Annotated in this window: 56 protein-coding genes, 4 tRNA genes and 1 rRNA gene; 53 read left to right on the top strand and 8 right to left on the bottom strand. The window is 45.7% G+C overall.

Annotated features, from left to right (window positions below; genetic code table 11):
* From rrf to birA, 3 genes are all read left to right on the top strand, one after another.
* Positions 1 to 89, top strand: a 5S ribosomal RNA gene (gene rrf / locus KO533_RS21355); the annotation flags it as partial.
* Between the two features lie 188 nt (positions 90 to 277).
* Complete coding sequence (gene murB, locus KO533_RS21350) at positions 278 to 1303, top strand: UDP-N-acetylmuramate dehydrogenase (protein WP_219255995.1); 1026 nt, start codon at positions 278 to 280, stop codon at positions 1301 to 1303.
* Positions 1296 to 2255: a bifunctional biotin--[acetyl-CoA-carboxylase] ligase/biotin operon repressor BirA gene (gene birA / locus KO533_RS21345; protein WP_105251026.1), complete on the top strand. Its 960-nt coding sequence runs from the start codon at positions 1296 to 1298 to the stop codon at positions 2253 to 2255. Before murB ends, birA begins: the two co-directional genes overlap by 8 nt.
* A 27-nt stretch (positions 2256 to 2282) precedes the next feature.
* Here birA and coaA read toward each other — a convergent pair whose 3' ends face one another.
* On the bottom strand, positions 2283 to 3233 hold the full coding sequence (gene coaA / locus KO533_RS21340) for a type I pantothenate kinase (RefSeq protein ID WP_105251027.1): 951 nt from the start codon (positions 3231 to 3233) through the stop codon (positions 2283 to 2285).
* Between the two features lie 235 nt (positions 3234 to 3468).
* Between coaA and KO533_RS21335 the strand changes: the two genes are divergently transcribed.
* The 45 genes from KO533_RS21335 (at position 3469) to rplQ (ending at position 35854) form a co-directional block, all read left to right on the top strand.
* Positions 3469 to 3544 (top strand) — tRNA-Thr (locus tag KO533_RS21335).
* An 8-nt stretch (positions 3545 to 3552) separates the two neighbouring features.
* Positions 3553 to 3637 (top strand) — tRNA-Tyr (locus KO533_RS21330).
* 38 nt (positions 3638 to 3675) lie between these two features.
* A tRNA-Gly gene (locus KO533_RS21325) sits at positions 3676 to 3749 on the top strand.
* An 8-nt stretch (positions 3750 to 3757) separates the two neighbouring features.
* Positions 3758 to 3833 (top strand) — tRNA-Thr (locus KO533_RS21320).
* A 117-nt stretch (positions 3834 to 3950) separates the two neighbouring features.
* The gene (tuf, locus tag KO533_RS21315) at positions 3951 to 5135 is read left to right on the top strand and encodes an elongation factor Tu (protein WP_105251028.1); all 1185 of its coding nucleotides are present in this window, start codon (positions 3951 to 3953) and stop codon (positions 5133 to 5135) included.
* A gap of 261 nt (positions 5136 to 5396) precedes the next feature.
* Positions 5397 to 5768, top strand: a complete 372-nt coding sequence (gene secE / locus KO533_RS21310) for a preprotein translocase subunit SecE (RefSeq protein ID WP_006083613.1) — start codon at positions 5397 to 5399, stop codon at positions 5766 to 5768.
* A 9-nt stretch (positions 5769 to 5777) separates the two neighbouring features.
* Positions 5778 to 6329 (top strand): transcription termination/antitermination protein NusG, encoded by a 552-nt coding sequence (gene nusG, locus KO533_RS21305; protein WP_105251029.1) that lies wholly within the window; start codon positions 5778 to 5780, stop codon positions 6327 to 6329.
* A 127-nt stretch (positions 6330 to 6456) separates the two neighbouring features.
* Positions 6457 to 6885 carry a 50S ribosomal protein L11 gene (rplK, locus tag KO533_RS21300; protein ID WP_006083611.1) on the top strand — a complete coding sequence of 143 codons (429 nt, stop codon included), beginning with the start codon at positions 6457 to 6459 and terminating at the stop codon, positions 6883 to 6885.
* Between the two features lie 4 nt (positions 6886 to 6889).
* Positions 6890 to 7591: a 50S ribosomal protein L1 gene (gene rplA, locus KO533_RS21295; RefSeq protein ID WP_105251030.1), complete on the top strand. Its 702-nt coding sequence runs from the start codon at positions 6890 to 6892 to the stop codon at positions 7589 to 7591.
* A gap of 268 nt (positions 7592 to 7859) precedes the next feature.
* The gene (gene rplJ, locus KO533_RS21290) at positions 7860 to 8360 is read left to right on the top strand and encodes a 50S ribosomal protein L10 (protein ID WP_006083609.1); all 501 of its coding nucleotides are present in this window, start codon (positions 7860 to 7862) and stop codon (positions 8358 to 8360) included.
* A gap of 54 nt (positions 8361 to 8414) precedes the next feature.
* Entirely contained in the window at positions 8415 to 8780 is a 366-nt protein-coding gene (gene rplL / locus KO533_RS21285) for a 50S ribosomal protein L7/L12 (RefSeq protein WP_105251031.1), read from the top strand.
* A gap of 242 nt (positions 8781 to 9022) precedes the next feature.
* Positions 9023 to 13054, top strand: a complete 4032-nt coding sequence (gene rpoB / locus KO533_RS21280; RefSeq protein WP_105251032.1) for a DNA-directed RNA polymerase subunit beta — start codon at positions 9023 to 9025, stop codon at positions 13052 to 13054.
* Between the two features lie 84 nt (positions 13055 to 13138).
* Positions 13139 to 17356, top strand: a complete 4218-nt coding sequence (gene rpoC / locus KO533_RS21275; RefSeq protein WP_105251033.1) for a DNA-directed RNA polymerase subunit beta' — start codon at positions 13139 to 13141, stop codon at positions 17354 to 17356.
* A 179-nt stretch (positions 17357 to 17535) separates the two neighbouring features.
* The gene (gene rpsL / locus KO533_RS21270; RefSeq protein WP_006083605.1) at positions 17536 to 17910 is read left to right on the top strand and encodes a 30S ribosomal protein S12; all 375 of its coding nucleotides are present in this window, start codon (positions 17536 to 17538) and stop codon (positions 17908 to 17910) included.
* Positions 17911 to 17991: 81 nt separating this feature from the next.
* Positions 17992 to 18462: a 30S ribosomal protein S7 gene (rpsG, locus tag KO533_RS21265; RefSeq protein ID WP_011787570.1), complete on the top strand. Its 471-nt coding sequence runs from the start codon at positions 17992 to 17994 to the stop codon at positions 18460 to 18462.
* Between the two features lie 78 nt (positions 18463 to 18540).
* Positions 18541 to 20637 carry an elongation factor G gene (gene fusA / locus KO533_RS21260; protein ID WP_006083603.1) on the top strand — a complete coding sequence of 699 codons (2097 nt, stop codon included), beginning with the start codon at positions 18541 to 18543 and terminating at the stop codon, positions 20635 to 20637.
* A 72-nt stretch (positions 20638 to 20709) separates the two neighbouring features.
* Positions 20710 to 21894: an elongation factor Tu gene (gene tuf / locus KO533_RS21255; RefSeq protein ID WP_105251028.1), complete on the top strand. Its 1185-nt coding sequence runs from the start codon at positions 20710 to 20712 to the stop codon at positions 21892 to 21894.
* A gap of 334 nt (positions 21895 to 22228) precedes the next feature.
* Entirely contained in the window at positions 22229 to 22540 is a 312-nt protein-coding gene (rpsJ, locus tag KO533_RS21250) for a 30S ribosomal protein S10 (RefSeq protein WP_006083601.1), read from the top strand.
* A gap of 30 nt (positions 22541 to 22570) precedes the next feature.
* On the top strand, positions 22571 to 23209 hold the full coding sequence (gene rplC, locus KO533_RS21245; RefSeq protein ID WP_006083600.1) for a 50S ribosomal protein L3: 639 nt from the start codon (positions 22571 to 22573) through the stop codon (positions 23207 to 23209).
* Between the two features lie 17 nt (positions 23210 to 23226).
* Entirely contained in the window at positions 23227 to 23832 is a 606-nt protein-coding gene (gene rplD, locus KO533_RS21240; protein ID WP_113941598.1) for a 50S ribosomal protein L4, read from the top strand.
* Positions 23832 to 24134, top strand: a complete 303-nt coding sequence (gene rplW / locus KO533_RS21235) for a 50S ribosomal protein L23 (protein WP_025008843.1) — start codon at positions 23832 to 23834, stop codon at positions 24132 to 24134. The genes rplD and rplW overlap by 1 nt, the downstream gene beginning before the upstream one ends.
* A 16-nt stretch (positions 24135 to 24150) precedes the next feature.
* Positions 24151 to 24975 carry a 50S ribosomal protein L2 gene (gene rplB, locus KO533_RS21230; RefSeq protein WP_006083597.1) on the top strand — a complete coding sequence of 275 codons (825 nt, stop codon included), beginning with the start codon at positions 24151 to 24153 and terminating at the stop codon, positions 24973 to 24975.
* 14 nt (positions 24976 to 24989) lie between these two features.
* A complete protein-coding gene (gene rpsS / locus KO533_RS21225; RefSeq protein ID WP_006083596.1) occupies positions 24990 to 25268 on the top strand; it encodes a 30S ribosomal protein S19 in 279 nt (92 codons plus the stop codon).
* A gap of 15 nt (positions 25269 to 25283) precedes the next feature.
* Positions 25284 to 25616: a 50S ribosomal protein L22 gene (gene rplV / locus KO533_RS21220; protein WP_006083595.1), complete on the top strand. Its 333-nt coding sequence runs from the start codon at positions 25284 to 25286 to the stop codon at positions 25614 to 25616.
* A gap of 9 nt (positions 25617 to 25625) precedes the next feature.
* The gene (gene rpsC / locus KO533_RS21215; protein WP_006083594.1) at positions 25626 to 26318 is read left to right on the top strand and encodes a 30S ribosomal protein S3; all 693 of its coding nucleotides are present in this window, start codon (positions 25626 to 25628) and stop codon (positions 26316 to 26318) included.
* Between the two features lie 11 nt (positions 26319 to 26329).
* Entirely contained in the window at positions 26330 to 26740 is a 411-nt protein-coding gene (rplP, locus tag KO533_RS21210; protein WP_006083593.1) for a 50S ribosomal protein L16, read from the top strand.
* On the top strand, positions 26740 to 26931 hold the full coding sequence (rpmC, locus tag KO533_RS21205) for a 50S ribosomal protein L29 (protein WP_006083592.1): 192 nt from the start codon (positions 26740 to 26742) through the stop codon (positions 26929 to 26931). Before rplP ends, rpmC begins: the two co-directional genes overlap by 1 nt.
* The gene (rpsQ, locus tag KO533_RS21200; protein WP_006083591.1) at positions 26931 to 27179 is read left to right on the top strand and encodes a 30S ribosomal protein S17; all 249 of its coding nucleotides are present in this window, start codon (positions 26931 to 26933) and stop codon (positions 27177 to 27179) included. Before rpmC ends, rpsQ begins: the two co-directional genes overlap by 1 nt.
* Before the next feature lie 180 nt (positions 27180 to 27359).
* Positions 27360 to 27728 carry a 50S ribosomal protein L14 gene (rplN, locus tag KO533_RS21195; RefSeq protein ID WP_006083590.1) on the top strand — a complete coding sequence of 123 codons (369 nt, stop codon included), beginning with the start codon at positions 27360 to 27362 and terminating at the stop codon, positions 27726 to 27728.
* 11 nt (positions 27729 to 27739) lie between these two features.
* Positions 27740 to 28054, top strand: a complete 315-nt coding sequence (gene rplX / locus KO533_RS21190; RefSeq protein WP_006083589.1) for a 50S ribosomal protein L24 — start codon at positions 27740 to 27742, stop codon at positions 28052 to 28054.
* Positions 28055 to 28066: 12 nt separating this feature from the next.
* The gene (gene rplE / locus KO533_RS21185) at positions 28067 to 28606 is read left to right on the top strand and encodes a 50S ribosomal protein L5 (protein WP_006083588.1); all 540 of its coding nucleotides are present in this window, start codon (positions 28067 to 28069) and stop codon (positions 28604 to 28606) included.
* 10 nt (positions 28607 to 28616) lie between these two features.
* Positions 28617 to 28922: a 30S ribosomal protein S14 gene (rpsN, locus tag KO533_RS21180; protein WP_006083587.1), complete on the top strand. Its 306-nt coding sequence runs from the start codon at positions 28617 to 28619 to the stop codon at positions 28920 to 28922.
* A gap of 24 nt (positions 28923 to 28946) precedes the next feature.
* A complete protein-coding gene (gene rpsH / locus KO533_RS21175; RefSeq protein WP_006083586.1) occupies positions 28947 to 29339 on the top strand; it encodes a 30S ribosomal protein S8 in 393 nt (130 codons plus the stop codon).
* Positions 29340 to 29349: 10 nt separating this feature from the next.
* Entirely contained in the window at positions 29350 to 29883 is a 534-nt protein-coding gene (rplF, locus tag KO533_RS21170) for a 50S ribosomal protein L6 (RefSeq protein ID WP_105251036.1), read from the top strand.
* Positions 29884 to 29893: 10 nt separating this feature from the next.
* Positions 29894 to 30244, top strand: coding sequence for a 50S ribosomal protein L18 (rplR, locus tag KO533_RS21165; protein ID WP_006083584.1), 351 nt, complete (start codon positions 29894 to 29896; stop codon positions 30242 to 30244).
* Positions 30245 to 30255: 11 nt separating this feature from the next.
* Positions 30256 to 30759, top strand: coding sequence for a 30S ribosomal protein S5 (gene rpsE, locus KO533_RS21160; protein WP_006083583.1), 504 nt, complete (start codon positions 30256 to 30258; stop codon positions 30757 to 30759).
* Between the two features lie 6 nt (positions 30760 to 30765).
* Positions 30766 to 30948, top strand: a complete 183-nt coding sequence (gene rpmD / locus KO533_RS21155; RefSeq protein WP_006083582.1) for a 50S ribosomal protein L30 — start codon at positions 30766 to 30768, stop codon at positions 30946 to 30948.
* A 3-nt stretch (positions 30949 to 30951) separates the two neighbouring features.
* Positions 30952 to 31386: a 50S ribosomal protein L15 gene (gene rplO / locus KO533_RS21150; protein WP_006083581.1), complete on the top strand. Its 435-nt coding sequence runs from the start codon at positions 30952 to 30954 to the stop codon at positions 31384 to 31386.
* A 7-nt stretch (positions 31387 to 31393) separates the two neighbouring features.
* Positions 31394 to 32734 (top strand): preprotein translocase subunit SecY, encoded by a 1341-nt coding sequence (gene secY / locus KO533_RS21145; protein WP_007644459.1) that lies wholly within the window; start codon positions 31394 to 31396, stop codon positions 32732 to 32734.
* Between the two features lie 21 nt (positions 32735 to 32755).
* Positions 32756 to 32869: a 50S ribosomal protein L36 gene (gene rpmJ / locus KO533_RS21140; RefSeq protein WP_006083579.1), complete on the top strand. Its 114-nt coding sequence runs from the start codon at positions 32756 to 32758 to the stop codon at positions 32867 to 32869.
* Between the two features lie 117 nt (positions 32870 to 32986).
* The gene (gene rpsM, locus KO533_RS21135; RefSeq protein WP_011787581.1) at positions 32987 to 33343 is read left to right on the top strand and encodes a 30S ribosomal protein S13; all 357 of its coding nucleotides are present in this window, start codon (positions 32987 to 32989) and stop codon (positions 33341 to 33343) included.
* A 15-nt stretch (positions 33344 to 33358) separates the two neighbouring features.
* On the top strand, positions 33359 to 33751 hold the full coding sequence (rpsK, locus tag KO533_RS21130) for a 30S ribosomal protein S11 (RefSeq protein WP_006083577.1): 393 nt from the start codon (positions 33359 to 33361) through the stop codon (positions 33749 to 33751).
* A 32-nt stretch (positions 33752 to 33783) separates the two neighbouring features.
* Positions 33784 to 34404, top strand: a complete 621-nt coding sequence (rpsD, locus tag KO533_RS21125; RefSeq protein ID WP_006083575.1) for a 30S ribosomal protein S4 — start codon at positions 33784 to 33786, stop codon at positions 34402 to 34404.
* Positions 34405 to 34428: 24 nt separating this feature from the next.
* Positions 34429 to 35418, top strand: a complete 990-nt coding sequence (rpoA, locus tag KO533_RS21120; RefSeq protein ID WP_006083574.1) for a DNA-directed RNA polymerase subunit alpha — start codon at positions 34429 to 34431, stop codon at positions 35416 to 35418.
* A gap of 40 nt (positions 35419 to 35458) precedes the next feature.
* Positions 35459 to 35854: a 50S ribosomal protein L17 gene (gene rplQ / locus KO533_RS21115; RefSeq protein ID WP_006083573.1), complete on the top strand. Its 396-nt coding sequence runs from the start codon at positions 35459 to 35461 to the stop codon at positions 35852 to 35854.
* A 57-nt stretch (positions 35855 to 35911) separates the two neighbouring features.
* Here the strand turns inward: rplQ and KO533_RS21110 are convergent, their stop codons facing one another.
* From KO533_RS21110 to ccmA, 6 genes are all read right to left on the bottom strand, one after another.
* Positions 35912 to 36916, bottom strand: a complete 1005-nt coding sequence (locus KO533_RS21110) for an ABC transporter substrate binding protein (protein ID WP_251073512.1) — start codon at positions 36914 to 36916, stop codon at positions 35912 to 35914.
* A gap of 142 nt (positions 36917 to 37058) precedes the next feature.
* Positions 37059 to 37547 carry a cytochrome c maturation protein CcmE gene (ccmE, locus tag KO533_RS21105; protein ID WP_105251038.1) on the bottom strand — a complete coding sequence of 163 codons (489 nt, stop codon included), beginning with the start codon at positions 37545 to 37547 and terminating at the stop codon, positions 37059 to 37061.
* Positions 37544 to 37744 (bottom strand): heme exporter protein CcmD, encoded by a 201-nt coding sequence (ccmD, locus tag KO533_RS21100; RefSeq protein ID WP_105253042.1) that lies wholly within the window; start codon positions 37742 to 37744, stop codon positions 37544 to 37546. The genes ccmE and ccmD overlap by 4 nt, the downstream gene beginning before the upstream one ends.
* Positions 37744 to 38490, bottom strand: a complete 747-nt coding sequence (locus KO533_RS21095) for a heme ABC transporter permease (protein WP_105251039.1) — start codon at positions 38488 to 38490, stop codon at positions 37744 to 37746. The genes ccmD and KO533_RS21095 overlap by 1 nt, the downstream gene beginning before the upstream one ends.
* Before the next feature lies 1 nt (position 38491).
* Positions 38492 to 39178: a heme exporter protein CcmB gene (gene ccmB, locus KO533_RS21090; protein WP_006079706.1), complete on the bottom strand. Its 687-nt coding sequence runs from the start codon at positions 39176 to 39178 to the stop codon at positions 38492 to 38494.
* A gap of 11 nt (positions 39179 to 39189) precedes the next feature.
* Positions 39190 to 39840, bottom strand: coding sequence for a cytochrome c biogenesis heme-transporting ATPase CcmA (gene ccmA / locus KO533_RS21085; protein ID WP_105251040.1), 651 nt, complete (start codon positions 39838 to 39840; stop codon positions 39190 to 39192).
* Between the two features lie 318 nt (positions 39841 to 40158).
* On the opposite strand from ccmA, the gene KO533_RS21080 reads away from it, so the two are divergent.
* Positions 40159 to 40458: a c-type cytochrome gene (locus KO533_RS21080; RefSeq protein ID WP_105251041.1), complete on the top strand. Its 300-nt coding sequence runs from the start codon at positions 40159 to 40161 to the stop codon at positions 40456 to 40458.
* 60 nt (positions 40459 to 40518) lie between these two features.
* On the opposite strand, the gene ccmI is transcribed toward KO533_RS21080, so the two are convergent.
* Entirely contained in the window at positions 40519 to 41769 is a 1251-nt protein-coding gene (ccmI, locus tag KO533_RS21075) for a c-type cytochrome biogenesis protein CcmI (RefSeq protein WP_173248542.1), read from the bottom strand.
* Positions 41770 to 42169: 400 nt separating this feature from the next.
* Here ccmI and KO533_RS21070 point away from each other — a divergent pair, with 400 nt between their 5' ends.
* Genes KO533_RS21070 through KO533_RS21055 form a run of 4 tightly spaced genes read left to right on the top strand, consistent with a single transcriptional unit; the run spans position 42170 to position 45775 of the window.
* Entirely contained in the window at positions 42170 to 44149 is a 1980-nt protein-coding gene (locus KO533_RS21070; protein ID WP_105251043.1) for a heme lyase CcmF/NrfE family subunit, read from the top strand.
* An 11-nt stretch (positions 44150 to 44160) separates the two neighbouring features.
* Positions 44161 to 44715 (top strand): DsbE family thiol:disulfide interchange protein, encoded by a 555-nt coding sequence (locus KO533_RS21065; protein WP_105251044.1) that lies wholly within the window; start codon positions 44161 to 44163, stop codon positions 44713 to 44715.
* Positions 44712 to 45191, top strand: coding sequence for a heme lyase NrfEFG subunit NrfF (gene nrfF, locus KO533_RS21060; RefSeq protein WP_105251045.1), 480 nt, complete (start codon positions 44712 to 44714; stop codon positions 45189 to 45191). Before KO533_RS21065 ends, nrfF begins: the two co-directional genes overlap by 4 nt.
* The gene (locus KO533_RS21055) at positions 45188 to 45775 is read left to right on the top strand and encodes a TlpA disulfide reductase family protein (protein ID WP_113941593.1); all 588 of its coding nucleotides are present in this window, start codon (positions 45188 to 45190) and stop codon (positions 45773 to 45775) included. Before nrfF ends, KO533_RS21055 begins: the two co-directional genes overlap by 4 nt.
* The last annotated feature ends 311 nt before the right edge of the window (positions 45776 to 46086 follow it).

The following is a 46086-nucleotide window of genomic DNA, read 5'->3' as shown; positions in this document are numbered from 1 at the left end:
CCTGATCCCATCCCGAACTCAGAAGTGAAACGCAAACGCGCCGATGGTAGTGTGGGGTCTCCCCATGTGAGAGTAGGTCATCGCCAAGCGCCTAATTATCTCATTGAGATGTAACCAAGCCAGCTGAATAAGCTGGCTTTTTTGCATTCGCAATTTGTTAATTGGAGTGATTTCCCTGCTTTTTTCTCTGTTCTTCATTCAGTCATCTTCTCTAGCATGAGCTGCAATCCTCGCTTTTAGCAGTTACAATACGTTTTTGTCGTCATTGAACAAACACATGTCTCTATCTCATAGCCTTCAATCATTTAATTCCTTTGGTTTGGCCCAGTCTTGCGCGGATCTTGTTGAGGCGCACTCAAAAGAAGCTGTTAAGGTGATCTGTCTGCCGCTATGGCAACAACAATTGCCTATGTTGGTGCTTGGTGGTGGTAGCAATCTGGTCTTTACGGAGGACTTTAACGGCACAGTTGTCAGGATTTTATCGAAAGGGATAAAAGTATCTGAAGACACAGAAGCGTTTTATCTCGATGTTGAGGCGGGTGAGAATTGGCACGAGTTAATTCAGTTTACGCTCGAGCATGGCATGTTTGGGCTGGAGAATATGGCATTAATTCCTGGGACGGTTGGTGCAGCACCTATTCAGAATATTGGCGCTTATGGTGTTGAACTATGTGATGTGTGTGATTGGGTTGAGTATCTTGATTTACCCTCAGGTGAGTTTGTGCGCATCAGCACAGCTGAGTGTCAATTTGCTTACCGTGAGTCTATTTTCAAAGACAAATTGCGCAATCTCGCTGTAGTCACAGCTGTTGGGCTGCGCTTAGCTAAACGTTGGCAACCGCGTTTAGTCTATGGTCCATTGCAATCGTTTGATCCTGCAACCGTTACAGCGCATGAGATTTTTGAGCGCGTATGCCAAGTACGAAGTGAAAAGCTTCCTGATCCCGCAGTGCTCGGCAATGCAGGCAGTTTCTTTAAAAACCCCATTGTAAGCGCAGCCTGTTATCTCGATTTAGCACAGCGTTTTCCGACGATAGTGGGCTACGCACAAGCGGATGCAACAGTGAAATTGGCGGCAGGCTGGTTGATTGAACAAGCGGGACTGAAAGGTTTTGTGCTCGGCAATGTGGCAGTGCATGACAAGCAAGCCTTAGTGTTAGTGAATCGAGGCGGAGCAACGGGGCATGATATTTGCCGCCTAGCGCTGTATGTTATTGCGCAAGTACAGGATAAATTTGGTGTTGTGCTAGAAGCCGAGCCTAGAATCATCGGGGCTAACGGTGAAGGAGATTTGCATGTCTGATCATTGGGGAAGAAAACGCCAGATATTAGCTTTATTATCTAGCGGGCAATTTGTTTCAGGCGAGCAGTTAGCCACTGAACTTGGGATTTCGCGTGCCGCAGTGAATAAGCACATCGATGCGCTAGAAACCTATGGTGTGGCAATTTATAGCGTCAAAGGTCGCGGCTATAAGTTAGCGAATCCTATTTCTTTGATTGATGCTTCACGTTTAGTGCAATCAATTGATAATCGTTGCTTTTACTTTGATGAGATAGCAAGCACCAACGGTTTTTTGCTGGACCATATCACTGAATTGAAGAATGGTGATGTGTGTGTGGCAGAGTATCAATCTGCAGGTCGTGGTCGTCGAGGCCGAACTTGGGTGTCGCCCTATGGGCATCACTTATATTTCTCGCTGTTTTGGACTTTCCCGCAGGGAATAGCGCAGGCAATGGGATTAAGTTTAGTGGTGGCCTGTACATTGGTTGAAGTGCTTAAATCTTTTGGCGTCGAGAATATTGGTGTTAAGTGGCCCAATGACATCTATTTGGATAACAAGAAGCTTGCCGGGATCTTGATTGAGATGTCGGGTCAGGCTGATAGCCAGTGCCAGCTTATCATAGGTGTTGGTGTGAATATGGCTATGTCCGAGGAGCAAGGTAAAGGTATCGATCAGCCTTGGAGTGATTTGTCAGAGTTGGTCGACATGCCTGACAAGACGGCGCTTGTTATTGCATTACAGAAGCAGCTTAAGCGTGATATTCAGCTATTTGAGCGTGAAGGATTAGCTGCATTCAAGACTCGTTGGCAAGCTGCGGACTTATTTTATGGCCGTGAAATACGTTTGCTTATGGGGGAAAAGTCTGTCGAAGGAATTTGTCGTGGCGTTGATGAGCAAGGTGCAGTATTGCTCGAAACCGCCGACGGTGTTCAAGCATTTATCGGCGGTGAAATTAGCTTAAGGGCACGCTAAGTACCCAAGAGTCAATTTTACATAAGGCTATTTGCGCATTAGCACGTGGGACATTAAATGATCCTGACCTTTCTGCAGGATCAAATGGGCTCTTTCACGGGTCGGTTGAATGTTAAGTTGTAGGTTTGGACCATTGATTGTGTCCCAAATATTGGCGGCAATCGTATTGGCCTCATCATCGGTTAGCGTCGAATAGTGATGAAAATAAGATTTTTTGTCACTGAATGCACCAGAGCGGAACTGCAAAAATCGTTCTTTATACCATTGTTTTAGCAAAGGTTCTTCTGCATCGACATAAATAGAAAAGTCGACAAAATCGGAGACAAAAGGACGACGGGTATCAACGGGGGAGTCGAGTCCTGTTTGTAGTACATTTAAGCCTTCTAAAATTAAGATGTCTGGTTGAGAAACCGTTTGGTGCTGATTCTTAACGCGGTCATAGGTGACGTGTGAATAGATAGGGGCTTTGACATGTGGCTGACCGGATTTCACGGCGGAGATAAACTCAACCAGCATTTTCATATCGTAACTTTCTGGAAATCCCTTACGCTGTAATAGTCCTTTACGTTTTAAGTCCGCCAGAGGATACAAAAAACCATCTGTTGTCACCAAATCAACTTTTGGGTGTTCAGGCCAGTGCCGTAGTAAAGCTTGCAAAATACGTGCTGTGGTGCTCTTTCCGACGGCGACACTACCAGCAATACTAATGATGTAAGGACTTTTTGATGGTTTTTGACCGAGGAATTCATCAACCACTAAGCCTCGTTGTTGCTTAGCTTTAACGATCAAATTCAGTAGCCGGCTAAGGGGAAGATAAATATCGGTCACTTCCGATAAGGAAATCTTTTCATTTATGCCTCTAAGGTTCTCCAAGTCTTGCTCACTCAGTGTCAACGGCACTGAATCTCGTAACTCAGACCATTGCAGGCGCTCGAAGGCGAGATAGAGTGCTTTTTGAATTGAATTTTTAGAAGTCATTGGCTTTCCTCAGCTTAGGAAAGGCACAGTACACTATGAGATTATTTGGAACAATACTAAATGGGTGATTGCAGTCGTGTTTCCGTTACCGTTTGATGTATTCGCTGTTTAATTGGCCGTCAAAGTTGCATAACGTGTAAAAAAACACCGTTCAAGCGCTTTTTTTACGTAAATAGGCGTTTTTTACTTGCACTTGGGAGCGCATTTACCTAATATCCCGTTCCGAAATGATAATGCCGGCATAGCTCAGTTGGTAGAGCAACTGACTTGTAATCAGTAGGTCCCGAGTTCGACTCTTGGTGCCGGCACCATTTTCTGTGGAGGGGTTCCCGAGTGGCCAAAGGGATCAGACTGTAAATCTGACGGCTCAGCCTTCGAAGGTTCGAATCCTTCTCCCTCCACCACTTTTTTCTAGGTAGTTAGGTAGCCTTAGTTAGGTTGCGCGGACATCGTATAATGGTATTACTCCAGCCTTCCAAGCTGATAACGCGGGTTCGATTCCCGCTGTCCGCTCCAAATTAGTTGCTGATATGGCTCAGTTGGTAGAGCACACCCTTGGTAAGGGTGAGGTCGGCAGTTCGAATCTGCCTATCAGCACCAGCCTCTCTAAATTTAGCTCCTACGCCTAAACATAATCGGTTCGATGTCATTTTAATGCATCGGATTTTTTCTATATGTTAGTTTTCATCACCAAGAATCTTGGACTGAGGCATTACCATGGCTAAAGCTAAATTTGAACGTATTAAGCCCCATGTAAACGTGGGCACCATTGGTCACGTTGACCATGGTAAAACCACACTGACTGCAGCTATCTCTCACGTACTGGCTAAGACCTACGGTGGCGAAGCTAAAGACTTCTCTCAAATCGATAACGCTCCAGAAGAGCGTGAGCGCGGTATTACGATCAATACCTCTCACATCGAATATGACACGCCTTCACGTCACTACGCACACGTAGACTGCCCAGGCCACGCTGACTATGTTAAAAACATGATCACTGGTGCTGCACAGATGGACGGCGCGATTCTAGTAGTTGCCTCTACAGACGGTCCAATGCCACAGACTCGTGAGCACATCCTGCTTTCTCGTCAGGTTGGCGTACCTTTCATCATCGTGTTCATGAACAAATGTGACATGGTAGATGACGAAGAGTTACTGGAATTGGTTGAAATGGAAGTGCGTGAACTTCTGTCAGAATACGATTTCCCAGGTGATGATTTACCAGTAATCCAAGGTTCAGCTCTGAAGGCCCTAGAAGGTCAACCAGAGTGGGAAGCTAAGATCCTTGAATTAGCCGCAGCACTGGATTCTTACATTCCAGAACCACAACGTGACATCGATAAGCCGTTCCTACTGCCAATCGAAGACGTATTCTCAATTTCAGGCCGTGGTACAGTAGTTACTGGTCGTGTTGAGCGTGGTATTGTTAAAGTGGGTGACGAAGTTGAAATCGTTGGTGTTCGCACAACGACTAAAACAACGTGTACTGGTGTAGAAATGTTCCGTAAACTGCTTGACGAAGGTCGTGCAGGCGAGAACTGTGGTGTGTTATTACGTGGTACTAAGCGTGATGACGTAGAACGTGGTCAAGTATTGGCTAAACCAGGTTCAATCAACCCACACACGACTTTTGAATCAGAAGTTTACGTTCTGTCAAAAGAAGAAGGCGGACGTCACACTCCATTCTTCAAAGGCTACCGTCCACAGTTCTACTTCCGTACAACTGACGTAACCGGTACTATCGAACTGCCAGAAGGCGTAGAGATGGTAATGCCTGGCGATAACATCAAAATGGTAGTGACTCTGATTTGCCCAATCGCGATGGACGAAGGTTTACGCTTCGCAATCCGTGAAGGTGGTCGTACAGTTGGTGCTGGTGTAGTAGCTAAAATCATCGCTTAATTGCGATAGAGATTAGTTTGAAAAGGAAGCTTCGGCTTCCTTTTTTGTTTAAGTGGATTATTTCATAGGTTTTGTGGTTTGCATGGGATTCGCATCCTTGCTTACAAAGTCGAATAAGAATACAATCTATGGCCGATTTTTGACCCTGAGCTTATGCTATTTTGCGTTTCTAAGGGTGTTCGGAAATGCAGAGTGATGTGGGATTATGCCCGTCAATTAATGTGCTCTAAGCTCAGGCCGTATTGAGTAACGGAAAAACCGATGACAACAAATACTGAAAACCAGAACAATTCTCTGGATATCGTGAAGTGGGGTTTAGTGATTGTATTGCTAGCCGCTGCTGTTATTGGCAATCAAATGTATAGCGAAGCCAGTGCCGTCATACGTGCGCTTAGTGTTATCGTTGCATTCGCTATTGCTGGTTTTATTGCGCTTCAGACTGTAAAAGGTAAAAAAGCGTTAGCTTTTGCCCGTGAAGCGCATATCGAAGTGCGCAAGGTTGTATGGCCGACGCGTCAAGAAGCGCTAAACACCACTTTTATTGTCCTTGCAGCAACAGGTATCTTAGCTCTTATCCTTTGGGGTATGGATGCTGTGTTAATGCGAATTGTCAATTTTATCACTGGCGTATAGGCACCTCGAATGACTGAAGCTAAAGAAGCTAAAAAAAGATGGTATGTAGTGCAGGCATTCTCAGGCTATGAAGGCCGAGTTTGTAAGTCACTGATTGAATATATTAAAATGCATGGCATGGAAGCATACTTCGGTGAAGTATTGGTTCCGACTGAAGAAGTCATCGAAATGCGTGCAGGTCAGCGTCGCAAGAGCGAACGTAAGTTTTTCCCGGGCTATGTGTTAGTCCAGATGGAAATGAACGATGACAGCTGGCATTTAGTCAAAAGCATCCCGCGTGTTTTAGGCTTTATTGGCGGAACGTCTGATCGTCCTGCCCCAATTTCAGATAAAGAAGCTGATGCAATTCTGCGTCGCTTACAAGAAACGACAGCGTCACCGACTCATAGAACCATATTTGAGCCTGGTGAAGTGGTACGTGTGTGTGATGGTCCATTTGCTGACTTTAACGGTACCGTTGAAGAAGTGGATTATGACAAGAGCCGCGTGAAAGTATCAGTGATGATCTTTGGTCGTTCTACGCCTGTTGAACTTGATTTTAGTCAAGTTGAAAAAGGCTGATTAAATAAACTACAAAATCCGTTTGGCAACGGGTGCGAATTTCTATATAATTCGCACCCGTTGTTTTCGGGGGAGCATGTCAGCATGTCGCTGATGCGCGTTTGAACCCAAACTGAGGAAATGTCAGATGGCAAAGAAGATTGATGCTTATATTAAGCTACAAGTAAAATCCGGTTCTGCGAACCCATCACCACCAGTTGGTCCAGCTTTGGGTCAAAAAGGTGTGAACATCATGGAATTCTGTAAAGCGTTTAACGCCCGTACAGAAAAAATGGAAAAAGGCATGCCTATTCCTGTCGTGATCACTGTTTACAGTGACCGTTCATTCACTTTTGAAACTAAGACTTCTCCAGCGTCTTACTTACTGAAGACTGCTGCAGGCCTGAAATCAGGTTCTCCACGTCCAAACACTCAGAAAGTGGGTACTATCGCTCGCGCTAAAGTTCAAGAAATTGCTGAACTGAAAGCTGCCGATATGACTGGTGCTGACATTGAAGCGATGACTCGCTCAATCGAAGGTACTGCGCGTTCAATGGGTTTGGTTGTAGAGGATTAATATAATGGCAAAGCTAACTAAACGCATGCGCGTAATTCGCGAAAAAGTTGACGGTACTAAAAGCTACGATATCAACGAAGCTGTTGCTTTGTTAAAAGAATTAGCAACTGCAAAATTCGTTGAAAGTGTAGACGTAGCAGTTAACCTGGGTATTGACCCACGTAAATCTGACCAAAACGTTCGTGGTGCAACAGTGTTGCCACACGGTACTGGTCGTGACGTTCGCGTTGCAGTATTTACACAAGGTGCAAATGCTGAAGCTGCTAAAGCTGCTGGCGCTGAGCTAGTTGGTATGGATGATCTGGCTGAGAAAATCAAAGCCGGTGAAATGAATTTTGACGTAGTTATCGCATCTCCAGATGCAATGCGCGTTGTTGGTATGTTAGGTCAAATCTTAGGCCCACGTGGTTTAATGCCTAACCCTAAAACAGGTACAGTAACGCCAAACGTTGCTGAAGCTGTTAAGAACGCCAAAGCGGGTCAAGTTCGTTACCGTAACGACAAGAACGGTATTATCCACACTACTATCGGTAAAGTGGATTTCACACCAGTTCAATTGAAAGAAAACTTGGAAGCGTTAGTGTCAGCACTGAAAAAGGCTAAGCCTGCAGTTGCTAAAGGCATTTTCGTGAAAAAGATCAGCATCTCTACCACTATGGGTGCAGGTGTTGCAGTTGATCAAGCTACGCTTGAAACAACTCTATAATTTTACAAAGCGGGTGCATTAGTCTATAATGCGCGCACTTTGTGGGTTGAAGCCTGTTTTATCTTCCGTTTAGGCGGAGTTTAACTCAGGTTTCCGTCCAAGACCGCAGGTGTTTTTTGTAAAAATAACTTAATTTCCTGCGTAGACGGTGTCAGGCCCCAGCTAAAATTTTTTACTGGATAATCTGCACCGTAAGTCACTAAATACATAAGTATTTAGTATGGTAAATACTAGGGAATACCCTAGGTAGAATCCAGGAGTAAAGCCAATGGCATTAAGACTCGAAGACAAAAAAGCGATTGTTGCTGAAGTCAACGAAGCTGCCAAAGGTGCGCTATCTGCAGTTGCCGCTGATTCTCGCGGTGTGACTGTAGGTGCTATGACCGGTCTGCGTAAAAAAGCTCGCGAAGCTGGTGTATATGTACGTGTAGTACGTAACACATTGGCTCGTCGTGCTGTTGAAGGTACTGCTTTTGAGTGCCTAGCAGAAACGTTCACTGGCCCAACTTTGATTGCTTTTTCTTTAGAGCACCCAGGTGCTGCAGCACGTCTGTTAAAAGACTTTGCTAAAGAACAAGCTAACTTCGAAGTTAAAGGCGCAGCCTTTGAAGGGAATTTCATCCCTGCAGCTGAAATTGATCGTTTGGCGAAACTGCCAACATACGAAGAAGCACTAGCTCAGTTAATGATGACTATGAAAGAAGCATCTGCTGGCAAGTTCGTTCGTACACTGGCCGCCCTGCGCGATCAAAAACAAGAAGCCGCTTAATTTCAAGCTGGCTGCTTAATAAAATTGAATTCAGAACAATAGGAAACATTTGTTATGTCTATCACTAAAGACCAAATCTTAGAAGCCTTTGCAGCTATGTCTGTAATGGAAGTTGTTGAACTGATCGAAGCTATGGAAGAGAAGTTCGGCGTTTCTGCCGCTGCTGCTGTTGTTTCTGGCGGTGCAGAAGCAGTTGTTGTTGAAGAACAAACAGAATTCAACGTAGTTCTGACTGCTCACGGCGACAACAAAGTTGCAGTTATTAAAGCCATCCGTGGCGCAACTGGTTTAGGCCTGAAAGAAGCTAAAGCTATGTCTGAAGCTGCTCCAGTAGCAGTTAAAGAAGGCGTTTCTAAAGAAGAAGCTGAAGCTCTGAAGAAAGAACTTACTGAAGCTGGTGCTTCTGTAGAAATTAAGTAAGCTATTATTTAGCTTGCTCACCCAAGCCACTTGGGTGGAGGCTGGCGGTTTTTTAACCGTCGGCCTTTTTTGCGCTATATGCGCTGGCGATTTTTTTCACCGTTTGTCGCCAAATTTTGCAGTCCCTAGCAGAGATTACTGGTTAGGTTCTTGCCATCAACGGTGATGGGCAAACGTGCTGAATTTTAATAACTTAAGTTATTTATTCAGTCTTGGTCACATCTCGTAAGCAGAGGAAACCCATGGTTTACTCCTATTCTGAAAAGAAGCGTATTCGCAAAGACTTTGGTAAGCGTCCAAAAGTTTTGGATATCCCTTATTTATTGTCTATCCAGCTAGACTCTTTTAAGAAGTTCACCGATCAAGATCCTACCGGTGAGCGCGGTTTAGAAGCCGCCTTCCGTAGCGTTTTTCCCATCAAGAGCTTTTCTGGTAACTCAGAACTGCAATACGTCAGCTATAAGCTTGGCGAGCCTGTTTTTGATGTGAAAGAGTGTCAGATCCGTGGTGTTACGTATTCAGCTCCACTACGCGTTAAATTACGCATGGTGTTGTATGACCGTGAAGCAGCGGCGGGCACAGTAAAAGATATTAAAGAACAAGAAGTCTACATGGGTGATATCCCATTGATGACGGATAACGGTACTTTTGTTATCAACGGTACTGAGCGTGTAATCGTATCTCAATTACACCGTTCTCCAGGCGTGTTCTTTGATCATGACCGTGGTAAAACCCACTCATCAGGTAAGGTGCTGTATAACGCACGTATTATTCCTTACCGTGGTTCATGGCTTGACTTTGAATTCGATCCTAAAGATGCACTATTTGTGCGTATTGACCGTCGCCGCAAACTGCCTGCGACCATCATGTTACGTGCATTAGAATATTCTACTCAAGAGATCCTCGATCTGTTCTTCGAACGCGTTGAGTTCAAGATCAAGAAAGATACTCTGGTCATGTCTTTGGTGCCTGAACGTCTGCGTGGCGAAACTGCCAGCTATGACATCAAGGATGCTGAAGGTTCTGTACTGGTTGAAGCGGGACGTCGTATTACTGCGCGTCACATTCGTCAGTTAGAAAAGACCAATACCACTGAGCTTGAAGTGCCAGTTGAATATATCGTGGGCAAATATGCTGCTCAAGATTATATCGATCCGGACACGGGTGAAGTTTTAGTCTCTGCCAACAGTGAAATTAGCTTAGAAGATCTGGCTAAACTATCATTGGCCGGTATTAAAGATATCAGCACGTTGTATATCAACGAGCTAGATCATGGTGCTTATATTTCAGATACGCTGCGTATCGATTCAACCACTAACCGCTTAGAAGCGCTGGTTGAGATCTATCGTATGATGCGTCCTGGCGAGCCACCAACCAAAGATGCTGCCGAAGCACTATTCCAGAACTTGTTCTTCAGTGAAGAGCGTTATGACCTGTCTAAAGTAGGTCGTATGAAGTTCAACCGTCGTCTCAGCATTCCTGATGACGAAGGTAGCGGTGTATTGTCTAAAGAAGACATCGTCGCGGTAATGAAGAACATCATTCATATCCGTAACGGTTTCGACGAAGTCGATGACATCGATCACTTAGGTAACCGTCGTATTCGTAGCGTCGGTGAAATGGCTGAAAACCAATTCCGTGTTGGTTTAGTCCGTGTTGAGCGCGCCGTGCGTGAACGTCTGTCTTTAGGCGATCTGAACGAGCTGATGCCACAAGACTTGATCAACGCTAAGCCAATTTCTGCTGCAGTGAAAGAGTTCTTCGGTTCTTCTCAGCTGTCACAATTCATGGACCAAAACAACCCGCTGTCAGAAGTAACGCATAAGCGTCGTATTTCTGCACTTGGCCCTGGTGGTTTGACTCGTGAACGTGCAGGCTTCGAAGTCCGCGACGTACATCCAACGCATTATGGTCGTTTATGTCCAATTGAGACCCCTGAAGGTCCAAACATTGGTCTAATCAACTCATTAGCAAGTTTTGCCCGTACTAACTCTTACGGCTTCCTAGAAACGCCATACCGCAAGGTTATCGACGGCGTGATTACTGACGAAGTGGAATACTTGTCAGCAATCGAAGAAGGTCGTTATGTGATTGCACAGGCGAACATTGAAGTTGACGCTAGCGGTCGTATGGCAGAAGAGCAAATTGCTTGTCGTCATAAAGGTGAATCGACCTTTATGCGCGCTGCTGACATCCAGTATATGGACGTTTCGCCACAACAGATTATTTCTGTTGCTGCGTCACTGATCCCGTTCTTAGAACACGACGATGCTAACCGTGCCTTGATGGGTGCGAACATGCAACGTCAAGCCGTACCCACACTGCGCTCTGAAAAGCCGCTAGTAGGTACTGGTATTGAACGTACTTTGGCTGTTGACTCTGGTGTTGTGGTTGTTGCTAAACGTGGTGGTTTTGTAGACTACGTTGATGCGAGCCGCATCGTTGTTAAAGTAAATGAAGATGAGCTGCGCCCAGGCGAAGCCGGTATCGACATTTATAACCTGACTAAATACACCCGTTCTAACCAAAACACTTGTATCAACCAACGCCCTTGTTGTGCTGTTGGTGAGCCAGTCGTTCGTGGTGACGTGTTAGCAGACGGTCCGTCTACTGACTTAGGTGACTTAGCCCTTGGCCAGAATATGCGTATCGCATTCATGCCTTGGAACGGTTACAACTTCGAAGACTCGATCTTAATTTCTGAGCGCGTAGCGCAAGAAGACCGTTTCACTACTATCCACATTCAGGAGCTGTCTTGTATTGCTCGTGATACCAAACTGGGTAGCGAAGAAATCACGGCTGATATTCCAAACGTAGGTGAATCTGCTCTGTCGAAACTCGACGAGTCAGGTATCGTTTACATTGGTGCAGAAGTGAAGGGCGGCGATATTCTGGTTGGTAAAGTGACGCCAAAAGGCGAAACACAGCTAACGCCAGAAGAGAAGTTACTCCGTGCTATCTTCGGTGAGAAAGCGTCTGACGTTAAAGACAGTTCACTGCGTGTTCCTAACTCTGTTAAGGGCACTATCATCGACGTACAGGTATTTACCCGTGACGGCGTTGAAAAAGACAAGCGTGCAGTTGAAATCGAAGAGATGCACATTGCCCAAGCTCGTAAAGACTTAGGCGAAGAGTTCAAGATCCTTGAAGAAGGTGTATTGAGCCGTGCGCGTAACCTGTTAATCGGTGCTGGTTTCACTGAAGCGCAAATTGCTGCGTTGCCACGTAAAGATGTATTGGTTCAAGTCATTGACGATGAAGCAAAACAAACTGAACTTGAGCAATTAGCTGAACAGCATGAAGAGCTGAAAGCTGACTTCGATAAGAAGTTTGAAATCAAACGTCGCAAGATCACCCAAGGTGATGACTTGGCGCCAGGAGTACTCAAGATCGTTAAGGTTTACTTAGCGGTTAAGCGTACTATCCAACCTGGTGACAAGATGGCGGGTCGTCACGGTAACAAGGGTGTTATCTCTAAGATTTGCCCAATCGAAGACATGCCATATGACGAACAAGGTAACCCAGTAGACATCGTATTGAACCCGCTAGGTGTTCCATCACGTATGAACATTGGTCAGGTACTTGAAGTCCATATGGGCGCCGCTGCCAAAGGTATTGGTAACAAGATCACTGCGATGCTTGAAGAACAGCGTGAGCTGGCTGAAGTTCGTGGTTACATCAAGCAAGTTTATGAATTAGGTGACGAAGTGCAGCAGCGCGTCGATATCGATTCATTCACTGATGATGAAGTATTACGTCTTGCGACTAACCTGAAAGGCGGTATCCCGATTGCAACTCCTGCATTCGACGGTGCTAAAGAGAAAGAGATCAAGCAGATGCTTGAACTTGCAGGTTTGCCAACCTCTGGTCAGTTGAAGTTGTTTGATGGTCGTACCGGTAACGAATTTGAGCGTCAAGTAACGGTAGGTTACATGTACATGCTCAAACTGAACCACTTAGTTGATGACAAGATGCACGCCCGTTCTACCGGTTCGTACAGCTTAGTGACTCAACAACCACTGGGCGGTAAAGCTCAGTTCGGTGGTCAGCGTTTCGGTGAGATGGAAGTGTGGGCACTAGAAGCATACGGTGCCGCTTATACGCTTCAAGAAATGCTCACTGTTAAATCGGATGACGTTAACGGTCGTACTCAGATGTATAAGAACATCGTCGACGGTAACCATCAGATGCAACCTGGCATGCCAGAGTCCTTCAACGTGTTACTGAAGGAGATCCGTTCACTCGGTATTAATATCGAGTTGGATCAGGCATAAGCGCAGGCCTTTAGCCGCGTTTGGCAAACAGAATGGTGCTCCGTGCAAGCGGAGCACCCGGTTTAACTCCTTCAGGAGAGAAACGTGAAAGACTTATTAAAGTTTCTGAAACAGCAAAGCAAGACTGAAGAATTTAACGGCATCAAAATTGGTCTGGCATCGCCTGATCTGATCCGTTCTTGGTCTTTTGGTGAAGTTAAGAAGCCAGAAACCATCAACTACCGTACCTTCAAGCCTGAGCGTGAAGGTCTGTTCTGTGCGCGTATCTTTGGCCCAGTCAAAGATTACGAATGTTTGTGCGGTAAGTACAAACGTTTGAAGCACCGTGGTGTTATTTGTGAAAAGTGTGGCGTTGAAGTAACCCAAACTAAAGTACGTCGTGAGCGTATGGGTCACATCGAACTGGCTAGCCCAGTTGCGCACATTTGGTTCTTAAAATCACTGCCGTCACGTATTGGCTTAATGCTGGATATGACGCTGCGTGATATCGAACGCGTACTGTATTTTGAATCATTTGTCGTGATCGAGCCTGGCATGACCAGCCTTGAACGTGGCCAAATGCTGACAGAAGAAACTTATCTGGATGCATTAGAAGAATACGGTGATGAGTTCGAAGCTAAAATGGGTGCCGAAGCAGTACTTGAACTGTTACGTGCTATCGATTTAGCGAAAGAAATCGAACAAATGCGTGAAGAATTGCCTTCAATCAATTCTGAGACTCGTCGCAAGAAAGTGACTAAACGTCTTAAGTTGATGGAAGCATTCTACACTTCAGGCAACAAGCCTGAGTGGATGATCTTAAAAGTACTGCCTGTGTTACCACCTGACTTACGTCCGTTGGTTCCGCTCGATGGCGGCCGCTTCGCGACTTCAGATCTTAACGACCTGTATCGCCGCGTGATCAACCGTAACAACCGTTTGAAGCGTCTGTTAGATTTAGCTGCGCCAGACATTATCGTACGCAACGAAAAGCGTATGTTACAAGAGTCTGTTGATGCGCTATTAGATAACGGTCGTCGTGGTCGTGCTATTACCGGTTCTAACAAGCGTCCTCTGAAATCTTTGGCTGATATGATCAAAGGTAAGCAAGGTCGTTTCCGTCAGAACTTGTTGGGTAAGCGCGTTGACTATTCTGGTCGTTCGGTAATTACCGTAGGTCCTACTCTACGTCTGCACCAATGTGGTCTTCCTAAGAAGATGGCACTGGAACTGTTCAAGCCATTCATCTATGGCAAGCTAGAAGGTCGTGGCTTAGCTACTACTATCAAAGCGGCTAAGAAGATGGTTGAGCGTGAAGTAGCGGAAGTTTGGGACGTTCTGGATGAAGTGATCCGCGAACATCCAGTGATGCTCAACCGTGCACCAACACTGCACAGACTGGGTATCCAAGCGTTCGAACCTGTACTGATTGAAGGTAAAGCGATCCAGTTACACCCACTCGTTTGTGCGGCATACAACGCCGACTTCGACGGTGACCAAATGGCGGTACACGTACCGTTAACACTGGAAGCGCAGCTTGAAGCCCGTGCCCTGATGATGTCTACCAACAACATCCTGTCACCAGCCAACGGCGAGCCTGTTATCACCCCGTCTCAAGACGTGGTATTGGGCCTGTACTATACCAGCCGTGAGCGTATTAACGGCCGTGGTGAAGGTATGGCATTTATGTCTGTTGCTGAAGTTGAAAAAGCTTACGCAACTGGCGCTGCTGAACTGCATGCCCGCGTTAAAGTTCGTATCACTGAAACCATTATTGGTGACGATGGTGAGCGCACTGAACAACGCCGTATCGTTGATACGACTGTGGGTCGTGCTTTGCTGTCACTTATTCTGCCAGCAGGTTTGTCATTTGATCTGGTTAACCAGAACATGGGCAAAAAGCAGATCTCTAAACTGTTGAACACCTGTTATCGTCAACTGGGTCTGAAAGATACTGTTATCTTCGCTGACCAATTGATGTATACCGGTTTCCGTTTTGCAACCATCTCTGGTGCCTCTGTCGGTATCGATGACATGGTTATTCCAGACGAGAAATACACCTTAGTTGCTGATGCAGAAGCGGAAGTTCTTGAAATTCAAGAGCAGTTCCAATCTGGTCTAGTCACAGCCGGTGAGCGTTACAACAAAGTTATCGATATCTGGGCAAGTGCCAACGAAAAAGTTTCTAAAGCTATGATGGAAAACCTGTCAACTGAGACAGTGATTAACCGTGATGGCGTTGAAGAGAAACAAGCCTCGTTTAACAGCATCTATATGATGGCTGACTCAGGCGCTCGTGGTAGTGCCGCACAGATCCGTCAGTTGGCGGGTATGCGTGGTCTGATGGCTAAGCCAGACGGCTCAATCATCGAAACGCCAATTACCGCTAACTTCCGTGAAGGTCTAAACGTACTCCAGTACTTTATTTCTACTCACGGTGCGCGTAAAGGTCTAGCCGATACGGCATTGAAGACAGCGAACTCGGGTTACCTGACTCGTCGTCTTGTAGACGTTGCACAAGATTTAGTGGTTATCGAAGACGATTGTGGTACTCACGAAGGTCTAACCATGAAACCGCTGATTGAAGGTGGTGATGTGGTTGAGCCGTTACGTGAACGCGTACTGGGTCGTGTGGTTGCGATTGATGTGTTCTATCCAGGCACTGAAGACGTATTAGCACCACGTAACACGCTACTCGACGAAGCATGGTGTGACAAGTTAGAAGAGCATTCAATCGACGAAGTGATTGTACGTTCTGTTATTTCTTGTGATACCGATTTCGGTGTGTGTGCAGCCTGTTACGGTCGTGACTTGGCTCGTGGTCATATTATTAACCACGGTGAAGCCATCGGTGTTGTGGCAGCACAATCTATCGGTGAACCAGGTACACAGTTAACGATGCGTACGTTCCACATCGGTGGTGCGGCATCTCGAGCGTCTGCAGAAAACAATGTCCAAGTGAAAAACTCGGGTTCATTGAAACTGCATAATGCTAAGCATGTTACTAATAGTGACGGCAAACTGGTTATCGTTTCTCGTTCTTCTGAACTGGCTGTTATTGACGAGCTGGGTCGTGAGAAAGAGCGTTATAAAGTGCCATACGGTACTGTGCTCGAGAAACTAGAAGAAGCGGCTGTTGAAGCGGGCGATGTTATCGCTAACTGGGATCCACATACTCACCCAATCATTTCTGAAGTGGCGGGTAGTATCAAGTTCGTAGACATGATTGACGGTGTCACTATGACACGTCAAACAGACGAACTAACGGGTCTGTCATCAATCGTGATCCTTGACGTTGGTCAGCGTGGTACTGCGGGTAAAGAAATGCGCCCAATGATCCGTCTGCTTGGCGCTAATGGTGCTGACTTGATGATCCCAGGTACTGAAGTGCCAGCACAATACTTCTTACCAGGTAGTGCGATCGTTAACTTAGAAGATAACGCGCAAATCAACGTGGGTGACGCATTAGCTCGTATTCCTCAGGAATCGTCTAAAACACGCGACATCACCGGTGGTCTGCCACGCGTTGCTGACTTGTTCGAAGCGCGTAAGCCAAAAGAGCCTGCTATTCTGGCGGAAATCTCTGGTACCATCTCGTTTGGTAAAGAGACCAAAGGTAAGCGTCGTTTGGTGATTACACCTGCTGATGGCGGCGATCATTATGAAGAGATGATCCCTAAGTGGCGTAACTTAAACGTGTTCGAAGGTGAAAAAGTCGAACGTGGTGAAGTTATCGCTGACGGTCCAGAAGCTGCGCACGACATTCTGCGTCTTCGTGGTATCCACAACGTAGCAAACTACATTGTGAACGAAGTACAGGACGTTTACCGTTTGCAAGGCGTGAAGATCAACGATAAGCATATCGAAGTGATCATCCGTCAGATGCTGCGTAAGTGTCTTATCACTTCTGCCGGCGACACTGACTTCCTCGAAGGGGAACAAGCTGAAGTGTCACGCGTGAAGATCGCTAACCGCGAACTGATCGCCCAAGGTAAAGTGCCTGCGACCTTTGAACGTGAGCTACTGGGTATTACTAAAGCATCTCTGGCAACAGAATCCTTTATCTCAGCAGCATCGTTCCAAGAAACCACGCGCGTACTGACCGAAGCCGCCGTAGGTGGTAAGAGCGATCAATTACGTGGTCTGAAAGAAAACGTTATCGTTGGCCGACTGATCCCAGCTGGTACTGGTTACGCTTATCACAAGACTCGTAATGAAGCGCGTGCGAAGAAAAACGAACCTGTGGTAGTGAACAAGATCACTGCAAGTGAAGCCGAACAGAACTTGGCCGATCTCTTAAACTTGGCTGGTAGCCAAGATTAAGTAATAAGTTTGTTATAAAAAGGCGCCTATGGCGCCTTTTTTCTTGTAATATGCCGCAAAAGTTGGCTATTTCTTGACAGTCAGGCATTACCTTTCTAAAATTCCGCGTCCCACCATTGTGGGATATAGATTTTTCACACCTTATCGTTGAGTTTGATTCAACTGACTCGGAGCTATACATGGCAACTGTAAACCAGTTGGTACGTAAGCCACGCGCGCCAAAAGTCGACAAGACTAACGTGCCTGCGTTGAATGCGTGCCCGCAAAAACGTGGTGTTTGTACACGTGTGTACACTACTACCCCTAAAAAACCTAACTCTGCACTACGTAAAGTAGCTCGTGTGCGTCTAACTAACGGTTTCGAAGTTACTTCGTACATCGGCGGTGAAGGCCACAACCTGCAGGAACATAGCGTGATCTTAATCCGTGGTGGTCGTGTTAAAGACTTACCAGGTGTGCGTTATCACACTATTCGTGGCGCATTAGACTGTGCAGGCGTGACTTCACGTCGCCAAAGCCGTTCTAAATACGGTGCTAAGCGTCCTAAGTCTTAACTTATCCGTTAAGTAAGGCCAAGCTAGTTTTATTTTGAGAATTCCAGTTTTGGAAATCCCTGAAGCATACGGAGAATTGTTATGCCAAGACGTCGCGTTGTAGGACAACGTAAAATCCTACCAGATCCAAAGTTTCACAGTGAGTTGCTGGCTAAGTTCATCAACGTCATTATGCAAGACGGCAAAAAGTCGACTGCAGAAAAAATTATTTACAAGGCACTAGATGTTGTCGCTGAAAAGAAAAGCGAAAACCATTTAGTTATCCTTGAAGCAGCCCTGGACAACGTTCGCCCATCAGTCGAAGTTAAATCTCGTCGCGTTGGTGGTTCTACGTACCAGGTACCATGTGAAGTTCGTCCTGTGCGTCGTAACGCACTGGCGATGCGCTGGTTAGTTGAAGCTGCTCGTAAGCGTGGTGAAAAATCTATGGCTTTACGTCTGGCAGGTGAAATGCTGGATGCGTCTGAAAACAAAGGTACTGCTGTTAAGAAGCGTGAAGACGTGCATCGCATGGCTGAAGCTAACAAAGCCTTTGCTCATTACCGTTGGTAATATGATGGTGTGGGCTTAGGCCCACACCATAGTTGTTGATATTGCCAAGACTTAGGTCTTGGTGGAGAGGGTATAATCGTGGCTCGTACAACCCCAATTGAGCGTTATCGTAATATCGGTATTTGTGCTCATGTTGACGCAGGTAAAACCACCACAACAGAACGTGTTCTGTTCTATACCGGTTTGTCTCATAAAATCGGTGAGGTGCATGACGGCGCCGCTACCACAGACTGGATGGTTCAAGAGCAAGAGCGTGGTATCACTATCACCTCGGCTGCGGTAACCACATTCTGGCGTGGTATGGATGCTCAATTCACTGAACACCGCATCAATATCATCGATACCCCTGGTCACGTTGACTTTACTATTGAAGTTGAACGGTCTCTGCGCGTCCTCGACGGTGCTGTTGTCGTTTTCTGTGGTTCATCTGGTGTTGAACCTCAGTCTGAAACAGTGTGGCGTCAAGCTGATAAATATCGCGTTCCACGTTTGGTATTTATCAACAAGATGGACCGTGCAGGTGCAGACTTTGAACGTGTAGTGAAGCAAATTAGAACTCGTCTTGGAGCCACTTGTGTGCCTATTCAATTGAATATTGGTGCAGAAGAAAACTTCAAAGGCGTGATCGACTTAATCAAGATGAAAGCAATTAACTGGAATGAATCAGACCAGGGTATGACTTTCACTTATGAGGAGATCCCTGCAGAGTTAGCGGCTAAAGCGGCTGAAATGCATGAGTATCTGGTTGAAGTGGCAGCCGAATCTTCGGATGAACTGATGGATAAGTACCTTGAAGAAGGCACGCTATCAGAAGACGAAATTAAAAAGGCGCTACGTCAGCGTACTATAAATAATGAAATCGTTTTAGCGACTTGTGGTTCTGCATTTAAGAACAAAGGCGTTCAAGCGGTACTTGATGCGGTTATTGAATTCTTGCCAGCGCCAATTGATGTGCCTCCAATTAAGGGCATCGATGAGAACGACCAAGAAGTAGAACGCCCATCAGATGACAATGCGCCTTTTGCTGCATTGGCATTTAAGATTGCTACAGATCCATTCGTAGGAACTTTGACCTTTATTCGCGTGTACTCAGGCGTACTCGAATCAGGTTCGGGCGTTTACAACTCTGTCAAACAGAAGCGTGAACGCGTAGGTCGCATGGTGCAAATGCACGCAAACGATCGCACTGAACTGAAAGAAGTCCGTGCTGGTGATATCGCAGCGGCGATTGGTCTAAAAGAAGTGACTACGGGTGATACGCTTTGTGATAACGATCATAGAGTGATCTTGGAACGTATGGAGTTCCCAGAGCCAGTAATTACCATTGCCGTTGAGCCTAAGTCAAAAGCCGATCAGGACAAAATGGGTATCGCGTTGCAAAAACTTGCAGCGGAAGATCCATCATTCCGAGTTGAAACTGACGAAGAATCATCACAAACTCTGATTTCGGGTATGGGTGAGTTACACTTAGACATCATCGTAGACCGTATGCGTCGCGAATTCGGTGTTGAATGTAACGTAGGTAAGCCACAAGTGGCCTACCGCGAAACTATCCGAGCATCAGTAGAAGCTGAAGGTAAATTTGTACGCCAATCAGGTGGTCGTGGACAATTCGGTCACGTTTGGTTAAAACTAGAGCCTAATGAAGAAGGCGCTGGTTACGAATTTGTCAATGCAGTTGTGGGAGGTGTGATTCCTCGTGAATTCATTCCTGCGGTTGATAAAGGTATCCAAGAACAGATGAAGAATGGCGTTCTCGCTGGCTTCCCTGTGTTGGACGTGAAGGTCACTCTGTTCGACGGTTCATATCATGATGTGGACTCGAATGAGATGGCGTTCAAAATTGCAGGTTCTATGGGCTTCAAAAAGGGTGCGCTTGAAGCGAATCCGGCGTTGCTCGAACCTTGCATGAAAGTAGAAGTAACTACCCCTGAAAATTATATGGGTGACGTCGTTGGTGATTTAAACCGTCGTCGTGGCTTGATTGAAGGGATGGATGATGGCTTTGGTGGCATCAAAATAGTCCATGCTGTAGTGCCTCTTTCTGAAATGTTTGGTTATGCAACTGATTTGCGCTCTGCTACACAGGGTCGCGCTTCATACTCTATGGAGTTCTTGAAGTACTCTGATGCACCGCAAAACATTGCAAAAGCGATTATTGAATCTCGTAGCTAATATCCAGTTACGACATAAATGTTATTATGGTCCAGCACTGACTGGACTATTCTGAAAAGAAAGGAATATATCGTGGCAAAAGCTAAATTTGAACGTATTAAGCCTCACGTAAACGTGGGCACCATTGGTCACGTTGACCATGGTAAAACCACACTGACTGCAGCTATCTCTCACGTACTGGCTAAGACCTACGGTGGCGAAGCTAAAGACTTCTCTCAAATCGATAACGCTCCAGAAGAGCGTGAGCGCGGTATTACGATCAATACCTCTCACATCGAATATGACACGCCTTCACGTCACTACGCACACGTAGACTGCCCAGGCCACGCTGACTATGTTAAAAACATGATCACTGGTGCTGCACAGATGGACGGCGCGATTCTAGTAGTTGCCTCTACAGACGGTCCAATGCCACAGACTCGTGAGCACATCCTGCTTTCTCGTCAGGTTGGCGTACCTTTCATTATCGTGTTCATGAACAAATGTGACATGGTAGATGACGAAGAGTTACTGGAATTGGTTGAAATGGAAGTGCGTGAACTTCTGTCAGAATACGATTTCCCAGGTGATGATTTACCAGTAATCCAAGGTTCAGCTCTGAAGGCCCTAGAAGGTCAACCAGAGTGGGAAGCTAAGATCCTTGAATTAGCCGCAGCACTGGATTCTTACATTCCAGAACCACAACGTGATATCGATAAGCCGTTCCTACTGCCAATCGAAGACGTATTCTCAATTTCAGGCCGTGGTACAGTAGTTACTGGTCGTGTTGAGCGTGGTATTGTTAAAGTGGGTGACGAAGTTGAAATCGTTGGTGTTCGCACAACGACTAAAACAACGTGTACTGGTGTAGAAATGTTCCGTAAACTGCTTGACGAAGGTCGTGCAGGCGAGAACTGTGGTGTGTTATTACGTGGTACTAAGCGTGATGACGTAGAACGTGGTCAAGTATTGGCTAAACCAGGTTCAATCAACCCACACACGACTTTTGAATCAGAAGTTTATGTTCTGTCAAAAGAAGAAGGCGGACGTCACACTCCATTCTTCAAAGGCTACCGTCCACAGTTCTACTTCCGTACAACTGACGTAACCGGTACTATCGAACTGCCAGAAGGCGTAGAGATGGTAATGCCTGGCGACAACATCAAAATGGTAGTGACTCTGATTTGCCCAATCGCGATGGACGAAGGTTTACGCTTCGCAATCCGTGAAGGTGGTCGTACAGTTGGTGCTGGTGTAGTAGCTAAAATCATCGCTTAATTGCGATAGAAATTAGTTTGAAAAGGAAGCTTCGGCTTCCTTTTTTGTTTGAGGGCTGGTTTTATTCACAAATTTGTGTAAAATGCTCGCCACTCTGAAGTTAAATAGTTATTTGATGACTATTTACACAGCGGGCTTGATATCCGGATTTAGATAGGTATAATGGCCCCCTCGTCGACTTAGGTTGACGAATTAAATGATTAGTCGCTGAAGTTAATCATTATCATAGCGGCTCCGATTGGGAGTCGAACGGTTAAATCATCTCGCTCTGCTTTTCTATATTGAAGAAGCTAGAGGGTGATTTTTTATATGTCCATTTTAGGAGCTCTGGTCAATGCAGAACCAAAGAATCCGTATCCGCTTAAAGGGATTTGATCATCGCTTAATTGATCAGTCTACAGCGGAAATCGTTGAAACTGCTAAGCGTACAGGCGCGCAGGTTCGTGGTCCAATTCCACTACCTACTCGCAAAGAGCGTTATACCATTTTGATCTCTCCGCACGTTAATAAAGATGCTCGTGACCAGTACGAATTACGTACACACAAGCGCCTGGTTGACATCGTAGAGCCAACTGAAAAGACTGTTGACGCGTTAATGCGTTTAGATCTTGCGGCTGGTGTCGACGTACAGATTAGCTTGGGTTAATTGAGATCCTAGTAAGAAGAGGTTTGAGAGATGGCTATCGGTCTTATTGGTCGTAAAGTTGGTATGACTCGCATCTTCACTGAAGATGGTGTTTCAATACCAGTTACTGTAATTGAAGTTGCAGGCAACCGTGTTACTCAAGTGAAAACTTTAGAAACTGACGGCTACCGTGCACTTCAAGTTACAACTGGCACCAAAAAAGCCAATCGCATCACTAAACCAGAAGCAGGTCACTTTGCCAAGAGCGGCGTTGAAGCCGGTCGTGGTTTGTGGGAAATGCGTTTGGTAGACGGTGAAGGCGAGGGCATTGAAGTTGGTGCTGAGCTAAATGTTGATATTTTCGCAGACGTAGCGAAAGTTGATGTTACTGGTCAATCAAAAGGTAAAGGCTTCCAAGGCGGCGTTAAGCGTTGGAACTTCCGTACTCAAGATATGACTCACGGTAACTCTTTGTCGCACCGCTCGAATGGTTCTATCGGTCAGAACCAAACGCCTGGTCGCGTATTCAAAGGCAAAAAAATGTCAGGCCATATGGGTGCCGAGCGTGTTACTACTCAAAATCTAGTTGTTGTTCGTGTAGATGTTGAGCGTAACCTGCTACTAGTCCGTGGCGCTGTTCCTGGCGCTACCAATGGCGACTTGATTATCAAGCCTGCCGTTAAAGCTTAAGGTCTGAGGAGATAGTAATGGAATTGGTATTGAAAGACGCGCAAAGCGCTCTTGAAGTTTCCGAAACTACCTTCGGCCGTGACTTTAACGAGGCACTGGTTCATCAGGTAGTTGTAGCATACGCTGCAAACGCGCGTCAGGGCACTCGTGCTCAAAAGACTCGTGCGGAAGTAACTGGCTCAGGCAAAAAGCCTTGGCGCCAAAAAGGAACTGGCCGTGCTCGTGCTGGTTCTGTTAAAGGCCCAATCTGGCGTGGCGGTGGCGTAACATTCGCTGCTAAAACCCAAGATCACAGCCAAAAAGTTAACAAAAAGATGTACCGCGGCGCGCTGAGAAGCATTCTGTCTGAATTGGTACGTCAAGAGCGTTTGGTTATTGTTGAATCTTTCGGTGTTGAAGCTCCTAAAACTAAAGAGCTGAAAGCTAAATTGAAAGCAATGAACCTTGAAGACGTTCTGATTGTGACTGCAGAAGTTGATGAGAACTTATTCTTAGCAGCTCGTAACCTGTACAAGGTTGACGTTCGTGATGTAGCGGGTCTAGACCCAGTGAGTCTGATCGCCTTCAACACTGTGCTTGTGACTGCTGACGCAGTGAAGCAAATCGAGGAGATGCTAGCATGATGATCCGCGAAGAACGTTTGCTAAAAGTTATTCTCGCTCCACATATCTCTGAAAAGAGCACTGTGAACGCTGAGAAGCACAACACTGTTGTTTTCCGCGTAGCTATCGATGCAACTAAAGCTGAAATTAAAGCTGCTGTTGCTAAGCTATTTGAAGTTGAAGTTGATTCAGTTCGCACTTTAGTGAGCAAAGGCAAAACTAAACGCACTGGTGGCCGTACTGGTCGTCGTAGCGATTGGAAAAAAGCCTATGTGACTCTAGCTGCTGGTGCTGACATCGATTTCGTCGGCGGCGCTGAGTAAGCAAAGGAGAATTATCATGGCAGTTATTAAGTGTAAGCCAACCTCTCCAGGTCGTCGCCACGTAGTTAAAGTGGTGAACACTGACCTGCACAAGGGTAAACCTTTTGCTGGCTTGTTGGCGAAAAAATCTAAAAGTGGTGGCCGTAACAATACTGGCCGTATCACTGTCCGTCACGTAGGTGGTGGTCATAAGCAGCATTATCGTCTAATCGACTTCAAACGCGATAAAGATGGTATCCCTGCAAAGATTGAGCGTCTGGAATACGATCCAAACCGTACTGCTAACATCGCGTTAGTATTGTATGCGGATGGTGAGCGTCGTTATATTCTTGCTGCCAAAGGCATGCAAGCTGGCGATAAGATCCAGTCTGGTGTTGCTGCCGAGATCAAAACCGGTAACGCTATGCCACTGCGCAACATCCCAGTAGGTTCTGTAGTTCACGCAGTTGAAATGAAGCCTGGTAAAGGTGCTCAGATCGCTCGTTCTGCAGGTGCTTATGTACAAGTTGTTGCTCGTGATGGCGCATATGCCACTCTACGTCTTCGCTCTGGCGAAATGCGTAAAGTGCCAGTTGATTGCCGCGCGACATTTGGTGAAGTTGGTAATGCCGAACACATGCTACGCCAGTTAGGTAAAGCAGGTGCTAAGCGCTGGAGAGGCATACGTCCTACAGTGCGTGGTGTTGCAATGAACCCAGTAGACCATCCACACGGTGGTGGTGAAGGCCGTACTTCTGGTGGTCGTCACCCAGTGACTCCATGGGGTGTGCCAACTAAGGGTTATAAAACTCGTAGTAACAAGCGCACTGACAAGTACATCGTACGTCGTCGTAATAAATAGTAAGAGGATTCGCCATGCCACGTTCTCTCAAGAAAGGTCCCTTCATTGACCTGCACTTGCTGAAGAAGGTAGAGAAAGCGATGGAAGCCGGTGACAAAAAGCCTATTAAGACTTGGTCACGTCGCTCTATGATCATTCCAAATATGATTGGTTTGACCATCGCTGTCCATAATGGTCGTCAGCACGTTCCTGTGTTCGTAACTGACGAAATGATCGGCCACAAACTTGGTGAATTTTCACCAACTCGCACTTATCGCGGCCATGCTGCAGATAAGAAAGCGAAGAAGCGTTAATACGGGAGGAATAAGATGGAAGTTTTAGCTAAACATCGTTTTGCCCGTACGTCTGCGCAGAAGGCCCGTCTGGTTGCTGATCAAATTCGTGGATTGCCTGTTGCTAAGGCCCTCGAAATTTTGACTTTCAGCCCCAAGAAAGCCGCCGTACTGGTTAAAAAAGTACTTGACTCAGCTATCGCAAACGCCGAACACAACGAAGGCGCGGATATTGATGAGCTTAAAGTCGGAGCCGTCTTCGTAGATGAAGGCCCAACTATGAAGCGTATCATGCCACGTGCTAAAGGCCGCGCTGATCGTATCATGAAGCGTACCAGCCACATTACTGTGGTTGTATCAGATCGCTAGGAGAGAGCAATGGGACAGAAAGTACATCCTAATGGTATCCGTCTGGGTATCACCAAGCCTTGGATCTCTACCTGGTACGCAGATAAATCAGATTACGCAAGTAACCTGAACAGCGACTGGGAAGTGCGTAAGTTTCTTGTAGAGAAATTACAAGCTGCTTCAGTATCTAAGATTGTTATCGAGCGTCCAGCGAAAAGCATCCGCGTTACCATTCACACTGCCCGTCCAGGTGTTGTGATCGGTAAGAAAGGTGAAGACGTTGAAGTATTGCGTGCTGCAGTGTCAAAACTTGCTGGCACTCCTGCTCAAATTAACATCGCTGAGATCCGTAAACCTGAGCTAGATGCCAAGTTAGTTGCTGACTCAATTGCACAGCAATTAGAGCGTCGCGTAATGTTCCGTCGTGCTATGAAGCGCGCAGTTCAAAACGCAATGCGTATTGGTGCTCAAGGTATCAAAGTACAAGTTAGTGGCCGTTTAGGCGGAGCTGAGATTGCGCGCGATGAGTGGTATCGTGAAGGTCGTGTACCTTTACATACTTTGCGTGCTGATATCGACTATTCTACATCTGAAAGTCACACCCAATACGGTGTGATTGGCGTTAAAGTTTGGATCTTCAAAGGTGAAGTTCTAGACGGAATGCTGCCACAGATTGAAGAGCCGAAGCAGCAGCAACCTAAGCGCAAGCCTCGTGGTAAATAGGAGAGCCGGCAATGCTGCAACCTAAACGTATGAAGTTTCGCAAGATGTTCAAAGGCCGCAACCGCGGTCTAGCGAACGGTACCGAAGTTAGCTTTGGTACTTTTGGTCTGAAAGCAGTCGGCCGTGGCCGTTTAACTGCACGTCAGATCGAATCTGCACGTCGTGCCATGACACGTCACATTAAGCGTCAGGGACAAATTTGGATTCGAGTTTTCCCGGACAAGCCGATTACCTCTAAGCCTCTTGAAGTGCGTATGGGTAAAGGTAAAGGTAACGTTGAATACTGGGTATGTCAGATTCAACCTGGTAAGGTTCTTTATGAGATGAATGGTGTTTCTGAAGTGATCGCTCGTGAAGCGTTTGCTTTGGCTGCTGCCAAGCTTCCAATTAAGACTACCTTCGTAACTAAGACGGTGATGTAATGAAAGCGAGCGAACTGAGAGAAAAGAGCGTTGAAGAACTGAACGCTGAACTACTTGGTCTGCTGCGTGAGCAGTTCAACCTGCGTATGCAACACGCCACTGGTCAGTTGACTCAGACTAATCAACTGAAATTGGTGCGCCGTAACATTGCGCGCGTTAAGACCATTATTACTTCTAAGGCGGGTGCATAATGTCTGATAAAATCCGTACTTTGCAGGGTCGTGTAACTAGCAACAAAATGGACAAGTCCATTACTGTTGCTATCGAACGCCAAGTGAAACACCCAATTTATGGGAAATACATTAAGCGTACGACAAAGATCCATGCACATGACGAAACGAATCAGTGCAATGAAGGCGATTTAGTAGCGATTCGCGAATGTCGTCCTTTGTCTAAGACTAAGTCTTGGACCCTGGTTGAAGTAGTATCAAAGGCCTAAGTTAATTAGGTATTTAGGTAAACGGCTCCAGAATGTGGGGCCGTTTGTTTTTTAATACTATACATTCCACTTTTATGGTGTTATATTTGCGCGCCATTTTTGACTAAATTAATAGCAAAAATGAGTGTTTTTATTGTCCCATAGTGGGAATTGTGTAGTAACGATAGCGGAGCACTTAAAATGATCCAAATGCAATCGACTCTTGACGTTGCTTGTAACAGCGGCGCACGCAGAGTTCAGTGTATTAAGGTCTTGGGTGGCTCTCATCGTCGTTATGCCGGTATCGGCGACATCATCAAAGTTTCTGTTAAAGAAGCGATTCCTCGCGCTAAAGCGAAGAAAGGCGATGTGTATAACGCGGTGGTAGTCCGTACTAAGAAAGGCGTACGTCGTCCAGACGGTTCTGTCATTCGCTTCGATCGGAATGCAGCTGTTCTTTTGAACAACAACCTGCAGCCGATTGGTACTCGTATCTTTGGACCAGTGACACGTGAATTGCGTAATGAGCAATTTATGAAAATTGTCTCGCTGGCACCAGAAGTACTGTAAGGAGCTTCAAAATGGCAGCTAAAATACGTCGTGAAGACGAAGTGATTGTATTAGCAGGTAAAGACAAGGGTAAACGTGCAAAAGTTTCTCAAGTCCTTCCTACTGGTAAATTGATTGTTGAAGGCATCAATCTTGTCAAAAAACACCAAAAGCCAAACCCACAATTGGGCGTAGCTGGCGGTATTGTTGAGAAAGAAGCACCGATACAAGCATCAAATGTAGCGATTTTCAACTCTGCCACTGGCAAAGCTGATCGCGTTGGTTTCCGCTTTGAAGACGGCAAAAAAGTTCGTTTCTTCAAATCGAACAGTGAACTCGTTAAGTAATTGGAGTAAACGATGGCGAAACTGCATGATAAATACCAAGAGACTGTTGTCGCTGAACTTGCTAAAAAGTTCGGTTATACCAGTGTCATGCAAGTCCCTCGGATTGAGAAAATCACCCTGAACATGGGTGTTGGCGAAGCTGTTGCAGACAAGAAAATCATGGACCATGCTGTCCGTGATATGACTGCAATCGCTGGTCAAAAGCCAGTTGTGACTGTAGCTCGTAAGTCAGTTGCTGGTTTTAAAATCCGTGAAGGCTACCCTATTGGCTGTAAAGTGACCCTACGCGGTGAGCGTATGTGGGAATTCTTAGAGCGTTTAGTCGATATCGCAATCCCACGTATTCGTGACTTCCGTGGCTTAAGCGCTAAAGCGTTTGACGGCCGTGGTAACTACGCAATGGGCGTGCGTGAGCAGATCATCTTCCCAGAAATCGATTACGATAAAATCGATAAGATTCGTGGTATGGATATTGTTATCACTACTACTGCGAAGAATGATGAAGAAGGTCGTGCTTTGTTAGACGCTTTTAACTTCCCATTCAAGAAATAAGGGTAGCGTAATGGCAAAAACATCAATGAAAGCACGTGAAGCTAAACGTGCACAGCTCGTGGCCAAGTACGCTGAAAAGCGTGCGGCTCTTAAGACTATCATTGCAAGTCCAGCTTCTTCTGACGAAGATCGTTGGGATGCGGTTCTTAAGCTGCAAGCTCTACCACGTGATTCCAGCGCTGCGCGTCAACGCAATCGTTGTAATCAAACTGGTCGCCCTCATGGCTTCTTACGTAAATTCGGCTTAAGCCGTATCAAATTACGTGAAGCAACCATGCGTGGTGAAGTTCCTGGCCTGCGTAAGGCCAGCTGGTAAGCACTTGTCACGGAGTAAGCTAATATGAGCATGCAAGATCCTATTGCGGATATGTTAACCCGTATTCGTAACGGCCAAGCTGCTAACCACGTATCAGTGAAGATGCCTTCAGCTAAGTTGAAAGTCGCAATTGCGAAACTACTTAAAGATGAAGGTTATATTGCTGATTACGCCGTAGCAGATGAAGCCAAGCCTGAACTGGAAGTTACTTTAAAGTATTTCCAAGGCCAACCAGTCGTTGAGACTATCCAGCGTGTAAGTCGCCCTGGTCTTCGTATTTACAAAGGTAAAAACGAACTTCCAAAGGTGATGGGCGGTCTGGGTGTCGCAATTGTGTCCACTTCTAAAGGCTTGATGACTGATCGTGCCGCCCGCCTTGCAGGCATGGGTGGCGAGGTTATCTGCTACGTAGCTTAAGGAGCTAGGAATGTCTCGTGTAGCAAAAGCACCAGTATCTATTCCAGCTGGCGTAGAGGTGACCTTGAACGAACAGACCCTTACCGTCAAAGGCGGAAAAGGTAGTCTGACTCGAGTGATCAACAATGCGGTCAATGTTGTTATTGAAGCCGGCGTAGTTAAGTTCCTCCCTGTTGAAGGCGTTGTTAACGCTTGGGCACAGGCTGGTACAACTCGTGCATTAGTAAACAACATGGTTGTTGGTGTATCTCAAGGTTTTGAGCGTAAGTTAAAGTTAGTTGGCGTTGGTTACCGTGCGAAACTCGTCGGTGCTGATATCGACCTTACTTTAGGTTTCTCTCATCCGTTAGTACACAAACTGCCCGCAGGCGTTACTGCAGAGTGCCCTAGCCAAACTGACATCGTCCTACGTGGCGTTGATAAACAGTTAATTGGCCAAGTCGCTGCTGAGATTCGCGGATACCGTCCACCAGAGCCATACAAAGGCAAAGGTGTTCGCTATGACGACGAAGTAGTACGCCGTAAAGAGGCTAAGAAGAAGTAGGTAACGCGATATGGATAAGAAAACATCTCGCTTACGTCGCGCTACTCGCGCTCGTAAGAAGATCCAAGAGCTGGGCGTGAACCGTCTGGTTGTACATCGTACACCGCGTCACATTTATGCTCAGGTGATCAATCCTGAAGCTCAGGTGTTGGCAGCTGCTTCAACCGTAGAAAAAGCGGTTAAAGAGCTACTGAAGAGTACCGGTAACGTAGACGCAGCGAAAGCAGTAGGTAAATTTGTTGCTGAGCGCGCGATCGAAAAAGGCGTAACTTCAGTTGCGTTCGATCGTTCTGGTTTCAAGTATCACGGTCGTGTAGCTGCTTTAGCAGATGCAGCTCGTGAAGCTGGCCTGAAGTTCTAAGGGGTTATAAAATGGCTAAATTAGAAGCTCAGCAAAAAGACGATCTGCAAGAGAAATTAATTGCAGTTAATCGTGTTTCTAAAGTAGTTAAGGGCGGTCGTATCTTTAGCTTCACAGCACTGACAGTAGTGGGTGACGGTAACGGTAAGATTGGCTATGGCTATGGCAAAGCACGTGAAGTTCCAGCCGCGATTCAAAAAGCGATGGAAAAAGCTCGTCGTAACATTGTGACCGTTGAGTTGAATGCAGGTACTCTGCATCACCCAGTTAAAGGTCGTCATACTGGTTCTCTTGTGTACATGCAACCTGCATCACAAGGTACTGGTATTATTGCCGGTGGCGCAATGCGTGCCGTATTGGAAGTAGCAGGCGTGCATAACGTTCTGTCAAAAGCATACGGTTCTACTAACCCGATCAACATCGTTCGCGCGACTGTCGATGCATTGGTGCACATGAAGTCACCTTCGCAAATCGCAGCTAAGCGTGGCCTGAATGTTGACGAAATTCGGGGGTAATGCACCATGGCAACTAAAACTGTAAAAGTTACTCAAACTAAAAGCGGTATCGGTCGTTTACCGAAGCACCGTGCAACCCTAACGGGTCTTGGTTTGCGTCGCATTGGTCACACTGTTGAATTAGAAGATACTCCTTCTGTTCGCGGTATGATCAACAAGGTCTACTACATGGTTAAGGTGGAGGATTAATAGATGCGTTTAAATACTCTATCTCCAGCTGCAGGCTCTAAGCATGCACCAAAGCGTGTAGGCCGTGGTATGGGCTCAGGTCTAGGTAAAACAGCGGGTCGTGGTCATAAAGGCCAAAAGTCTCGCTCTGGTGGCGGTGTACGCCCAGGATTCGAAGGTGGTCAAATGCCACTGAAAATCCGTTTACCTAAATTTGGTTTTACCTCGCGTCGCGCTATGGTAACAGCTGAAGTTCGTGTACTCGAACTGGCAAAAGTTAACGGTGATGTTATCGACTTAAACGCTCTGAAAGATGCGAACGTAATAACTCGCAACATCCAGTTTGCGAAAATTGTTCTTTCAGGTACCATTGAGCGCCCTGTGACTGTTAAAGGTCTGAAGGTAACCAAAGGTGCACGTGCAGCTATTGAAGCTGCCGGCGGTAAGATCGAGGAATAATACGTCGATGGCAAAACCAGGACTTGATTTAAAAAGCGCGAAAGGTGGACTTTCAGAATTGAAAGCTCGCCTCCTGTTCGTGATTGGTGCGATTATCGTCTTTAGAGCCGGTTCGTTTGTGCCAATTCCTGGTATTGACGCAGCTGTATTAGCAGAGCTGTTTGCTCAGCAAAGTGGAACCATCCTTGGCATGTTTAACATGTTCTCGGGTGGTGCCCTTGAGCGTGCCTCTATCTTTGCATTAGGTATTATGCCGTACATTTCGGCATCGATTATCATGCAACTGTTGACTGTCGTACATCCTGCACTCGCTGAATTGAAAAAGGAAGGCGAATCAGGACGTAAGAAAATCAGTCAATATACCAGATGGGGTACCTTAGTGCTGGGTACATTCCAGTCGGTCGGTATTGCAACCGGGTTACCAAACTTAGTGCCAGGCCTTGTGGTCAACATTGGATTTGGATTCTACTTTGTTGCGGTTGTGAGCTTAGTGACAGGAACTATGTTCCTTATGTGGCTAGGTGAGCAAATTACCGAACGTGGTATAGGTAATGGTATCTCGATTTTGATTTTCGCAGGTATTGTTGCTGGATTACCTTCCGCTATCGGCCAAACGGCTGAGCAGGCGCGTCAAGGTGACTTGAATGTGTTAGTATTGTTGTTGCTCGCGGTAATTGTGTTTGCAGTGACTTATTTTGTAGTGTTTGTGGAACGTGGTCAGCGTCGTATCGTCGTTAACTATGCTAAGCGCCAGCAAGGCCGTAAGGTGTTCGCTGCGCAAAGTACCCATCTACCGCTGAAAATAAACATGGCAGGTGTTATTCCGCCAATTTTTGCGTCAAGCATCATTTTGTTTCCTGGAACACTGGCTCAGTGGTTCGGTCAAAATGAGTCCATGTCATGGTTGAGTGATTTTTCACTGGCTGTGTCACCTGGACAACCGCTTTACTCATTATTATATGCAACAGCGATTATCTTTTTCTGTTTCTTCTATACTGCGTTGGTGTTTAACCCACGTGAAACAGCAGATAACTTGAAGAAGAGTGGTGCATTCATCCCTGGGATCCGTCCTGGAGAACAGACTTCGCGTTACATTGATAAAGTTATGACCCGTTTGACATTGGCAGGCGCGTTATACATAACCTTTATCTGCTTAATTCCGGAGTTCATGTTAATTGCGTGGAAAGTACAGTTCTATTTCGGCGGTACTTCACTACTAATTATGGTAGTCGTAATCATGGACTTCATGGCTCAGGTTCAGACGCATATGATGTCTCATCAGTATGAGTCTGTGATGAAGAAAGCTAACCTAGTTAACAAAGCGAATTTAGATCGCTTTGGTCGCTAAGTAGCTTTACGGAGTGATGAAATGAAAGTTCGAGCTTCCGTGAAGAAGATCTGCCGTAACTGCAAGATCGTCAAGCGTAGTGGCGTTGTACGCGTTATCTGTGTTGAACCAAAACACAAACAGCGTCAAGGCTAAAAAGTAATTTGTTCAGCCCATGAATTGGGCTGAACAAAATTTTGTTTGCAAATCTGTCGACTGTCGAGTATCCTTTCGGGCTTTTCGCAGTTGGCCTTTAACTTTAAGGAGTGCATAGTGGCCCGTATCGCTGGCATTAACATTCCTGATCAAAAGCATACAGTCATCGCATTGACTGCAATTTTCGGCATCGGCCGTACTCGCGCTAGAGCAATCTGCGCGGCTACAGCAATCGCTGAAACTGCTAAGATCAAGGAATTGAGCGAAGCTCAAATAGACACACTACGCGAAGAAGTCGCCAAATACCTAGTAGAAGGTGACTTACGTCGTGAGATTTCAATGAACATCAAGCGTCTTATGGATCTTGGTTGTTATCGTGGTCTCCGCCATCGCCGTAGCCTGCCTCTCCGTGGGCAACGTACTAAGACCAATGCGCGTACGCGTAAAGGTCCACGTAAACCTATTAGAAAGTAACGGGAAGGTAAAGCAATGGCTAAAGTTCCGTCACGTTCTCCGCGTAAGCGCGTACGTAAACAGGTTGCAGATGGCATGGCTCATATCCATGCTTCTTTCAACAACACTATTGTCACCATTACAGATCGTCAAGGTAATGCGTTGTCATGGGCTACTTCAGGTGGTTCAGGTTTCCGTGGTTCACGTAAATCTACTCCATTTGCTGCACAGGTGGCTGCTGAGCGTGCAGGTGCTGCTGCTCAAGACTACGGTTTAAAAAACCTTGAAGTGTTTGTGAAGGGTCCAGGTCCAGGTCGTGAGTCAGCCATTCGTGCGCTGAACGCTGTTGGTTATAAAATTACCAACATTACCGATGTGACGCCGATCCCTCATAATGGTTGTCGTCCTCCTAAAAAGCGTCGTGTATAACGCCGTTTCATTAGGATAGTTGGAGAAAGATCATGGCAAGATACTTGGGTCCCAAGCTCAAGCTCAGCCGCCGAGAAGGTACAGACCTTTTCTTAAAAAGCGGTGTGAGAGCAATCGATTCAAAGTGTAAACTGGAAACTGCACCTGGACAACATGGCGCTCGTAAGCCACGTTTGTCAGAGTACGGTACTCAGTTACGCGAAAAACAAAAAGTTCGTCGTATTTACGGTGTGTTAGAAAAACAATTCCGTAACTATTACAAAGATGCTGCACGTACTAAAGGCAACACAGGTGAAAACCTGCTTCAGCTTTTAGAAACCCGTCTTGATAACGTTGTTTATCGTATGGGCTTCGGTGCAACTCGTGCAGAATCACGTCAGCTAGTAAGCCATAAATCTATTATGGTTAACGGTCGTGTTGTTAACATTCCATCATTCAAAGTGTCTGCGAATGATGTTGTGAGCATCCGCGAGAAGTCACGTACTCAAGCTCGTATTAAAGCGGCTTTAGAAGTGGCAGCTCAACGCGAGAAGCCTACATGGGTTGAAGTCGACAACGCGAAAATGGAAGGTGCTTTCAAGCGCGTTCCAGAACGTAGCGATTTGTCTGCGGAAATTAACGAACAGCTGATCGTCGAGCTTTACTCTAAGTAAGGCTAACAAACAAGAGAGGACACAATGCAGGGTTCTGTTACAGAATTTCTTAAACCGCGTCTCGTTGATATCGAGCAGGTTAACTCAACACGTGCCAAGGTTACATTGGAACCACTTGAGCGTGGTTTCGGCCACACTTTAGGTAACGCGTTGCGTCGCATCCTATTGTCGTCTATGCCCGGCTGCGCGGTTACCGAAGTCGAGATTGACGGTGTACTGCACGAATACAGCAGTAAGGAAGGCGTTCAAGAAGATATCCTTGAGATCTTGTTAAACCTGAAAGGGTTAGCAGTGACCATCGAGGGTAAAGACGAGGCTATGCTTACGTTGAGCAAGTCCGGCGCAGGCCCTGTCATCGCAGCAGATATCACGCATGATGGTGATGTCACTATCGTGAATCCTGATCATATTATCTGTCATCTGACAGGTAACAATGATATCAGCATGCGTATTCGCGTTGAGCGTGGTCGTGGTTATGTACCAGCATCTGCTCGTGCACAGACCGAAGACGATGATCGCCCAATCGGCCGCTTGCTGGTTGATGCTTCTTTCTCGCCAGTTGCACGTATTGCCTACAATGTAGAAGCAGCACGTGTAGAACAGCGTACTGACTTAGATAAACTCGTTATTGATATGACCACAAACGGTACTATCGATCCTGAGGAAGCTATCCGTCGTTCTGCAACTATTCTGGCTGAACAGCTAGATGCGTTTGTAGAGTTACGTGACGTGACTGAGCCAGAGCTGAAAGAAGAGAAACCGGAATTCGATCCGATTCTGCTGCGTCCTGTCGACGATTTAGAGCTAACTGTACGTTCGGCTAACTGCTTGAAAGCCGAAGCGATTCATTACATCGGAGATCTGGTACAGCGCACTGAAGTTGAGTTGCTGAAAACCCCGAACTTAGGTAAGAAATCTCTTACTGAAATTAAGGATGTTTTAGCTTCTCGCGGACTGTCGTTAGGTATGCGTTTGGAAAACTGGCCTCCAGCTAGTTTAGCAGACGACCTATAAGTCTCAGGTTTGTACAGATTTAGGTTATAAGGATTAGGTCATGCGCCATCGTAAGAGTGGTCGTCAACTAAACCGTAACAGCAGTCATCGCCAAGCCATGTTTCGCAACATGGCCGGTTCACTAGTTCGTCATGAGATCATCAAGACAACTGTGGCTAAAGCGAAAGAACTGCGTCGCGTAGTTGAGCCTCTGATAACACTTGCTAAGAGTGACAGCGTTGCAAACCGTCGTTTAGCGTTTGCACGTACTCGCGACGCTGAAGTCGTTGGTAAGTTATTTACTGAGTTGGGTCCACGTTACCAGGAACGTCCTGGTGGCTATACCCGTATCCTTAAGTGCGGTTTACGTGCTGGTGATAAAGCCCCTATGGCTTACATCGAGCTAGTTGGTCGCCCAGAAGCTGCTCAAGCTGTTGATGTTGAAGCTGCTGAGTAATTAAGGTTACACTTTTAAAAAGCCGGGCATTAGCCCGGCTTTTTTATGCCTTTTTTACTATTTTACCCAAAGTGTAGTTTTCTCGATTTCTTTTGGGAGGACGATATTCCATTTAGCTAAGCCTTTCTGGCTAAACATGTATTTTCCAAGATCATCTGTTACTGGGAAAATATTTTCGGGTTTCTCGCCGCCGAGTATTTTTGTCGCCATATTCGCTGCAATCTTGCCATGATGATAGCCATCGAGAACATAGCCACCAATATTGCCTTCAGCAGAGACACTAAATCCCCAAAACCCAAAATTCGGTACCGGAGTATGTTCAGATATCCATTTTAGGAGCTGATCTGCATCCACTGAGCGATTATCTGCGTCTCTAACTGTGTGATATAGCGCCACGACTATAGCGTTATAACCTTGTTCCTTCGCGGTCAATACATTCCGCTGCCAATCCGTTAGCTGTGACAATTGCACCAAATTAACTTCGATATCGCCTAACATGCTTGAGTGTTGTTTACTGATGTATTCAGCCGCAGAGTCAGAGGTGACTCCTTGGTCGAATAGAACTAAGATTTTTCTATGTACAGTCTGCGGTAGTAAACGTTGAATGAGCAGTAGAGAACGTCGTAGTAGTGGTCTCTCAATGACGCCTGTGAAGCGTTTGTGTTCATTGAGATGATATTCTCTAGGATTCATGTTCACCCCTAAATAGACTACTGGGATTAGGCTGTCATTTAGGCGCTGGTGTAAGAGATTAACCGCATTATCATCGGCGAGAATAACCAATTGAGGTGCTTGTTGTTGAATATATTTCCATGCTAAGTCAGCCCGTTCAGCAAATTGCGCTTGGGGTAAGCGTTTGGTATCCATCTCGAAATAACTAACATCGTGGTGAGGGCTGAGCGTGTCATAAATCGCTTGATAGTATTCTTGGTCCCATTGATAGCTATGATGGTAGCTTTCGATAACAACAACCTTAGCAGCATTAGCTTCCTGAGAGAGGCCTATCAAGCAGATAATTAGGAAGCTTAGAATGTGTTGCAAACTAGAGTTTAGTTGTCTCATTTGAATCATATGCAATCTTAGGTATTGGCGCTGCCTAGAGTATAGTCCACCTTTAATTGTGCATATTGAGATAATAAAAAAGCCTCACTAGTTATTAAGCTAGGAGGCTTAGTTTGTACGCTATTGCTGATCCATCAATAACCTACTTAGTATCAGGTGCCTTTTGCTGGCTATAATCTAACTTTTCGTGCTTTTGGCCCATGGCTTCAGCGACTTCTGGTGGCATGTAGTTTTCATCATGCTTGGCCAGTACTTCAGTTGCTTCTAGTTTGCCATCAGCGCCCAGTACACCCTGAGCAACAATGCCTTGTCCTTCACGGAAAAGATCGGGCAATAGGTCGTCATAAGTGACCAGTACTTCACCGCCGAGGGAGTCATGTACTGCAAATTCGACATGCAAGCTTTTGGGATCTCGCACCATAGAACCTACCGTCACCATTCCGCCGACACGAATACGTTGGCCAATTTCAGGTTTTACGCCAGTGTCTGTCTTGCCGTGGACAATTTCAGACGGAGTATAGAATAAGTTCAAGTTGGAGTTCAGCGCATAGAGCAAAAGCGAAGTAATCGCAGCAACGCCACCGATTAATGCTACAGCTAATGTCAGTCTTTTTTTGCGTCTTGGGTTCACGATTTAGTACTCCTAGTTTCTTTTAGGCGTTCTTCTCTATCCATCTTCTTCGCGATATCAATTAACACCTTACGCTTTTGGCGTGCGCTGGTAATGATGAGCGTAGAGAGGCAGAAGAAGGTCACTCCGTAGGATAGCCATACATAGAATGCATAGCCGCCCATATTAAAAAAATCACTGATTGAATCGAATTGCATCATTTGACCTCCTCCGCTTTAGCTAGTTCACGGACCCAAGGGCGCATGCCATTTCTTGCTAAAATTTCTGCTCTAAAACGAACAATAGTGATGGCGCCAATCATAAGACCGAAGCCCAGTATGTTAATTAACAGTGGATAGAGCATTTCCGTCGACATTGTCGATTTCTCGGTAATGCGTATTGTCGACGGCTGATGTAATGAGCTCCACCATTCAACGGAGTATTTGATGATAGGAATATTGATCACACCGACGATCGCTAAGATCCCTGCTGCACGAGCTGCGAGCACTTTATCCTCAAATGAGGCATAGAGCGAGATCACACCTAGATATAGGAATAGTAATACCAGCTCAGAAGTTAAGCGTGCATCCCATACCCACCAAGCACCCCACATAGGTTTACCCCATGCTGCTCCGGTAAAGAGTGCGATAAAGGTGATCACTGCACCAATGGGAGCAATAGATGCTGCAGCCCAGTCGGCAAGTTTTATCTGCCAAACTAGACCGATAAAGGCCGCTGTTGCCATACCCATATAAGCCGCCATTGACATAGACGCGGCAGGAACATGGATAAAGATAATACGGTAGCTATCACCCTGCTGGTAATCCGTCGGCGCGAAGACGAGTCCCCATGTAGTGCCAACAGCAATCAATAGACCGGCTAAGATCGCAAACCATGGAAATAACGTTCCTGATAATTTATATGCGCGTTCAGGATCCGCGTAAGGGTGTAACCATTTCCACATTTTAGTTAGTACTCACTCGCAGAGATGCACCAATTGCAAAAGGTGCTAAGGTTAACGATCCGACCAGCATAGCGCCTATTATAGCGAGCTGACCATCATAGGGTAAATTCATTCCTGCCGCGTCTATGGCACTCGTTGCAAAAATGAGTACTGGGATATATAGGGGCAAAATAAGTAAACTGAGTAACACGCCGCCTTTCCTTAGACCGACGGTTAATGCCACACCAATAGCACCTAACAGCGACAATACTGGCGTGCCTAGCGCAAGCGTTGAAATTAACGCACCGTAGCTGTTGCCGTCTAGATTGAGTAATACCGCTAACAGTGGTGCGATAATAATCAGTGGCACACCAGTTAAAATCCAGTGGGCTAACACTTTAGCTAATACGAGAATGGCTAATGGCTGTGGGCTTAATAGCATTTGCTCTAAGCTACCATCACTAAAGTCGGCTTTGAAAAGCCTTTCAAGTGACAACATTGATGCTAATAATGCGGCGACCCAAATTATCCCCGGTGCCACACGTGCTAACATTTGCGGCTCTGGTCCAATTCCCAGCGGAAACAAGGTAACGACCATAATAAAAAATAGCAGTGGGTTAAAAATGTCGCCGCGGTGGCGAATAGCAATTTTAAGATCTCGCTGCAGCAAGGTGAAAAATGCTTGGGTAAAACTGATGCCTCTTTTCATTGAGCCTGACCTTATATGAAGCGATAATCTAGACGAATTTTACGAAGCCTATCATCTGTGATAATGCCCATATCTTGGTGAGTTGTGAGGATCACACAGCCACCATTATCCGCATGCTGAATAAATAACTGCTCCAGTTCTTCGACACCTTTTTTATCGATTGCAGTAAAAGGTTCGTCAAGGATCCAAATTTTACAGTTGCTATGCCACAATCTTGATAGCGCTGTTCTGCGATGCTGGCCTGCGGATAAATGCCCCGCGAGAGCTTCTTCAAAGCCCGTTAAATTGACTTTGGCTAAAATGGCTGACGTATCAAAGTCATCATAACCACTGATTCTTAAATTGAAATTAAGGTTTTCTTCGGCAGTCAGCTCGCATTTCACGCCAGCTAAATGGCCTAAATACAAGAGGTCTTCATTGTATTCATCGCGGCAACGGTTTATGTCTTCATTAATGTAAAAAGTTTGTCCGGCATAGGGGCGAGAAAGGCCCGCCAATATGCGTAATAAACTGGTCTTTCCTGCGCCGTTAGGGCCTTCAATCTGAACAATGTCACCGGCATTTATATCAAAACTTAACTCATCAAAAAGGATACGTTCTTCGCGGATACAGGTCAGCTTGCTGGCTGACACTAATGTGGTTTCTTTAGTTATATTTGTCACTGAACCCTCTATCTCAAGCCGGAAGGAAACACAAGTCATTCTAACACAAACGTTATTGGGGGTTTACTCTTGGTTTGCACTAGATGTCAGCAATATGATGTGGTTCCAATAACCGCAATATTTATCGAACTTTTTTACGACTTGCTAATATATTAACGAATTTGTCATCCTTGTCGCCTGATTCATTTTGTGTTGAGATTCTAATCACAAAAAGATGAGATTTCTTGAAGTTTGTAGTAATCTTAGTCGGCTATAATGAGTCTGCCTAAGTAAGGGCGGCGCCGAGCTTTGTACGTATTTGCATTAGGAACATTGAACATGAAAAAACTGTTAGCAATGACTGCTGTCGCTGCTTTGACTATGTCAGTTAACGCTTCAGCTCAAGATGCTGAGGCTATTTATAATAAGGCATGTACCGTATGCCACAGCATGGGTGTTGCTGGTGCTCCAAAAGTGCACAACGCTGCAGAATGGGAACCACGCTTAGCTAAGGGTGTTGACGCTCTAGTGAAGAGTGTGAAAACCGGTCTGAATGCTATGCCACCAGGTGGTATGTGTACTGATTGTACTGATGATGATTACAAAGCTGCTATCAAATTTATGTCTACAGCTAAGTAATTTTTCAGATATAAAAAAACCGGCGAAAGCCGGTTTTTTTATATCTGCAATTAACGCGATTTATTGCACTTGAGTATCAAGTACTAGGTTCGCTGTATCGCCTACGGCGACTTTACTGATCTTGCCTTGAATATCACCCGTTTGCGGTTTGATATTACCTTGTTTAGACAGCACAGCAATCACTTCCACATTGGCTGCATCGCTTAACTTCACATCACCACCCATACCGCTGCTGTCATCTAATGTCACTGTAATCGGGAAAGACTTAGCACTGACTTTGGTTGCAGCTAATGGGACTTTAGGTCCTTCAGTTGCACGGGCAAAGATGAAAATGGTGTCTTCTGGACTGGCTTTAGCCGCAAGTTCTGCAGAGATAGATATAGTGACATTGACCGATTTAGCACTCGCTTTGACTTGCTTATGTGCATCATCATTTGGCATGCCAGCGGTTTCCGACTGCATGCGTAAGTTAGCGGTTTCGATTGCATTCATAAGAGCAGCACGATCAACGTCGGCACGACCGCTATCTAAAATCGTTTGCCAAGAGGTGATGGCTTTCTTGTAGTCAGCAGTAAAGAAAGCATCCATACCCACGAGCAGTAGCGTTGAAGGATCTTGTGCATCCATTGCTAAAGACTCATTGATAAGAGCTTGGATTTGCGGTGTCATTTGTTGACCCGCTTTGTAATACATCGCCGTTGCTTTTGGACCGAGCAATTCTGCATGCTTTCCGACTAATTCGATTACTTTATCGAAAGCCGCAATCGCTTTATCGTATTGGTTTGCCGATACATAAGCATGACCTAAGCTGAACCACAGTTGGCTGTTTTCTGGCTCGGCTTTAACTTGAGCTTCCATCATCTGCACGCGTTGCATCATGATTTGAGCCGTATCCATTCCCGCATGTGGATTTGCAGGTTGTTGAGCACTATCAATATTCTCGAAGGCGCCTAAGTGTTGATAGAGATAGCCTGAGATAACAATCAAACAAACTGACATGATCGACGGCCACAGAATCGTCTTTGGCTTTATTTGGTTGACCAGTGAATCGTCGTTCGCTTGTTTGATGTCTTGGAGTAGACTGATTTCCAGTTCTTTCTTCAATGCATCAAATTCGGCTTGATCGAGTAGCTCTTCACTTAATTCTTTTTCAAGAACGCCTAAGCGCTCATTGAACAATTCAAGGTTCGTTTGTTTACGAACTCCAGCTTCTTCCGTTTTCAGCAATTTTTGCTGTCTGAAGTGCGGGATCCAAATCAGCATCAGGCCGACTAACATAACAAGCGCAATAAAAATCCAAAATGTCGTCATTGTTTCTATATTCACTTTAGTTTGCAGAAAGCGGAGTAACCGCTAGGCTTGGAAGCAAGATTATACGTAAAGATTGTTCATTGAACAGTAATATAAGGTAATCCCAGTGCTGAAAGCTTATAGTTGGGCACTGGTTCACAAATTGATTCTTCTTGTAAATTTTGTATGAAACTTAAGTGTCATTTGTCGGTCACATGCAGAACTGAGCCTCTTCCGTGACTTTCATCGACCTCTAAAATTGAGAATGAGACAAGTAACCCAGTTTTGTACGAAAGAGGCAGACAGGAACAATAGCAAATACTAAAATGAGCAAAATTTCGTGCATTTGCGTGAATAGCATGTTGTGCGTTGAGATAGAGTCTTTCTAAATCAACATATTATTGAAGACTGAGGAAAACCCATGATCCCAGAACTTGGACACTTTGCGTTGATAATAGGGGTGGCTTTTGCCTTCTTATTAATCAGCGTCCCCCTAATAGGTGTTGCCAGAAAAGACCAATACCTTGTTAGGTACGCTTGGCCATTAACGTACGGAATGTTCTTTTTTATTACCTTATCTGTTGTCGTGCTGGCTTATAGTTTTGCCGTCGATGATTTCTCGGTCGCCTATGTGGCACATCATTCAAATTCTCAGTTACCTATCTTCTTTAAGATCTCGGCCGTATGGGGCGGTCATGAAGGGTCACTGTTATTTTGGGTGTTTGCTTTATCAACTTGGGCAGCTGCGGTTGCCTTGTTTAGCAAAGGTTTAGAAGAAGTGTTTACTGCCCGTGTGCTGGCAGTATTGGCTCTTATTGTGATTGGCTTTAGTTTGTTTATGCTACTCACATCTAGCCCATTTGAACGTTTATTCCCGATCCCTGCCGAAGGTCGTGACTTAAATCCAATGCTGCAGGACGTGGGATTAATCTTCCATCCTCCTATGTTGTACTTGGGTTATGTGGGCTTCTCTGTAAGCTTTGCATTTGCGATTGCTGCGCTGATGAGCGGCCGTCTCGATTCTGCTTGGGCTCGTTGGACTCGTCCATGGACATTGGCTGCTTGGACCTTCCTTACGGGCGGTATCGCACTAGGATCTTGGTGGGCTTATTATGAATTAGGCTGGGGCGGTTGGTGGTTCTGGGATCCTGTTGAGAACGCCTCTTTTATGCCTTGGTTAGTGGGTACTGCGCTTGTTCACTCTTTGATTGTGACTGAGAAACGCGGCGCCTTCCGTAACTGGACTGTATTACTGTCTATTTTTGCTTTCTCTTTAAGTTTGCTTGGTACCTTTATTGTTCGCTCAGGTGTATTAACCTCAGTGCATTCATTTGCAGCCGATCCAAGCCGCGGTATGTTCATCCTGTTGTTACTTGGTTTAGCTGTTGGCGGTTCATTAACACTGTTTGCTTTACGTGCCAGTGAAATGAGTAGTCCTGCCCGTTTCGAGCTCAAGTCTAAAGAAACTATGCTCTTAGTATGTAACGTGCTACTGACGGTTGCCGCAGGTACGGTACTATTGGGTACATTATATCCATTGCTCATCGACGCGCTTGGCATGGGTAAAATCTCTGTTGGACCTCCATACTTTAATGCGGTGTTCGTGCCTATCGTATTAGTGCTATTTGGCTTTATGGGTATTGGTCCAATTATTCGCTGGAAAAAATCGAAAGCGGGCGAGCTTAAGCGTCAGCTATTGATCCCAGCAATGATTGCTGCTGCTATCGGTATTGTGACGCCTTTTATCGTCGATGGTGTATTCAATATTTGGGTTACCTTTGGTATTGCAGCCGCGGCTTGGATTATTCTGGCTACCGCAAGAGCGGCCTATAACATGGTCAAGTCGAAAGAAGGTGATATCAGCATCAGCCGCATGGGCCGTAGCCAGCTTGGTATGATCTTCGCGCATCTCGGTATTGCCGTTTCTGTGATTGGTGCCACTATGGTGTCAAATTACTCGATTGAGAAAAGTGTTCGTATGGGACCTGGTGTAAGCCAAGAACTCGCCGGTTATACTTTTAAGTATCTCGAGACCAAAAACGTAGTGGGTCCTAACTACACTGCACAGCAGGGACAGATAGAGATCTACAAGGGCGATGAGCTACTGACATTACTAAAACCCGATCGTCGTCAATATAATGTGCGAACTATGGATATGACAGAAGCCGGTATTGACTGGGGTCTATTCCGTGACTTGTACGTAACTATGGGTGACCCTATTACCAGCACTGAATTTGCGGTTCGTTTAAACTATAAGCCGTTCGTGCGTTGGTTATGGTTTGGGGCAATTTTCATGATGATAGGTGGATTCTTCGCTGCATCGGATAAACGTTACCGTGCGAAAGTCACTGCAGCCGTCGCGCCTTTGGCCGAAAAGGCAAAATTGGCAACGGCTCAATAATTGGGGAATGTATGAAGAAGTTGGTTCTGTTTATCCCATTGGTCATATTTCTCGCCATGGGGGTGTTTCTATATAAAGGGTTATTTCTGAATCCGCAGCAATTGGATTCAGCACTGGAAGGGAAGCCTATTCCGGCTTTCCAACTGGAACGCCTAGAAACACCGGCTGAGATAATAACGAATGAGCAATTAAAAGGTAAGGTATCATTACTTAACGTATGGGCGACGTGGTGTCCATCTTGTAAATATGAGCATCCTTTCTTAGTGATGCTAAAACGTAAAAATCTTTTGCCAATTTACGGGATCAACTATCGTGATGAGCGTGTTCCTGCGTTAGAAGAGTTAAAACGTCAGGGCGATCCCTACAACGTTAATATTTATGATAAAGATGGGCGTTTAGGATTAGATCTTGGCGTTTATGGTGCTCCAGAGAGTTTTATTGTTGATCACAACGGTATTATCCGTTTCCGTTATGCAGGTCCAATAGACCAACGCGTATGGAGTGAAACCCTTTACCCTATGATCCAACAATTACAAGCTGAAGCAGCGAAGGATGGCGCAGCATGAGAACGCTGATAAAAATCATAGGTGGTCTAGTGCTGATGTTCAGCATGACGACCGCCGTCATGGCAACACCAGTTGATACTTACGAATTCAAGTCACCTGAAAATCAAAAGCGCGGTTTGTCTTTGGCCCATGAACTACGTTGTCCACAGTGTCAAAACCAAAATTTGATCGACTCCAATTCACCCGTTGCTCGAGATCTGCGTCTTGAGGTATTCAAGATGGTTGACGAAGGAAAAGGGGATGATGAGATCATCGAGTTTATGACCAGTCGTTACGGTGAGTTTGTTCTCTATAAACCTAAGATGGAAACCAAGACCTACATTCTCTGGTTAGGTCCTATTGGTTTATTACTTCTGGGTCTAGTGATTGGATTCATCTTCATTCGTAAGCAACGTATTGGCGGTAATGTGCCGAACGAAATTAGCGCAGAAGATCAGCGCGAGTTAGATACCTTGCTAAAGCGCAATACAAAATGAAGCATAAAGTCATAACGGCATTCATGTTGTCATCCATTCTTTCGGTATTTGTTGCTGGGGTCGCGCATGCGTACCCTGGTATGCAGCAAACGGCTAAACCGATGGAATCAACGGTTGATTTGATCAATGTACTGCCAAAGACTTTTCCTATTGAGCCTGTTGCCTTTAATGATGTCGATGGTAAAGCTATCGACTTCAGCCAATTTAAAGGCAAGATCATTATGGTTAACATGTGGGCGACTTGGTGTCCGCCATGTGTCAGAGAGTTGCCTGCAATCGAAAGGTTAGCAACTAAGTTCAAGACTGAAGATTTTGTCGTGCTGCCTATCTCTATTGATGCCGAAGGTAAGCAGCAGGTTCAGCCGTTCTTAAGTTCATTGGGTATGGCGAATTTCAACTCTTACTACGATCAACCACAAAGTCTTGGGAACGTTTTTCCGCTCGACACGATTCCTGCGACCTTTATTCTTGATCAACAGGGTCAATTAATTGCCTTTGTTCGATCCTATGTTGATTGGGATGACGTAAAAGCCGTCTCGCTAATCCAAGGTTTTATCGATAAAGGCAGCAAAAAGCCCAATTAATGGGCACTTTGCATGTAAAATAATCGCCATCGTTTAAAAGATCGCCATGCGATCTTTTTTCATTTAAAAAGCCCTTGCACAAAAAGTTTCACTGCCTATAATGCGCATCCACTGACACGGCAGACAGCGAAAGCCAGCTGACGAATTAGGTTGAATTGATTAGCTTTTAAGCACTTAATTCAAGCGCAGCAAGAAGTTGAAAAATACTCCTTGACGCGAAACGGGAAATGCGTAGAATACGCAGCCCTAGCCAACTGGAAGCGTTCGGCGCTCAGTGTGGTACTCACCTTCTCTTATGAGGTTGAGTTGCT

This window comes from Shewanella sp. NKUCC05_KAH (genome assembly GCF_019345585.1).
Lineage (GTDB): Bacteria > Pseudomonadota > Gammaproteobacteria > Enterobacterales > Shewanellaceae > Shewanella > Shewanella oncorhynchi.
Note: the sequence above shows the minus strand (reverse complement) of the source record. Positions and strands in the feature narration are given on the sequence as shown.

What these genes read in the sequence shown, in the direction of transcription:
- rpsC (WP_006083594.1), top strand. Translation starts at nt 25,626, where the DNA reads ATGGGACAGAAAGTACATCCTAATGGTATCCGTCTGGGTATCACCAAG.
- rpsL (WP_006083605.1), top strand. Translation starts at nt 17,536, where the DNA reads ATGGCAACTGTAAACCAGTTGGTACGTAAGCCACGCGCGCCAAAAGTC.
- rpsJ (WP_006083601.1), top strand. Translation starts at nt 22,229, where the DNA reads ATGCAGAACCAAAGAATCCGTATCCGCTTAAAGGGATTTGATCATCGC.
- rpsQ (WP_006083591.1), top strand. Translation starts at nt 26,931, where the DNA reads ATGTCTGATAAAATCCGTACTTTGCAGGGTCGTGTAACTAGCAACAAA.
- murB (WP_219255995.1), top strand. Translation starts at nt 278, where the DNA reads ATGTCTCTATCTCATAGCCTTCAATCATTTAATTCCTTTGGTTTGGCC.
- KO533_RS21110 (WP_251073512.1), bottom strand. Translation starts at nt 36,916, where the DNA reads ATGAGACAACTAAACTCTAGTTTGCAACACATTCTAAGCTTCCTAATT.
- ccmB (WP_006079706.1), bottom strand. Translation starts at nt 39,178, where the DNA reads ATGAAAAGAGGCATCAGTTTTACCCAAGCATTTTTCACCTTGCTGCAG.
- KO533_RS21080 (WP_105251041.1), top strand. Translation starts at nt 40,159, where the DNA reads ATGAAAAAACTGTTAGCAATGACTGCTGTCGCTGCTTTGACTATGTCA.
- secE (WP_006083613.1), top strand. Translation starts at nt 5,397, where the DNA reads ATGACAACAAATACTGAAAACCAGAACAATTCTCTGGATATCGTGAAG.
- rpsS (WP_006083596.1), top strand. Translation starts at nt 24,990, where the DNA reads ATGCCACGTTCTCTCAAGAAAGGTCCCTTCATTGACCTGCACTTGCTG.
- rplW (WP_025008843.1), top strand. Translation starts at nt 23,832, where the DNA reads ATGATCCGCGAAGAACGTTTGCTAAAAGTTATTCTCGCTCCACATATC.
- nusG (WP_105251029.1), top strand. Translation starts at nt 5,778, where the DNA reads ATGACTGAAGCTAAAGAAGCTAAAAAAAGATGGTATGTAGTGCAGGCA.
- rplC (WP_006083600.1), top strand. Translation starts at nt 22,571, where the DNA reads ATGGCTATCGGTCTTATTGGTCGTAAAGTTGGTATGACTCGCATCTTC.
- rplE (WP_006083588.1), top strand. Translation starts at nt 28,067, where the DNA reads ATGGCGAAACTGCATGATAAATACCAAGAGACTGTTGTCGCTGAACTT.
- KO533_RS21070 (WP_105251043.1), top strand. Translation starts at nt 42,170, where the DNA reads ATGATCCCAGAACTTGGACACTTTGCGTTGATAATAGGGGTGGCTTTT.
- KO533_RS21065 (WP_105251044.1), top strand. Translation starts at nt 44,161, where the DNA reads ATGAAGAAGTTGGTTCTGTTTATCCCATTGGTCATATTTCTCGCCATG.
- rpsH (WP_006083586.1), top strand. Translation starts at nt 28,947, where the DNA reads ATGAGCATGCAAGATCCTATTGCGGATATGTTAACCCGTATTCGTAAC.
- rplF (WP_105251036.1), top strand. Translation starts at nt 29,350, where the DNA reads ATGTCTCGTGTAGCAAAAGCACCAGTATCTATTCCAGCTGGCGTAGAG.
- rpsD (WP_006083575.1), top strand. Translation starts at nt 33,784, where the DNA reads ATGGCAAGATACTTGGGTCCCAAGCTCAAGCTCAGCCGCCGAGAAGGT.
- rplO (WP_006083581.1), top strand. Translation starts at nt 30,952, where the DNA reads ATGCGTTTAAATACTCTATCTCCAGCTGCAGGCTCTAAGCATGCACCA.
- rpsE (WP_006083583.1), top strand. Translation starts at nt 30,256, where the DNA reads ATGGCTAAATTAGAAGCTCAGCAAAAAGACGATCTGCAAGAGAAATTA.
- rplP (WP_006083593.1), top strand. Translation starts at nt 26,330, where the DNA reads ATGCTGCAACCTAAACGTATGAAGTTTCGCAAGATGTTCAAAGGCCGC.
- nrfF (WP_105251045.1), top strand. Translation starts at nt 44,712, where the DNA reads ATGAGAACGCTGATAAAAATCATAGGTGGTCTAGTGCTGATGTTCAGC.
- rpoA (WP_006083574.1), top strand. Translation starts at nt 34,429, where the DNA reads ATGCAGGGTTCTGTTACAGAATTTCTTAAACCGCGTCTCGTTGATATC.
- rplD (WP_113941598.1), top strand. Translation starts at nt 23,227, where the DNA reads ATGGAATTGGTATTGAAAGACGCGCAAAGCGCTCTTGAAGTTTCCGAA.
- rplB (WP_006083597.1), top strand. Translation starts at nt 24,151, where the DNA reads ATGGCAGTTATTAAGTGTAAGCCAACCTCTCCAGGTCGTCGCCACGTA.
- ccmI (WP_173248542.1), bottom strand. Translation starts at nt 41,769, where the DNA reads ATGACGACATTTTGGATTTTTATTGCGCTTGTTATGTTAGTCGGCCTG.
- rplQ (WP_006083573.1), top strand. Translation starts at nt 35,459, where the DNA reads ATGCGCCATCGTAAGAGTGGTCGTCAACTAAACCGTAACAGCAGTCAT.
- rpsK (WP_006083577.1), top strand. Translation starts at nt 33,359, where the DNA reads ATGGCTAAAGTTCCGTCACGTTCTCCGCGTAAGCGCGTACGTAAACAG.
- rplK (WP_006083611.1), top strand. Translation starts at nt 6,457, where the DNA reads ATGGCAAAGAAGATTGATGCTTATATTAAGCTACAAGTAAAATCCGGT.
- rpoB (WP_105251032.1), top strand. Translation starts at nt 9,023, where the DNA reads ATGGTTTACTCCTATTCTGAAAAGAAGCGTATTCGCAAAGACTTTGGT.
- rplA (WP_105251030.1), top strand. Translation starts at nt 6,890, where the DNA reads ATGGCAAAGCTAACTAAACGCATGCGCGTAATTCGCGAAAAAGTTGAC.
- KO533_RS21055 (WP_113941593.1), top strand. Translation starts at nt 45,188, where the DNA reads ATGAAGCATAAAGTCATAACGGCATTCATGTTGTCATCCATTCTTTCG.
- rplX (WP_006083589.1), top strand. Translation starts at nt 27,740, where the DNA reads ATGGCAGCTAAAATACGTCGTGAAGACGAAGTGATTGTATTAGCAGGT.
- birA (WP_105251026.1), top strand. Translation starts at nt 1,296, where the DNA reads ATGTCTGATCATTGGGGAAGAAAACGCCAGATATTAGCTTTATTATCT.
- KO533_RS21095 (WP_105251039.1), bottom strand. Translation starts at nt 38,490, where the DNA reads ATGTGGAAATGGTTACACCCTTACGCGGATCCTGAACGCGCATATAAA.
- secY (WP_007644459.1), top strand. Translation starts at nt 31,394, where the DNA reads ATGGCAAAACCAGGACTTGATTTAAAAAGCGCGAAAGGTGGACTTTCA.
- tuf (WP_105251028.1), top strand. Translation starts at nt 3,951, where the DNA reads ATGGCTAAAGCTAAATTTGAACGTATTAAGCCCCATGTAAACGTGGGC.
- rplR (WP_006083584.1), top strand. Translation starts at nt 29,894, where the DNA reads ATGGATAAGAAAACATCTCGCTTACGTCGCGCTACTCGCGCTCGTAAG.
- coaA (WP_105251027.1), bottom strand. Translation starts at nt 3,233, where the DNA reads ATGACTTCTAAAAATTCAATTCAAAAAGCACTCTATCTCGCCTTCGAG.
- rpsN (WP_006083587.1), top strand. Translation starts at nt 28,617, where the DNA reads ATGGCAAAAACATCAATGAAAGCACGTGAAGCTAAACGTGCACAGCTC.
- rpmD (WP_006083582.1), top strand. Translation starts at nt 30,766, where the DNA reads ATGGCAACTAAAACTGTAAAAGTTACTCAAACTAAAAGCGGTATCGGT.
- ccmD (WP_105253042.1), bottom strand. Translation starts at nt 37,744, where the DNA reads ATGCAATTCGATTCAATCAGTGATTTTTTTAATATGGGCGGCTATGCA.
- rpmC (WP_006083592.1), top strand. Translation starts at nt 26,740, where the DNA reads ATGAAAGCGAGCGAACTGAGAGAAAAGAGCGTTGAAGAACTGAACGCT.
- rplV (WP_006083595.1), top strand. Translation starts at nt 25,284, where the DNA reads ATGGAAGTTTTAGCTAAACATCGTTTTGCCCGTACGTCTGCGCAGAAG.
- rpmJ (WP_006083579.1), top strand. Translation starts at nt 32,756, where the DNA reads ATGAAAGTTCGAGCTTCCGTGAAGAAGATCTGCCGTAACTGCAAGATC.
- rplN (WP_006083590.1), top strand. Translation starts at nt 27,360, where the DNA reads ATGATCCAAATGCAATCGACTCTTGACGTTGCTTGTAACAGCGGCGCA.
- rplL (WP_105251031.1), top strand. Translation starts at nt 8,415, where the DNA reads ATGTCTATCACTAAAGACCAAATCTTAGAAGCCTTTGCAGCTATGTCT.
- rplJ (WP_006083609.1), top strand. Translation starts at nt 7,860, where the DNA reads ATGGCATTAAGACTCGAAGACAAAAAAGCGATTGTTGCTGAAGTCAAC.
- rpsG (WP_011787570.1), top strand. Translation starts at nt 17,992, where the DNA reads ATGCCAAGACGTCGCGTTGTAGGACAACGTAAAATCCTACCAGATCCA.